Source organism: Candidatus Enterococcus murrayae, from assembly GCF_017315985.1.
Lineage (GTDB): Bacteria > Bacillota > Bacilli > Lactobacillales > Enterococcaceae > Enterococcus_A > Enterococcus_A murrayae.
Genome location: NZ_JAFLVR010000010.1, coordinates 1 through 57,671 on the forward strand (window position 1 = coordinate 1; position 57,671 = coordinate 57,671).

Below are 57,671 nucleotides of genomic sequence, written 5' to 3' on the forward strand. Positions count from 1 at the left end.
TTCTCCTCGTAAAATATTATTTATCTGATGATTTTTCTCCAAAATATTTTTAGCTTGTAAAATTTATTGAATAACATTCCTTACGGACTTTGTTTCGTTATTGTGTGATTTCTCAGAGTACAATGGATGTATGGAAAGGATCCAACGGGAATTTGCTAAGTTCTCCTGTAGTTTTGTCTACCTAGTAAAGTCTGTTACCCGAACCTCTGTTATCACTACCAACTCATTAGCTGTTTCGATAATGGACTAGACTTTCAAATAGTAGTTGGAAGGCAGCTTCTAGCTTTGTTATCACCGTATTCTATTAGGCGAGGTTGTGGCTACACAGTGAGCTTCTGGGAAATCCCACAGTATCGAAGCATTTTCCAAAATTCAGATCGAAAGGAGGTCCTTATTCCATGAAATTATTTGTCGGTATTGACGTTAGCTCTGAAAAATTAGATGTTTGTTTCATGACTGACGACGATCAATTGCCAATCCTGTCTGAAATATCTGTCTCCAATGACATTAAAGGAGCCTCATTAACACGAGAAATGATTCTTGAATTCAACGAGAATTATCTCTTTGATCAAATTGTGATTGGCATGGAGTCAACCTCCATGTACAGCTTCCATCCTTCCATGTTTTTTCATGAAGATGAAGAGCTAAAAAAGCTCAATGCACTTGTGACGATTGAAAATCCTTTTCGGATTAAACAATTCAGTCGCATGTTTGACGAAGACAAAACAGATCGTAATGACGCGCTAAGAATTGCTGACTTTCTACGCATTCAACGCTTTACCACGTCTCCTATCAAGGAAGAAAAATACATGGCATTACAGCGTCTGACTCGAACTCGTTATCAACTAATTAAGCAACTAACGCGTACAAAGCAACACTTCCTTGAAAATCTAACGTACAAATGCAACACACTTGCACGGGAAATGAAGAACGAATCGACTAACCTTTTTAGCGCTACTGTGATTTCTCTCATGACAGAGGATTTCACGCTAGATGAACTGGCTGTGCTTCCTTTGGAAGCCTTCAGTGACTTAATTCAAGAAAAAGGTCGCGGCCGCTTTAAACACCCGGAAAAAATTGCAAAAGCAATTCAACGAGCTATCCGATCAAGCTATCGTTTAGGTGCTGTAGCCCAAGAATCGATTGATATTGTTCTCGGCGTTCTTGTCTGTGAAATGCGTATCCTTGAAAAGAACATCAAAGAGTTGGATAAAGCCATCGAACAATTAGTTGTCGTCATTCCAGAATATCAATGCTTAACCAGTATTCCAGGCATTGGTAAAGTTTACGCTGCTGGTTTGATTGCTGAAATCGGTCAAATCGAAAGATTTGAAGATCAAACCAAATTAGCGAAGTACGCTGGATTAAGTTGGAAAGTGAAGCAATCTGGAAATTATCAATCGCAAAATACACCTCTGACAAAGCAAGGAAATCGATATTTTAGGTATTACTTAGTTGAAGCTGCCAACTCAGTAAAAAACCATCTTCCCGAATATAAAGCTTTTTATCAAAGTAAATATAAAGAGGTTCCCAAGCATCAACACAAACGAGCACTCGTCTTAACCGCAAGAAAATTTACGCGTCTGGTGGATACGCTACTACGTAATCACCAACTCTACACGCCACCGAGGAGCGTGATAGATAAATAACAAATTGTTATTGACGCAAATCCTTGAAACGACCCGAAAAAAATTAGATTTTGGTCGGGTTTAGTTCAGTGCGCTTCAACATAGGTTACTCAATAAAATAATTCTCAATTTTCATCTTGACTTATTACCATTAGACTTTGAGTGAATTTTCTTTCATTCTTAGTTCTAGTTCATGGATCGAGGTTTCTTCTCTTTAGTCGAGTAAAGAACCTCCAGCATTTCATCAATAAATTGATTACTAATAAATCATAGTCAATACCCCTTCCGTTAATTATACATGTATAAATTTTCTATACATGTATAATATAGCGGTTTCATGAATATGTCAACATAAAAAAAGACAATCCTTTTCAGATTGTCTTTGATCGCTATTTTGTTCCATTGATTTCAATGTGGCTTTTATCAATTGGCAAGTAATGTTTATTGTGGAGAGATGGGTAATCATCCCCTAGATAAATTTCCTCTTGTATCAAGTAAAACTGATCTTTTTCGGATATCTTATACCTGACAGCAGAAATATTTCCGACTTCAGAGTATTGAACCTGCAGCTTTGTATGCTTCGCCTCTTGGTAAATTTTTGTCTCTAGAAAAGATTTGAACGATTCAATATCCTTCAAATCAATCTCCTTTTCTGTTAACACTTCAACAGGCATCGTAGAAAAGGTAAACGCAACAGGCTGCCCCTTCGACTTATACCAACGGTCAATAAAGACAACAACAGCAACTTTTCTTTGTAATATTTCATTCGTGTATTCTGTGGAGGGCTCGATATGAAAATCAATCTCAACTTCATCTACTTCTATGTCTAAGCAAGCAGGAATTGGATTAGTGATTGTTTCTAACCCTGTTGCCCATTTAGAGGAGTTGCTGATGACGAAATTCCCTTTTCCTTTTTGAATTTTAAGTACACCGTCATCTTGTAAAAACTGCAGCGCCTGTCTAAGGGTCATACGAGATACCCCCATCTGCTTCGCCAGATCATTTTCAGGGGGCAGCTGGGAATTAACTGGATAAGTGCCATCTTTGATTAATTCATACAGCTTTTCATACACTTTAACGTAGCGCAGCTTTCGCTTGCGATCGATCTCTAACCGTTCATTATTATACATGTCTAATCCCTTCTGACTTATTCATAGGTGTCATACATTGATTCGAGTATTCACTATATGCAACTACGAATTATTCTTTCTATTTTACTGTCACTAATCATTATATCTTATACAGAAAAGGGAAAAAAGGCTTCTATCAACTTCTTTTAGACAAGTCCCTTTGAACGGCTGTATTCAAAAAGCTCGCTTTTTAATAAATTACGTCTGATCTGGGCTGATTATCTTCGTAATCTCACCAATTTTTTCATTATATGCGTCAGAAATAATAATTACATTTTCAGTACTAAAAGCCTTAACTGCAGCCACTTTATCATATTTCGAGCTGTCACACAGTAAGTATGCTTTCTTTGCATTGTTCAGTATTTCTTGCTTTTTATTTGCCTCTACTAAATTTGGGGTGCTGACGCCCTTCTCTGCGTCGATACCATTAGCTCCCAAAAATGCTTTCTGAAAATTGAAAGTTTGAATATTAGAATCAGTCAATGGGCCATTCAGTGAAGAAATTACCGGATTGTATCTTCCTCCTAAGAGAACAATCTCTGCTTGAGTCTCTTGTTGAATACTGAAAACACTTGTATTTGTAGTTATGATGGTAATCTTTCGGTTAATAATCTTATTTAGTAAAGCAGTACATGTCGAACCGGAATCTAAATAAATGACGTCTCCTTCATGAATCAGTTCAGCAGCTAAGGCGGCGATTTTTTCCTTTTCCTTCGAATGTAAGGAAGATTTTGTTGCGATAGACATTTCAGATGTTATCGAACAGATTTTGAATGCACCGCCAGATAACATCTCTATTCTTCCTGCTTTTTCTAGCTCTTTCAAATCTCTTCTCAATGTCGACATAGACACTTCAGGTAAGATACTATGTAATTTTTCAATTTTAATTACTTCTTCTGAATTCAGTGCTTCTAATATTTTCTCTTGTCTTTCATAAGGTATCATGAAGAACCTCCATAACTTGTGAATATCCAATTTATTCACTTTTTTTCAAATTATATCATACTGTTTCTGCTTTTATCATTCTTCTTTTTTGTTCCTTAAAAAATACCTCCTATACAGTTGTCTATTTACTCTACCAACAATGAGAAGCTCCTAAACTGTCCTAAAAGCATGAAAAAAGATGCAAAACGAATTTGCACCTTCTTTCCCAGCCTTATAAGTTTTCTAATTGACTAATTTGGTCAACTCTCTTTTTATGTCGTCCACCTTCAAACTCAGCTTCAAGCCATTCTTGAGTAATCATTTTGGCCAGCTCTGGTCCAACTACCCGTGAACCGAAGGCTAAAATATTGGTATTATTATGCTCTTTCGAAAGCTTTGCGCTATAGGGATCACTACAAACCACGGCTCGTATTCCTTTTACTTTGTTTGCGGCGATAGAAATTCCGACACCAGTGCCGCAAATTAGTATTCCTAAATCGCAATTTTTAGACACTACAGCTTCAGCAACGGCTTGCGCATAATCAGGATAATTCACACGCGAATTACTTTTCGTCCCAAAATCTTGTACTGAATGGCCAAGAGCTTCTAAAAATTCTACGATACTCGGTTTTAATTCTATTCCTACGTGATCACACCCAATTGCTAATTTCATTTATACTCCATCTCCCAGTTTATACTTGGATACAAGTGCTTCATAGGATTCCTCTTTCCCAAACAGAGCGGATGTTCCTACAACAAATCCATCTACTCCAATTTCCCCCAATTCTCGTATCTTTTTCGCTGAAATTGCTCCATCAACCATCAATTGATAATGATGATTACTCTTCAGAGAAGCCAGTCGTTTGATTTTACTTTCAACATGATTCAAATACAATTGACCTGAAAAACCAGGATTAACCGTCATAACCATAATATAATCAATCATTGGCAATAACTCTTCAATTACACTTATGCTTGTTCCGGGATTGATGGCAATGCCAACTCTCTTCTGCTTCTTTTTGATTTTATCAATTGTCCGTGTCGGGTGTTGATCAGCTTCTGGATGGAAATAAATGATATCAATCCCCATATCGGAAAACTTCTCCACATATTCTCCAGGATTATCAATCATTAGATGAATATCTACTAATTTGTTTGTTAGCTTACGTATTATTTCTACGTCCTGCAGACCCATTCCAAAATTTGGAACAAAGCTTCCATCCATAATATCAAGATGAAAAATATCTATCCCAGCCTTATCCAAGGTTTCAACCTCGGCTTCTAAATTTGAAAAATCTGCACACATCATAGAAGGACATATTAGTTTATTACTCAAAGGAATCACTCCCAATCATTAATTACTATTTAACAACACCGATTGTTTGACCTCTATTCGCCTGACCTTCTTCAAGCTCTAAGTTATTTTTACCTAAATTTGTAAAGACAACTATGACGTCCGTATCTTTGCCTTCATTTTCCAAAAAATCAAAATCGACTTCTGCTAATAAAGTATCAAAAGCAACCTTTTCTCCTACCTCGACCTTAATCGTAAATCCCGAACCATTTAATTCTACGGTATCGATTCCAATATGAACTAAAACTTCCAAGCCATTCTTCGATCTCAAGGAAATCGCATACTTTGTAGGAAAAATCGCTATCACGGTTCCTTCAACAGGCGCAGTAATAAAACCTTCGTCTGGTTCTACTGCAAAGCCGTCCCCTAAAGCTTTTGTAGAAAACATTTCATCATTAACTTCATCTATTGATTTAACGAGGCCTTTTGCAGGAGAATAAACTAAACATCCTTTTTTAAATAAATTCATCTTATTCCCAGCTTTCTACACTAATTTTTCGTCCTTGTTGGTAAAAATGAAAGCTAACACTGCAGAAACAATTAGCGAAATTAGTAAACCAATCATCGCTTGAATAAAGTTCGACGAATTCTTTTCAACAAAGGCCGGAAAAGTAGTTACACTCCCAAAAACAAAAGCATTTGTCACAACCTTCATTAAACCTAGATAGGCTCCACCAACTGCCCCGCCAATAATTTGTGCTAAGAAAAGCTTCTTATTCTTAACAAGCAAACCAAACAAAGTCGCCTCGATGATTGCTGACAATGCGATCGTGACCAATCCAGTCAAGGCAAAACCACGTAATTTCTTGTCTCTTGCTTTGAAATAAACACCGATTGTTGTCCCAATTACTGCAAAGTTACAGGCAAAGGTAAACGGAACAATGTAGTCAAAACCATACGTAGAGATATTATTGATCATAATTGGATTGACTGCCCAATGGATCCCTAAGCTCACAAGCACACTCCAACCACCACCGATAAGAATACCTGTTAAAATACTGCTGCGCTCAATCAGCCAGTTAACAACATTCGCAACGGCTTCACCGCTATAAACTCCGATTGGCCCAATCACAATGACAGTTAATGGAATCATAATCGCCAATGACACTAGTGGAATAATAACTAATTTCAAAGTTTCTGGAACCCTTGCATCTAAAAATTTATAAAGGTATGAAAATGCCCAAATTGAAAGAATGATTGGAACAACCGTCGAATTATAATTCATCAAAACAACTGGAATTCCAAGAAAATCAGTTGTCGCACCATTCCCAGCATTTCCCATAAGTCCAATAAAGTCTGGGTTAATCAGTGCTGCCCCAATCAATGCAGAGATATATGGGCTTGCACCAAAACGTCGTGCAGAAGTAAACGCTAACAAGACTGGCAAGAAATAAAACACACTCATAGATGAAACATAAAGAATTGAATAGGTACCGCTTCCTTCGCTGATCAAACCAAGCTGTACACATAAAATTAATAGACCGCGTAATATCCCAGAGCCAGCCAAAGCTGGTAAAATCGGTGCAAATATTGCTGAAACGGCTGAAAAAATATTACTAATGATATTTCCAGAAGAAACTTCTTCGCCTCCAACCTTTTCAGCATTTCCTTCACCCTTAACTAATGGTTCAAACTCATCATAAAGTTTCCCGACTTCTGTACCAATCAAAAGCTGATATTGTCCTGCTTTGTTGATGACGTTGATCACGCCGTCGATATTCTCGACAGCCTGATCATCAGCTTTTGAAGTGTCTTTCAAGGTTAAGCGTAAACGAGTCGCGCAGTGAGTCATGTTTCGAACATTTTCAGATCCGCCAATATTTTCTAAGATACTTTTCGCCATTACTTTGTAGTCCATTTTATCCACTTCCTTTTTATAGTCTTATTTACTTGTTGCTGACCAAAAATCAATCATCAATTGATTTGCTTCAATTGCGTCATTTTTATCAATAATTGTTTGAATATGATCGAGGCCTACCGTATCGATTATTTCAACCAACAGCTTGATCATTTTCATGTTTTGCTCACACTCTTTTGAAGCATGTTCAATAATTGGGAACGTATCGAAATAGATAACTCCATCATAATTATTTTTTTTCATATAATATAAGAACTCTAACGTTTTGATTGGCGTTGCCGAGCCGATCATCAGTCCATCATCGTTTAGGCCATAACCATCATTAAGATGGACGCCATAAAGCTTTCCTTGGTTTCCAAAAATATCTGCAGCAAAAGCCGGATTTTCATGCTTCATCAACATATGACAATAATCTAGCGTTACACCGACATTCTTACGATTAATTTCATTTAGAAGCATCCCAGCTACACCCATACTGTCAATAAAGGCATAGGCTCGTGGTTGAAATGGTTTGTATTCGATGCTGATCTGTAAATCTGGTGCATAATCCGCGATTTCAATAAATGCGTCTCTAATTTGATTCCAAACCTTCTGATAATTGATTTGAAAGCTATAATCGAAACCATCAAAGCCCAACCAAATCGTCACTACGTTACCGCCTGCATCTCGACAATAATCCGCCGCCGCCTTACATAATCTCAGTGCGCTTTCAGCGATGCTAGAATCAGCATTTCCTAACTCACCATTGATAAATTCATTTCTGAATCGTAATGCTACACCATTTAATTTCAAGTTGTTTTTGGCAAGCTGTTCTTTCATGTGGAATGCATTGATTCCTTCTACATGTTCTGGATAATTCAAATCGACATAGCCTAATCCTAATTTATTAAATACTTCAAATACAGTATTCAAATCATTGTCATACGTGGATAAGAACGAATTGATTCGTGTAGCCAATTTCATAATGATCCTCCTCGTTTGTTTTGTACAACCAAAGAATACCACGAATTAAAATCATTTACAATCACAATTTTTCATTTTATTTCAAATTATTCCATGTTTTTCCATAATTGAGATTTACTAAACACTCTATAGTCTTATGAAAATATATTCAGTGAACAAAAAGAGCATGATCAACGATGTCAGCCTCACATCTGTTAATCATGCTTCAAAAAAACGATTATAAATGTATTATCAATCAAAGTATCTCCATTTATTTGGAATGCACCCTGTTGTTAATAAAATTGATTCCCAGTATTCTCCTTAAAATAATTTTTCAAATCATATGGTGAATACAGCCCTTGATCTGTTACAACAGCGCCAATCAATTCTGGCGGTGTTACATCGAATGATGGGTAAATGGCATTTACTCCCTGTAATGTATGCTTGATGCCATTTAGCTCCATTACCTGCTCGGGATTACGCATCTCGATTTTGATATCTGCGCGGTCTTTTTTGTCAGCATCTGGAATCCCTGTCACAAAATAGGGCACTCCGAAATGGTTTGCCAGCAAAGCCATTTGATAGGTTCCGACTTTATTGGCGATATGCCCATCTAAAGCAATGCTGTCGGCTGCTGAAGTGAACAAGTCAATGGTCTGAGAACTAAGCAGATAAGCGATCATATTATCCGAGACGACTGTCGTCTCAAATCCCATTTCTGCGTAGCAGCTTGCGGTCAAGCGAGCTCCCTGCAGGTATGGACGCGTTTCAGCGCAGAAAAAGCGCAGCTGCTTTTGTTGTTCGATCGCTTCTCTCAGCAGCATACCAATAATCGTTTCGCCGAAGCATTGCGTTAGGACAGCACCATTTTCGGGAAGTTTAGCGATCAAATACTTCGCCACCTTGTTCATCGTGTAGTATCGACGATTTAGTGAATCGATTGTATTTTTTTTGATCGCCTCGGTTGGGTCCTCCTCTTTTTTTAGAGCAGCCTTGGCGACCTGAACACATTTTTCAGTGATCAGCCGCATACGATTCGCTGTCGTTGGTCGTGCAGTTGAAATGACTTCACTTGCCTGCTCCAAATAAGTAAGCTGTTCGGCAGCTGACAAGGTCCTACTTTGATAACTAGCAAGCGCCATCCCCATTCCAGCGGCGGTATAAGGTCCGGCACTCTGAGTCACCATATCTGTAATCGCTTGTGCTACTTCCTGATAGGTTTCACATTCTACAAAACGTGTTTCTCTAGGGTAGATTCGTCTATCCAAAATCCGGACTTTTCCCTGTTCATACCACGCGACATTTTCGTATTTTAAAAGTGTGGGCATTGTATAGTCTTGACGTTCCATTTATATTCCACCCTTACATTTATTAAACGCATCGATTAATCCTTGCCCAGTAGTAATCGTGCGTCGGTCTTTGATCAGCTGAATACCGCAGTTAATCAACAATCGTTCTGCCTCAATTTTTCTTTCTGGGGAGATCATCGACAGCTCTTTGACCTTTGAATCCCCTACTACCCGCCGAATGATTTCAGTTCCTGCATAACCCAAAGAATCCGCCATCACTTCTGAAATATATTGTTTCTTAAACGCGTCATTCTGATAAAGCTTGGATTGGACCAGCTCATCGTAGACACGTCCAAATTTTTCCTGAACCTTGTCAAAGATTTCTTTGATGCTGGATAGTAACCATTCATCAAAAGACGCCTCCGCAGTATTTCTTGTTAAATCTAAGACAAGCGGGAAATACATGTGTGCCAATACATTCCCGATGTCATACCCCATCGGACCATAGAACGCAAACTCAGGATCGATGATCTTTGTGCCTGATTGGTTAATGAAAATAGAGCCGGTATGCAGATCGCCGTGGATCAATGCCTGCGCGTTGTTCATGTAACTGTTGCGCAGCCATGCGACTTCCGTCTGCAATGCTTGATCGCTATATAAATGTTCTTCTACAAATTCTTCATTGCCTGGCGTGATGATGTTTTGCTTTTTATAATCATCAAAAGGCTCCGTCAAAACTAAATTCTCACTAATGTCGCACATATCGATATTGGTGAAGGAGTCGACTCTTCTTTTTTTCGTTCCGCTATCCAAGACCAAATCAGTAGTAGGAATCAATACTTTCGCTAGAAAATCAGAGATTTCTTCACTAAAGCTGGGGAATATTTTTTGATCGATCAGCTCGTAACGCATGTTTTTGTACTCAGAGATGTTTTCCATCGTCACTGCTGCCATCGTTTCATTGTAATCAAACACTTCTGGTATATATTCAGGCGCCAGCTCATGTTGGATTCTTAATATTTCTGCCTCAATCCGATTTCTAGACAGATCCAGCAAGCGGCCGGAGGAGCGTAAATATTTATCCGCTTGTTTCACTACAACGGATTTTTTTGTTACTGTATCTGTTACCAGATGGACATAATTAATATTTCCATCACCGATTTCTGATACCGCCAAGTTGTCCGCATGTTCAAACAGCTCTAAATGATTGACGATGTACTCCTTGATATCGTCCTCCTTCATCAAAAAATGCTCTTTAAAAGATCGTTTACTATTCATCATTTTCTATCCCTCGATCACTTTTTTATCGTGCCAATTCCAAGATTTTGACAATATCTGAACTATTCAGAGGTTTTAGATGCCCCACCGTTTGAGCATCGTTTTTCGTTGCTCGATCAGCCATCGCTTTAAAATGTGTGTCGTCAATCCCCGCTTCCGTCAAGTTGGTTTTCATTCCCAATTCAACAAAGAAATCCTTGGTCTTTTCAATCGCTCGATCAATAATCTCCTGATCAGAATAAATGACAGAATCAATACCAAAAACACGGATTCCATATTTAACAAATGGTTCTGGGTAGAAACTGCTCACATATTTCATCCAAGCTAGAGTAACGATGACCATCCCCTCGCCATGAACGATTCCGTATTGTCCACTTAATTCATGCTCAATTCGATGAGAGCCCCAGTCAGGTTCTCGGCCCAATTCCAAGCTGTTGTTGTGAGCAATAATGGCGGTCAAGGACATTTCTGCGCGTAAGTCATAATTTTCTAAATCGTTGATCAGTTTCACGCCATTTACTATAGTAGACTTCATCGCACCTTCTAGTAAAAAGTCTGTCACATCGGTATGCGGGACGTTGCTAAAATACCTTTCAAGCAAATGGGATAGGATGTCCGCAGTGCCCACTCCTGTATAGTATTTGGGCAGCTTTAACGTAAATTCAGGGTTGACGATTGAGAATTTTGGAATAATTATTTCACTTTCAACACCCAATTTGTATTCATCATTAGAAACGATCGTTGCTGGAGACATTTCTGAGCCAGAGGAGGCCACAGTAGAAATAGCTCCAATCGGCAAGGCTTCCGTCACTTCTTTTTTGCCGATAAAGAAGTCCCATGCATCTCCATCATACAAGCTTCCTAAAGCAGTCGCTTTAGCGGTATCAATCACACTGCCTCCGCCAACAGCTAAGATAAAGTCGATGTCGTGTTCCTTTACAAATCTGCTTAATTCATTGATCAGCGACAGTGCTGGATTTGGCACGACATTGCCGTTTTCAAAATACTGGATCTCATATTTTTCCAGTTCTCGATGGAGCGTCTCTGCAATTCCGAGCGTTTCATAATACTCTCCGCTGAACAAAATTAGAACCTTTTTTGTGCAACTCCACTTGTTAATCATTTCTCCAACATGCTGTTCTTCGTTTTTCCCAAAATAGATGTTTGCTGGATTGTAGTAATTGAAATTTAACATGATACTCCTCCTTACAAATGAGTAAAATCAAGACCGATGAGTCTACATCCACTTATCGGCCTTGTCGTTCATTTTCTTAAACCTAATGTTTTAGACTTCTTGCTCTACTTGCCCATAGGTTCCAAATTTCTCAACAACTACCTCCATTTGTTCTTCATTTAACAGAACGGGCTTTCCGATTGATTCTGCCCGAATTTTCAATTTTGCTAAGAATTCGATGTCCTTGGCAACAGAAAAGGCCTCTGCACAATTCGAACCAATCGCAAGCACACCATGATTCCCTAACAAGATACCGTTGTTATTGCCCATTACTCGGTAAGCTTCATCCGCCAACTCCTGAGTTCCAAATGTTTTATAGTCACAACAGCGAACCTTGTCGCCTACAGAGCCGATAATATAGTGTAACGGCTCAATTTCTTGTAACAAGCAGGAAATTGCCGTAGCATAATCTGAATGAGTATGAACCACTGAATTCACATAATCGGTTTTTTGATAGAAAATACAGTGCATATGATACTCACTTGAAGGTTTGCGTGTGCCTTCTAGCACGTTGCCAGCTAAATCTAAAACGACAATATCTTCTGGTTGTGTTTCATTATAAGGAATACCGCTTGGACTGATCAGCATCACATTGTCCTCTCGAATAAAAATCGAGATATTCCCACCAGTTCCCGTCGTTAACTTTTCCGTAATCAATTTTTTCCCAAATTCTACGATCTGTTGTCTTTCCGCCATATACTTCATGTTTAAAATGCTCCAATCTCTTTTTTACTATTAATTTGTTCTCTGTACATTAACCATCGCTCCAGCTTTTCTCGCAAATACTCATTGTTACTATTGGGTTCGTATTCATGCAGGATCGCCCGCTCCTTCATGGATGAATCCGCTGAAAAACAAACCCGCGCCGCACCAATAATGGAGGCTTCATCGTAATTTTCCTTTAAGAGCAGCTTCTTTTCGGTTAAATCTGCAATCATTTGACACAACGTCTCCATGCGCAGCCCGCCGCCTGCACCAACAATGAAAGCTGCTGTAGTCTGACTTAATACCTCGTTCTGACGAATTTTAAAAGCAATCGAAAACGCGATATCCGCAACTATGGCATGAATAAAATCCTCATAAACAATCTCCTGACTAAATGGCACATCCATCAAAAATCCGCCACTGGAAAAAGCCACATTTTTATAAGGAGATTGGGTGGTGAAGCTGGCCAAGCATTTCAAATGATGATAATTTTTTTCAATGTACTGATTGATCTTCTGATACGAGGTGTCCTTCACCAGACTGTCCATGATCTGCTGGAGATTCAAGCCTGTTACACCAGGATTTGTCTCAATCTGATAGCCCTCACCAGCCAAATTGCAGCTGCACCAAAAATTAAATTCTTTGTTTTTCTCAAAATCAGGGATTTGCGCTTGATATTTCACTACAGGTGATGAGGTCCCCGAGATCAACCCGATCTCATCTTCGGCTAGATCAATACCTTGAGCGGCTAATTGTGTATCTGCTCCGCCAACGACATATACGCATTCTTGACCCAAATCGAATTGATCTTTGATTTTTTCTGCTATTTTATGTCTTGCTCCTGTTTTGGTTACCGGCGGCAGTACAGACAGCTCGATCCCAAAAGCATCACACAGCTTCTGATCCCATTTCTTCGTATAGATATTGAATAATTGAGTCTCACTGGCCTGAGAGTACTCCATTTCAATCTGCTCTGTAAAAAGATAGCCGATCCAGTCACTTATGCTGATTACATAGTCGATCGATTGGAACAGCTCTGCTCGTTTTTGCTTCAATCCATAAAGCTTCATCGCGCCAAAATCTTCTGTTAATGGCCGTCCAGTATATTTTTCGATATATTCGCGCTCTGGAATGTCCTTCAGCCAATCTTTTCCCCGATTGTCGATATTGGGCAGGCCATAATAATCCTGCCCTTTTCCATCGATCAACACGAAGGACTCCCTTGCTGCGGAGGAGCTTACATACTTTATCGACACTCCTTTTAATTCATTCAGTACCTCGTGAATCAGCTGAAAAATCGTCTGCTTCAACTCTTCGGGTAAAAAATATTTGGCATCCTTATAGCGATTATCCAAATGATAGTTATTTTTTACTCCCTTGATAGTTACCAGCGTTCCTTCACTTGTGATGACTGCTACTCGAGTACTTCCAGTTCCTATATCAATAATTAACGCTGCTTCCTGGCTCATAGTCGATCACCTGCTACCGCTGCTTGCTCATTCAAATAATCTATAATTCTTTGTGTAATGATCTCTGAATGATGATCGACCACTTGGTGTGAAGCCCCATAAATATGCGGCGTTAGTAAAATATTCGGAATATCAGCCACTTTGCTATCAGATTCCAATGGCGGCTCCGAATCAAGTACATCCAAGATTGCCCCTCGAATAGTTCCTGAGGCGACTAAATCATAAAGTGCCTCATTGTCGACTACCGCGCTTCTGGAAGAATTAATAAGGAGACTATCCTTTTTAATGAGACTGAGCAGCTCTCGATCAATCATCATTTTAGTGGTATCAGTGACCGGCAGATGGATACTGATGTAATCAGACGTCGAAAATAGTTCCTCTAAACCAACCTTCTTATACTCTGATGAGTCTGTTACAAAAGGATCATAAAACGAGATTTCTACATTAAACCCTTGAAGCAGCTTCGCGATGTTTCTAGCCACCGCTCCGAAGCCTACAAAGCCAATCTTTGACTTGTAAATCTCATTCCCCATCCATAAATGATAAGGAGTCGTCCCGGGCTTCCACTGCTTTTCTTTCGTCCAATTGACTGAATCAACCAGATTTCTCTCATAGGCGATCAAGGTACTGACCCACATTTCAGCAACCGCATTAGCATTTCGAGCAGGGGTACACAACACTGGAATCTTGTATTTCTCACAAACCTTCACATCAATATTTTCTGGCGATGCTCGACAGTCCCCAATAAATTTCAAAGCGGAGTATCCCTTTAAAACGGTTTCATTAATCACATCTAGCTCTGTGATTAAGGCATCCGGTCTTTCTGCTAAAAGACAAGCGATCATCTCTTTTTCATAGAACCGTTCTCCGGTATCTGTCCAAGGCATATAAACGACTTCTGTAAATAACGAGTGCAATCTCTCTAAACTTTCATCATTCATCGGTGCTCGTACTAGTAATTTCTTCATCTCGCATCTCCTAATAACCGTTTTTCTGCAGCTAGTTGATCGTATCCACTTCTTTTGTTTCCTCTAGTTGAATATCCGAAGCCTCTGCTTCTTCTGTTCTAACATCCCGTTCATCCTTGATAGTCGGAATTTGCAAAAGAATGGAGACACAGCCGGCAGCGATCATCAGCATGGAATACCAGTTATACGGCATAATACTTACTGGTGATACGCCTGCTAATCCGCCAACAACCAAAAGCTGTCCTGCATATGGAAGCAAGCCATTAAACGCCGATGAAAAAAGATCCAAAATACTCGCTGTCCGAGAGCGGGAAATATTGAAGCGATCAGCGATTCCTCTAGCCAACGGGCCAGCCGCAATAATCGAAATCGTATTATTGGTTGTCGCAATGTCAATCAAGCTTACAAGTGCCGCGATTGAAAATTCTGCACCTCGTTTTGTTTTCACACCTTTTGTCAAGTTGTATAACAGCCAGTCGATTCCTCCAAGATACTTCATCACAGCAACCAATCCACCCACCAAAATAGCGATAACTGCCATGTCCTGCATTCCCATCATGCCTTCATGGATCGTCTTCATGAATCCTGTCAAACCAAAATCTCCATGAAGTAAACCGATTACCAAGCCGGACATTACTCCTAAAGTCATTACGTTAATAACATTGATCCCCACCAATGACAATACGATTACGAGTAGATAAGGTAAGATATTTACTAAATTATAGCTATAAGTTCCTCCTGTAATAGCGCTAGTGTCGATCGGCTGCAGCGCAAGAATAATAACATTTACAAGAACCGCTGGAAGTACGATTAAAATATTGGCTTTGAATTTTGATTTCATCGTCACTTCTTGAGTTCTGGTCGCCGCAATCGTTGTATCCGAAATAAATGAAAGATTATCCCCAAACATCGCCCCGCCAACAACAATCCCACATAAAAGAGCCACATTAGATCCAGTCTTCTCAGCAATATCAATGGCGATTGGGGCCAGTGCCGCAACAGTTCCCATTGAAGTACCCATCGCAAAGCTTAATAAACAAGCAATTAGAAAAATTCCCGGTAGAATCATATTGGAAGGTAAAATACTCAGACCAAGATTTGAAACCGAATCGACCGCATGCATCGCATTGGCAACACCATAGAACGCCCCAGCTAACATGAAGATGATTACCATTAGAATCAATGTGTGATCCCCAGCACCCTTGCAGAAAATCGTTACTTTTTCATCAAAGCTTTTCTTATCATCCTTTTTGTTCATCATTAAAGCGACTGCACATGCGATGGAAATTCCGATCATCAGCGGCATGTTCTCGAAGCTTCCTGTGGATAGCCCAGTAAACATATAGAGTACTAAAAAAATAACCAGAGGCAGCATTCCTTTAAAGTTTCCTTTTTCCATTAAAATTCTCCTTTTTTTGGTTTGTTTTTGGGTAAGCGCTTTCCTTGAACTCAATATACAAAGTTTTCCAAAGTAAGTCAATCTTTTTTTCGATATTTCCAAAATAAAGCCAAATTACCCAAAATAATCAAAAAGAATACAAATATTATAATATTGATTTTCAATTCTAGGATTGCTATCATAAAGTAGAAGTCTAGCGAAGTGAGGTACATAAAAAAATGCTGAAGTTTGAACGTTTGAGAATTATTGAGAACTTGTTGAATGAAAATGGAAGTGTTTCCACCTCGGAATTAAGCAAAATGTTTGATGTGACGGAGGAAACTGTACGCAATGATTTAGTAGAGCTGCAAAATGCCAATAAAATCAAGAGAGTTCGCGGAGGGGCTTTTCTGATCGAACCGGTGGATAATGAGGTCCCGATCACTATCCGTACAGAGATGCTTCAGGATGAAAAAAACAGAATTGCCCAAATTGCTTTAGAATACATTCATCCCGGTGACACAATTGCGATCGACTCCTCAACAACAGCTATCAGCTTGGCAAAACTAATCAAGGAAGCCCAGCTATCTGTGACAGTGATTACCAACTCGATTATTAACGGATCGATCCTAATGGATTCAAAGAATGTTAATCTGATTATTCTTGGAGGCACCCTTCGAGGAAAATCCAACTCATTGGTAGGCAACATTACCAATGAATCAATCGGAAAGTATGTTATCAACAAAGCCTTTGTCAGCTGCTCCGGCCTATCGATGCCCGCTGGCCCATCAGATACCAATGAACAAGAAGCCAAAATCAGAGAAAGTATTTTTCTCTCCTCCGAAAAAAACTTCTTGTTAGCGGATAACACTAAGTTCGATTTCCGAACCGTTTACTTGATATCTGATTTTGAATCTATTGACTGCATCATTACAAATCAAAACGTTTCAAAGGAATGGTCAAATTTTCTGGCCGAGAAAAAGATTGAGTTACGTTATTAGACCAATACAAACAAGCTCCTAGCAATCAGTCAATCTGATCGCTAGGAGCTTGTTTTGGTGTCTAGGTTTTGTGGTTATTTCCTATATGATTTCAATCGTAATAATTAATCGTTCAGTAGTTCTCGGCCAGTTTTTTCATCTGTAATTAGAATATTGATCAAACGGCCGGCAAGAGCGGATCTGATGCCGCTGATTTTTTCTTTGCCGCCAGAAACACCTATCCTACGAGGAATTTCTTTCAATTTATTTAAATCAAATGCAACAACTCGATCGTTCCAATCGCATTTCGCCAAATTCCCATGATGATCGATAAAATTGTAGCAAATATCTCCAGCAATTTTATCCTGCGAGTATTCTGAACCGACCTTTACTTGGTCAGATAAGTAGGCGCTGGTCAATGTAGAATAGATCGGTGTCCCGCCTATTCCTACTAATGCTATATCTGCAGCTTCTGCTTCATCGAATACGTTTTTGATAAATGATTGTCTGATCAAAATTTCTTTTGCTTCCTTATCATCCAGTGTTATCGGAGCATGTAATTCAACCGATCGCCCCCCGGACTGTGAAGCAAACAGCTCACAAACTCTGTTAGACTGAATGGTGATGTGCTCCATTCCCATGCCTCCGACCAATGGGACAAACTTAACATTTGGCAATTGATGCTGTTTAGAAAAATTTATCGCCGCTTCATGAACCGTCGTACCAGCGGAAACCCCAACAATATGATCAGACTTTACAATTCTTGAAAGATATTTAGCCGCAGCAATTCCTAATATTTTTACTTGTAGTCCCCGATCAGTGGATTCCACACAGACAACTTCCTCTAATCGGTATTTCTTTTTCAGCTGTTCCTCTACTCCTCTATAAGGTCTAGCGGAGTCATCATTGATAGTAAATTCGATAATTCCATCTTTTCTGGCCTTTGCTAAAAATTTAGAGACTAAAGACCGGCTAAAATTCATCTTTTGAGCAATTTCTTCCTGGGTATTTCCTTGTTCATAATACAGGGAAGCGATCTCGACCAGTACTCTTTTATCATCAGATAATCCCATTTTTCCCCTCCTAATTAATGAGTAACTTTGATGGACATGCTATTAGAAAAAAAGAACGATTGGATTGTTTATCCATCAATCATCGAATAATCGTTTATTCGTTTTTATTCTTTCTCTCTAACAAATATTCTGCAAGTACATCCGTTAAGGTGAGGCAGTTTATTATGCTGGATTCAATAGCGGTGAACAATACATCCTTCTTTTCATCTTCGTAACAAATAGCGCATACCTTATCAATTTTGCGAATATCGTGTAAGTTTATTCCAATCACATTTTCATTAATTCGACAATCGACCTCATTGCCATTATCATCAAAGAAACGAGAATTAACATCTCCAACGACATGAACTTTTGCTAATTCACTGATGTCCTTTTGATCAATATACCCAATTTCAGCCATCGTATTGCTTTTGGAAAAAGGGGATGCTATACCTACTAAAGCAAAATCTACTTTCTTGCCGTCCTCCAGTACATCCTTTACCGTTACATTCTCAACCAGGTTCTTTTTAATATCCCGGCTATCCACTAAGGCAGGAACATACAAATATTTACACTTTGCCCGCATTTTTCGAGATAAATCGTGGGCAATTTGATTCGAGTGAACCTCTACTCGATCTGAACCCATGCCTCCAATAAGAGGGATGACTGTTGATTCCGGTTGATTCACGTATGGATATTCATCAACCAATCTTCGCAGGATTCTTCCCCAAGAGACACCAATTTTACTCGCTTTAGCAATATCCTTTTTGAAGGAGGATATTGCCGTTTGAATAATCAACTTCTCAATTTCTTGTTTCTCCAGATAACTAGTGTCTAGTACTGCCACTCGTTTGAGTCCAAAGACCTTTTGCAATTTTAATTCTAATTGCACGGAGTAGGCGCTTGAGCTGTTGATATTGATGTCCACAATCCCTTTGCTTCGAGCATCAACTAAGTATTTTGATACTAATTGCCTAGAAATCCCCAACTGTTTGGCAATATCCGATTGCTTCATATCCTCTTTGTAATACATTGTTGCTACTCTAACTAAATCACGATCGTCTTGAATATCCATTATTGACCTCCTAAGCAAAAAAACTCCCTAAATGAAAGGGAGTTTTTTCGCTAAATAAATTCTATTTCATCCCCAACTTCAAAAGCTGGAAATTCTCCCGGACTTACAATGATTGCCCCAGGCAAGATTTCTCCTATCTCATTACGGAAGTAGATAGAAATGTGACCCAACTCATCAAAGTTTGAGTTCGCCTGAGAACCAACTTCTTCTATATTATACACTTTATTTCCCATTTTTAGCTTGCCGCCTACCGAAATTGAGTTATTCGGTTGTTCTTGTACCTCGTGGATAACTGAAATGTCTCTTAATTCTGGTGTTGCTTGTGGGCCAAATAAAATGACCAAACGTTCCTCTTCAAAAGCTGGCACCATACTGCCGATTTCTACTATTTTCGTTTTTACCATCTGTTCTTCTCCTTGTATTTAACTTTTTAGTACATACCGAAACTTGCAAAATAGGCAAGAATTACTGCGGTAAATCCAGTAAGCACTCGACTATACAGAATTGCCGGCACTCCGACCTGAACAGTCTCTGGTTTCGCTTCCCCAAGAGAAAGTCCCACTGGAATAAAGTCACAACCAACATGTGCATTAATAGCAAAAAGAGCTGGCAACGCGTATTGGACAGGGATAGAACCATTTGCAATTTGAGTACCAATCAATACACCGATTACTTGAGAGATAACCGCACCCGGTCCCAAGATTGGAGATAAAATTGGAATACTGCAGATCAATGATAGCACAATCATCCCTGGAAGCGAACCCGCTAACGGTGATAAAACCTTAGCAATCAGATCCCCTATTCCTGTATAGTTGATAATCCCGATCATCATACTGATAAATGCCATAAAAGGGATAATATTTTTCAACAGCATATCCACAGCATCACGGCCTGATTGGTAGAATACACCCATTACGCCACCAATCCCTCGAGAAAACTTAACTAGGAAACTATCTTTCTTCGCATTTTCTTGCGCGTGAGCTTCTTTTGCTTTCGCATACTTCTCTTCAAACTTTTCCTCAGGTTCCTCAACAGCTGCCGCCTCTGGCTCAGTTGCTTGTACAACATTGGTATTGTCAGCAAGCTTCACATTAGCTGGTTTTACTCCTGAAACAAAAATGTCTTCTGTGATATGTTTTGCCAATGGTCCCGATGGTGATGAAGGCAAGATATCCACTGTTGGAATCCGCTTCATTGGATAAACCCCAATTCGAGCCGTACCGCCGCAATCAATGACAGCACAAATCATCTCATCTTCAGGAACCTGATTCTTGAAGCCATCCCAAGCCTCTGCTCCAGTTAAATCTGCTATTTGTTGTGCAACAGGATGGATCCCTCCGCCCGTTACAGATACTACTTTATTCCGTTTTTCAGTAGGAACTAGCGTCAATCCTACTCCCCAACCGCCAGTTCCAGGCTCTACAAAAACTGATTTATACATTTATTTGCCTCCTATGTTTTAAAATTATCATTCGGTTTCTGTTTATGCTTTCGCATTCTTAGATTCCTTAGCAATCAAGAATTTTGTCAATTTTTCTGTTACGATTCCCCGCATCAAAATCACCACGACACCAACTAGGAAGTAACGAACGGCCAAGCTTGATTGACTATATCCTGCTTTCATCACACCATTTGCGATCCCTAGATAAACAAAGAGCTCTCCAGCATTCGCATAAGGGAATAGTCCCGTTACAGGATGTAAGAAGGACACTACTGAATCATAAAAGGCCGGCTTCTCTTCTTCTTTAACAAATTTTCCAAAAGTATAAGCCATAGGATTTGTAAGCATCATAACGGACAATATCGGCATAACGGAATAACGTAAAATCATATATTTCGAACAATAGCGGATAGCTTTATCGACACGTTCTTCTCCGATAAATGCAATAACTGAATACGTAAAGGTCAATAGAACAATCAGCAGTGGAACAATTCCTGTCATAAAACTTGTAAACTGTTCGCCACCTGCTTCAAACAATCCAATGAAATTTTTACCAAACCACTCGATATACTTCATATTATTAACTCCTCCTAGAGATCAGTAATCGCTTCCATTTTCCTTAAATAGACCTTGTCTAAAACACTTTCTATCTGATTGGAGCGATTCTGATTTGTTTTTCTTTGATGAATCTCTGTCAATGTTAGACCGTGATAACGTTCTTCTTTTTTAAAACGAGCAAATATTGTAAGACCCCTGCATGCATAGCAGCTGATTATTTTCCCATCTTCATCCACCACGACGGCTACAATCGCCTTAAACAAAGAACCCTTTGATACATCGGTATATAGCTCATAAGTTGAACAATGATCAAAGTCATCAGTCATTTTCCGAATAAATTTCTGGTAATATTTTACTTGCATAATACTCGCTAAGCTTTGAGTCACCATCAAGAAGCAAAGAGCGATCAGCAGAATCTGCATACAGTATCCTCTTTTCTATATAAGTTGCAGATAGAGTGTTGGCTCTATCTGCGACCATTTTTCTTCTTTCGTTTTAAGCAAATGTTTCATCTTGCAGCTTGCGTAATTTGTAAACAGTGGTTGATTCGTCTAGCTCAACATCATCCATCGTCAAGAAGGCGCCATCCTTGATGTCCTTCTTAGCAACTGCTCCCGCGATTAAGCCAATTGGAATATTGGCATTTTTCTTCATGTCTTCATGTGTTTCTAGTACACCGCGTACACAGAACCCACCGATTCCATCAATTTTTTCGCCTGCTTTGATATCTTTCTTAGCAACACATACCGTTTCTGAAACTGGCGCTCCCATTGGAACAATAGCTGTATCCTGTTCTAAAACAGCACGAGCAATCGTGATTGGTGTTTCTAATGAGCACAAATGGAATGGGCGATACAAGATATGGTGATCGCGATCACCCTTCTTCATCAAGTAGTTCATTTCATGCGCAACACCTTCATTTTGTCCTTTAACGATACAGAAGATTCCTGGTGCAATACCGTCAACGTATTCAACGACACCAAACTTGCTTAATACGCCGCCGTTTTCTTTTAGATCCAAGTTTTTAACAGTACCGTCTAAATCTGCTGAAATACCATGCATTCCGACTACATCTGGAACAAATCCCATAGCATTAGATAATAAGTTCATTTCTCCCATAGTCTTCGTACCATCCTGGAATGAAGCGAGGATTTTTGGACTCATCACTTGTGCTTTCGCTTTTTCAGCAGCAGTATCTGGATTAGCGTGAACCATTAACTTATTATTCTTTCCTTTACCAGCAACTAGCACTTCCATCCCCATGCTTTTAGCAAATTCATACATTTGCATCGTTGCTGCAGGCTCGTCACCGTCTGAACCTGTGTAAATTAAGTCGGTTGCATCATACATTTTTTTCATTAGTGGGCCAATGGTGATGTCAATTTCAACATTTAGTAAAACTAAGTGCTTTTTAGCCATCAGTGATTCTAATGAAATCTGCGCTCCAGCTTCTGGAACACCTGTCGCATCAACAATAATTTCGACCTTGTCAGAATGAATGATGTCTTTAAAGTTTTGACTGATTAGAATATCAACCTTTGTGTCTGCGCTTGCATTGTACGCATCCGCCGCACGATTCGCCGCATCTAAATTGATGTCGCTGATTCCTGCTACGATCATTCCCGGAATTGTTGAAATTTGAGAGATCATTCCGAATCCCATTTGCCCTGCACCAATAACTCCAACTTTAATCGGAGCACCATTTTTTTCTCTCTCTAACAGCTTGCCATATAACGTCATTTTGAACCCTCCATCATTTATTGTCATATGCCAATAGCGTTGGCATATGTTGAACAATTCCCAGTATAGCACCTAAAAAGTGTTTGTCAACGCTTACTTGCAACTTTTTTTCACTTCACTGGAATATGTTACGCGATTAGAACATATGTTACGATCCGTATAATTTGATTATCAAAAAATATAAAATAACATTTGGTAACTTTTTTACCAAATGTTCCAAAATGCTAGCCTCATTTTTTTATAACTTATGAAATTCTGCTTCAAACAAAAAAAGACTACGGAAAAGTCCGTAGCCGTTGCTTACACATTAAAAAATATTTGGGCCAAGCTATCACCTGATAAAGTCCAGCACATTTTTGTAATCATTCATTGCATTCAGCATTTCTGCTCGTTTCTCGGTAGTTGTTCTGTAGCCATTGATCTCCCCAAAACCATCCATGCCGATTAACAAGGTATTCAAAACCAGATTACTAGAAATATTTTGCTTCGTACCGTAAATAATTGCTATGTCAGGATACTCCGACTTGAATTTTTTTAGGAACGTATTCTGCTTAGCAGTCAACTGAGTATCTGACAGCAGCTCAGCAGTATCTTCGCCAAACTTCCATTTGATGATATCTAAATAGTTCAATACATTTTCAGGGATTTCAAATGGCTTTGCGGTCCTCACTAAAACAGAGTAATCTAGCTCCTTGACGATCTCTAAAATATTTTTAATATTAAAAATACTTTCTAAATCATCAAAGATAATAATCTCCGCACCTTCTGCCTTCAATCGTTCCAAATTATCAGGCTTCGCGTTTTCAAAATCGATTGCTAGTTTCACTCGATTTACTGCTTTTTTTACTTTTGATACATCCTCACTGGATACTGTAAATATAGCGTCCATCCCTAATTGAGAAACCTTTTTATCCACCAGCACAGCATTCTTGACCGCTTCTTCATCTTTCCAAAGCACTTGAGAATTCACACAATAAAATGGTACTTGAATTTTCCTTTTCTTCATCCATCCATCTTCCTTTCTTTTTCAACACAACCGTGAAAAAAATCACAAACATTCCGAAAAAAAATCCTTCCTCGGTGAATCATTTGGTCCATACTATAAATCTAGTTCCGTATTATTCCATAAAAATTAAGCGAAGTCAACTATTTTGTGATTTGTTGAACAATTTATTTTTCCATATTTTCTATTGATCTATTTTCTAAAAGTTATTTTTTAGAAGCTATCCACTGTCTAAAATAATTTCTTTATGCAACCATCCCCTTTTAATTCAACAGATAATGCATTCTATTGAGAATATATTTTATCGTTTCGGATTTTTCGTTGTTTTCTATTCTGGCTATGCCTAAACTTATTTAATAATCCTGATGTTTTTTCTAAAATATAGTTTACAATTTCACAATAAAAGAGTATATTGTGACTATAAAAGTAAATTATACTTTTAAACCGTTTTTATTGATGATTTCTCCGGCGCTTTTTGATTTAGAAACTTACGAAGAGGTGAACGTTTTGGAACAAACACTGGTAATAATTAAACCGGATGGAGTAAAGAGAAAACTCATAGGACGAATTATCCAACGATTTGAAGAGCGGGATTTAACAATAAAGAAAATGGATCAAAGAATCCTAGATAACTCCTTAGTTAAGGAGCACTACGACCATTTAAAGAATGAACCATTTTTTAATGACATCCTCTCATATATGACTTCCGGTCCAGTAATCGTCATTGTATTGGAACAAGAAAATGTCATTCAGATAGTAAGAAGAATGATTGGGACAACCAATGCGCTAGAAGCTTCACCCGGTACTATTCGAGGCGATTTTGCAATAAATACTAGTGAAAATATCGTTCATGCCTCTGATTCCGCAGAATCTGCAGCGATAGAGATTAAGCGATTTTTTCCTAAATAATCCATGCCTTGGGCTAAATCAATCAGGTCGTATCTGATAGTACTTGTTTAAATCGTTCTCACTTTTTTAAAGATTCAACTATTATTTTTACTATCAATTATTACTCGTCTGCTTTTTAGCAGGCGTTTTTTTTATTTATAAATACCTATTTCTCAGGCTTTCAACATCTTTTTCAAGAAAGATCAAATCAAAATAATTTGTCAAGCTGCTATTACTGTTTTCAGGGTGTATTTACGGAGGTTTTTCGAGCTTCAAAAAATGGAAACCCCATAGAATCAACGTTTCTAGAAACAAAATACACGGAACCCTCCGAAATTGATCCCATTTTAACTATTTTGTGTCATCGGGATTTTTTCAGTTTGGTGTATGCTTGCCTCACCGATCGGAATCAAAAATTCAAAGGAACATGGAGGAAAAAATTATGAACGAACAAGCTTTTACTCATCAACAGTTATTCAGCTTAAAAAAATCTACACTGGAAAAACGGATCGTCTCGTATTACAGAATCTCTGGAGACTCCGATGCTACCGTGCAATACCTGGTCGCTCTAAAAGTTCGAAAAAATCTAGGAGATAGTGAGTTTCACTTGGTCTTAAAGGATTTGGTGCACCATCTATTCACCCAACGCAAGGTCACAAAAATCATGAAGAAATATTTCTTTCACTTTAAGGAGTACTTCGTATCTAAACAATGGAAATACTTAACGATTCGAGTTTTCCCTGTCCGACAATACGCCGAAAAAGCGATCCACGAAGTCCGCAGCCGCTTTTCTAGTATCCATTTATTTAACAACGAAATACAGGCCGAGTGATCGTAAAGAAAAACTAAAAAGAAAGGATGAAAAACATGAAGACTATCAAAATAAAAAAACTTGTATCCACCTTTAAAAACAGTGTCGGCGAAAAACATAATCTGACGATCAAAAGCCCGACTGTTGATAAAACGCCCGAAGAAGTTCATGAAGCCTTGGAATTACTGACCACCTTAGATATTTTTGAAGAAGAAAACGGGATAAAAACCTTTGCGGAAGTCGTCACTGCTAAATACGTCGAAACAGTAAAATACATTCAATTCAATCCAGAAGCTCCAGTTGAATCCGAGCCTTTGCCAGAAAAACCAGTTGAAAGGCCTGTGCCCAGCTCCATCAAACCAATCAACTATGAAAAATATATTGACTTAGTCTGCCCGCAGGCTTTGGGCGAGAGACCCGATAGCGCCCTGAATACCTTACCGATTCATCGAACTGACAACATAGGCCGATCACTGCCTTCAAAAGACAGCGAAAATCCTAAATCGAGTATTTCAGAACCGTCCCTTCTATCGAATGAAGAGTCCACAATAACCACTCCGAAAAATAAAAAAGTGAAACGGAAGAAAGGCCTTATTCAATGGATACTGCAAAAATATCGAGAAAAAACAGCTGAAACGTCTTCTTAAAGAGGACTTCAGCTGCTCGTTTTGAATACTTTTAATCGCACACTCACTCTATCATTCGTGCTTCCTATTGATGATGTTGCGTTTGAATATACTCTCGCATCAATATGGGGAACGAAGCTAGATTATTGGTCAGCTGATACTGGCTTTACAGAGCCGTCCCATTTTTCCAATATCCAATTTTGTACATCTTCATTGTGCAAAACCTTTATCAATTTTTTTATTCGCGGATCATCTTTATCTTCTTTTCGAACGGCAATGATATTTCCATATGGGGAATTGTCTTCTTCCAACAAGATGGCATCTTTCACCGGGTTTAATTTGGCTTGATAGGCAAAATTTGCGTTGATCGCAACTAGCTCGCCTTCTTCATTATTATAAGCACTCGTTAGCAGCGATGGATCGATCGAATGTTCGAACTTAAGGTTTTTCGGATTGTCTTCGATGTCTTCAAAGCTGGCGGTTTCGATAGCAACGCCTTCTTTGACCTTAACTAAATCCGCATTTTGAAGAATCGTAATAATTCTTCCCCAATCTGACACCGAATTTGAGGTGATGATCGTTGCCCCGTCTTTTAATTCATCAAGTGATTTGATTTTTTTGGAGTACAGTCCCATTGGTTCGACATGGACAGCCCCGGCATCCGCAAATTTGTAGCCATTCTCTTTTATCGCTTGTTCAAAGAACGGGACATGTTGGAAATAATTTGCGTCGATATCCTTATCAGCTAAGGCTTTGTTTGGCAGAATATAATCGTCGAAGTTTTTGATTTCTAATTTGACCCCTTCTTTTTCCAATAACGGCTTCACATGCTCTAAAATTTCTCCATGTGGAGTGGTCAATGTGCCGATCACCAAAGTGTCTTCTTTCTTTTCATTCGTTGAGGGCTTGGTACAGCCCACTAATATTAGAGCCAGTGTAAATAAAATCGAAAAAAAGATCGTTTTTCTCTTCATATGTTTTCCCCTTTTTATCATTACTATTAAAAATGACCGTAGTATCTATTTTGAACGACCGAAGAATGAACCCATCGGATCAGAGTGATAAAGTCAAAAACCGGTAGACCCGCTGCCTGTTGGATCGCATAGGAATATGGCGGCAGATCGCTGCATTCAAGTAATATCGCGCCAATCTCAGGTGCTTTCTCCAGCTCTTTTTTTACCGTCGCCACTAGATCGGCTTCTAACGTTGGATTGTCTAACGTCGTTTTTCCCCAGCGAATGGGGGCGAAGCTTTCCAAAGAACCGATCTCACAAATAATACAATCGGATAAATCTGCTCCAGAAGAACGGAAAAAGTCGGCATTTATGTCTTTTCCGCTTGCTACCAGCGTTAAGATTTTCTGTTCTTTCTTAAGTCCGATGTTTATGATCGGTACTTGAACGATGCTGGATAAAAACACAGGAATATCTACCGCTTCTGCGACGGCTTCTTGAAAATGACCAAAGTAGCCGCAAGCGCCGACGATCGCTCGGACTCCTTGCTTTTCAAGTTTTTTGGCCGCTTGAACGATCTGTTCTTTGATTTGCTCGCTTCCTTCAAATAGCTGCTCGATTTCAAAATCCACCACTTCGTAAAGCACTGGAAAGTCAAAGGTCGTTGCATTTGCGACATTGCCGGGCACCTTTGGATAGATGAGATTGACCGCGATGATCCCCACCCCGCAGCCCGAAAATGGTGTCGCGGATACTTGAAGGGTTGAGGCTAAATCTGCTTCGGTTTGAAGATTGCTTCCTTTTCTCACGAAATCACTCCTTGTTTTAAGTAATCCAGCAAGGCTTCTTGATCTAAATGACCAATCCCTAAATCATCTAAGGTCAGTCCTTCTTTTAAGAAGTCGCGGCCAGTCATAACGGAAGCCAATGTGATCATACTGTCGATTACCTTCGTTTCAACGCCATATTTCTTACCCAATTCATGATAAATGTGGCAGCCCACGGGAATATCCTCCGTGATATAACGGTCATGAATACTGAAAGGGCCTGTACCGATCGCCATCTCAAACTGCTCATCGAAAGGCACAATGCACTCATCCCCCATGTATTCTGGTCCTAAAATACTGGTTCTCGATAAGAAATTCTTTTTAGGGAAACGCTGAAGATCCACCCCAATCGCCTCAGCCAAAGCCACTTCTTCCAGATAAAAGGCATATTGAACCTCAGAAATTGATTCGCAGTATGCATGAGAATAAATGGAGTACGTACTCTTATCATTTCCACCAAAGACTCTGCCCCAGTTCTCCATTACACCAACGCCTAAGATCGTTCCCGGACAATGCAAAACAGGATTCACATTACTGAAGCCAATATCCAAGACGGTATTTCCACCTGTTGGTCCATCGCCAGTCGTGATGGTATCGAAACAGCCGATCTCTTGTGTGCTTTGCAAGAATATCTCCTGATCTGTCGACGGCAGCGAAGCCCCTCTTAAAGTAATCGCCCGGTACATCAAGCTGACTTCCGGTGTCAATACGCCACCTTCCTTCACCACTCTGGCGCCATAGGGTGCGCTGGACCAGCCGCCAATGACCACGGATTTATCACAATTGCTTTCACGCATTTTTTTCCGTAATTTTAATGACCCAAAATTGTCTGGAATAATATGAATGATCATTCCATCCTCCAGCACAGGCACCAACTCTTCAAAAAAGGCGTCATGGGCAATTGACGGAACCGCGACGATGACCAGCTTGCAGCCAGCGACACATTCTTTGACATCCGTAGTGACTTTATTCAACACAGCTCGACCTGAACGCTTGAAGCCATACTTGTTGTTTTGGTTTCCTGTTAGGAGGATACCTGTACGTTCGACATTTTCCAGCGTCGTTTTTGCAAAATCCGGCAGATCACAAATATTGACTTGATTTCCACTCAAAGCGCAATCCGCTGCGATCGCTTTCGCTGCCGCTCCTCCTCCTAAAATAGCAATTGAAGCCCCATTCGTTCTTTTTTCATTACTCAATACTTTTTCCTCCTTTATTTAAAAACAAAAAAAATCGTCCCTGATCTGTATTTAAAATACAAATCAAGGACGATGAGAATACACTAATCGCGGTACCACCTTAATTACTTGTTGCTAAACAAGTCGCTTTATCAGTTACGGAAAAATTTTCGATAACCTATCACTATAACGGGTGAACCCGTAGTATCTAAAGACTACTCCCTCGATAACTAACGCTCAAAGACCATTTTCATCATGTTCGACTATCTCTTTTCACCAAACAGAGACTCTCTGAAAATCTACCATCACTACTCTTCTTTTCATAGCTTAATTATATTCTAATTTAAATGCAATACTACGCGAATTGTTTTTGAATGTCAATACTAAGTTTTCTATTCTTTTAGAAGTTTCTTTCAGCAAGCAGCTTGTGGACTATTTACTCTGAACATACTCATAAACATCAATAATTTCCTTCGCCAGATCACAAAAGGCGATTGATGTCATTAAATGATCCTGACTGTGGACCGTCAGCAAATTCATTTCAGTTGCCTCGCCTTGCGCCTCTTTTGTTAACATTTCTGTTTGGGCGTGATGGGCCTTGACTAATGCGTCTCCGGCAATCTCGATCTTACTCATAGCACCTTTGATATCCCCGCTTTTAGCAATTTCGATAGCCTCCACTGCTTCACTTTTTGCATTACCGCTGTGAATGATGAGCCCCATAACAGCCTCTAACTGCGCCTGATTATTCATTTCAATTTTCTCCCTTCTCTAAATCTGATCATACGGCATATTCTTTCAGCGTACTGACTATTTGATACGCTGCGCCGTACATACCTGCTTCATTGCCTAAAATCGCTTTTCTTAGCCGAAAACTTCCGGAAATTTGTGGAAAAGCATAGCTGTCTATAGCCGCTCTTAACGGAGCCAAAAATAATGGTCCGGCTTCAGATACGCCGCCTCCGATCACTATCTCCTCGGGGTCTAAGGTATTCATTACTCCTGCGATTGCCCGGCCGAGATAATCGACGGTCATTTTCAATGTTTCTTTGGCCTGCGGATCATCGGCTTCGATCAAATCAAAAATTTCCTTTGTATTTGAAACAGCGGAGCGATCTGCTAGACGATTCATCGTTTTGACCATCCCATTGGCTGAGCCATAGCATTCTAAACAGTTTATATTGCCGCAGCCGCAGATTCGTTCCTCAGTGGAGTGAACTGGAATATGACCAATTTCTCCTCCCGAAGCATGCTGGCCATTTAAAATTTTGCCGTCAACGATGATCCCACCACCGACACCTGTTCCAATCGTCACAAAAACAAGATTCCGAACGTGCTCTGTAGATCCCTTCCACATTTCACCTAGAGCCGCGGCATTCGCATCATTCAGCAAAGCCACGGGAATATTTAAGCTCTTTTCGATCATTTGCTTTAAAGGAAAGTTTGTCCAGCCTAAATTGACGGCCCTTTTTACGACTTTCTCATTTACTGGGCCAGGCACCCCAATACCGATTCCTAAAATCTCTTCTAAGCATTGAGTGCCTCGACTCATTCGTTCCCGAATACTTTGAATAATATCCGCAGGAATCTCACTACCTTCATTCGCTGTATTTGTCGGAATGCTCCATTGATCTAGCATCAAGCCGGTCATATCAAAAAGAGCCAGCTTGATGGAGGTACCGCCAATGTCGATCCCAATTACTTTATTCATCATTGTTTCTTCCTCTCCATGCAAAATTACTCTAAACTATCTTGAACTACGACCTCTGACCTTGCTTCTCTGCTGAAGAATAACCGCACTAATAAGAACAGCTCGATCACAAACAAAATGATTAAGAACAAGAAGCCCATTCGTGAGCCATTAATCGTAGATTCCGCAATGCTCAGCGATTGATCCGACTGGCTTTGCGAAATGATGCTTGCAATGATCGAAGTCCCTGAAGCGCCGGCGAACTGCTGGAAAGTCATAATGATCGCATTGCCATTTGCCTGTTGTGTTTCATCCAGCTGTCTTAATCCGCTGGTCATCAGATTCCCAAAAGAAAAGCCAACGCCTAAAGTAAACATAAAATATAAGCCGCCGATCAGAAGATTACTCAATGTCCCGCTAAAAATAGTAAACAGCAGCAATGAAAAAGCAATCACCAAACTGCCGGTCATAATCGGTTTCTTTGCGCCGAAACGATCCAAAATCCGACCGCCTAAGGGTGTGAACAATGCCCCGAGCGTGGCTCCAGGCAATACGACAAAGCCCGATATCTGAGGTGTAGCGCCATTTACTAATTGAATGTAGTTCGGCAAAATAAACACCAAGCCCATTAAAACCAGCTGCAGAATAAAGAAACAAACTACGTGCAGACGATAGGCTCTATTTTTAAGCAGCTCCAACTGCAAAATAGGCTCTTCTAAACCCTTTGAACGCTGAATCAGGCTGATCAAACCAACGATTCCGAAGAAAAAGGCACCGCCTACTTGAAAAGAAAAGAGACTTTTACTTCCCATATTGCTAAAGCCGATGATCGTTCCAGTAAACATGACCATAATGGACAGCAAACTGAGAACATCAAAATGCGCTTTATGAACCGGACTTTTTTGCTCGATCGTCATCAACCCTACCACCATCGCAGCCAACATGATCGGAATCAATAAGATGAAAATAAAGCGCCAGCCTAAGCTGGTAATCACCAAGCCGCCGAATGTCGGACCAATCGCAGGTGCTATCGCCGGTATCATGGTACCAACGCCCATCATCATCCCAATCTTATCGGAAGGAACCTGCTCCAAAATAATGTTGAACATCAACGGTAAGCCAATCCCTGTTCCGATCCCTTGAATGATTCTGCCTAATAATAGAATGGAAAATGATGGCGCAAAGGCGTCAATCACTATTCCCAGAGTAAAAAAGCCGATCCCGATCAAAAACAACGGCTTATTCTTAAAGGATCGTTTGAAAAAGCCTGATAACGGAACGATAATTGCTAATACCAATAAATAAATGGTGACGAGCCATTGAACCGTTGCCGTATTTACATTGAATTCTTTACTTAATGTAGGAAAAGTCACAGTCATTGCAGTCTCAGCGAGCACGCCACAAAAGGATAAAAGTCCCGTTGAAATGATTGCTCCAATTACTTTAAGTGTTAACTTTTCTTGTTTCATTTATTCTCTCCGTTTCTAATTGATACCGGTCTATTTGTAAAAAAATCGTTTAGAAAGACGGCGGCTAACAATTAGCCGCCGCCTGATTTAATCCTTTACCAATGAAAGAGCTTGCTGTAAGACCTTCTCGCCATCCATCGTGCCATATGCGGCCATATCAATGATAGCTACTGGAAGCTGATCTTTCACTAAAGCTTTGATTTGCTTTTCTTTAAATCTCACTTGAGGTCCTAACAGGATCACATCTTTTTCCTTAAGATGATTTTTTACATCATCTACCGGTCGTGCATCAACAGTTGTCTCAATTTCTTTTTCTGTGCCGGCTTTTTCAATTTTTTCAATCAGTAAACTCGTACTCATCCCAGCATTGCACACTAACAAAATATTGATTTTTTTCATCGCTTTGTTCACCCTATCCTTTCTTATTCCACTACCGTTGCCTGCGCTTCTACTTCAACATCCTCAGCTTCTTCTTCTTTTTCCTTAAGCGCCTGCTGTTCGCGCTTACATTCTAAGTTATCGGCCATCTTGAAGAATGGAAAATATATTCCGACAGATACAGCTACACAAAGAGCCTGAGCTAAAAGCATTCGCCAACCGCCTGCGATAAGTGCATTAAGAAAAGTCGGTGTTCCCGTAGGCAGCTGTGCGCCGATCATACGTGGAACCATCCCAGTCGTGATCGCTAAATAGCCAATCAGACCAGTGACTAATGGTGTGACCACAGTAGGAATCAAGAAATTCGGGTTCAAACAAATTGGCGTCCCAAAAGTAATCGGCTCATTGATCCCAAAGAAAGTCGGGATACTTGTGATTCTGCCGATGTTTTTATACTGGTCGCTTTTAGCGAAAAAGATGAAACAAATCGCTAAACCAAGCACACATCCGCCACCGCCAATTTCTAAGAAAACAGACGTGAAGCCAAAATCAATTAAATTCGGCGGAGTAGTTCCTGCCGCTGCGGCATTCATATTTTCAATCGTCATTGTTTGAATGATCGGTGCGTATACACCAAAGATGATTGCTTTCCCGTGAATACCAAACCACCAGAAAAGACCAATTAAGGCATAGGCCACCATCACACCACCAACTGAACCGCCGATTTGTTGAATCGGAACTTGCAACACACTATAAACCAAATTATGGATACTGCCGAAGCTAGTAAAGCTAAAGCCCCAAGAAACAAGTGCCATTAAAAACGTAATGGCGAAAAATGGAATAATCGAGCTAAACGACTTCTCAACGAAGCTTGGAACACTTTCCGGCATGTGAATTGTAATATTATTTTTAACAAACCAGTAATAGAGCCTTGCGACGACTAGTCCGACAATAATACCGACAAACATTCCCTTCGAACCAATATAGTCAAAGCTGATGAAATCAACGGGCCGCACAGTATCATGAACCTGCTGCTCGATCGTTGCTAGAGGAGTCAGGATCAAGAAAGAAACAATGGCTAGAAATCCTGGAAACATGCCTTCGATATCGAAGGACTTCGCCAAATTATAGGCGATAAAATAAACAACAATCAGCCCCATAATGTTGCTGGTGAAAATACCTGGTAATAATAGTAAAGACTTTAACCCATTCCCTTGAATGAAGTTTTGATAGCCATCAAATGGTAGATTCGCGACTAATGTACACATTGCACCCGTAATACTAGCCGGGATCGTCATAACCATCCCTTTGCTGACTGCCTTCAAATAGCGATTATCTGAAATTGTTTCTGCGGCAAGCTGGATCTTTTCGAGATTATCAACAAAACTCATAATGAAATTCTCCTTTTTTAGTTTTTTATCTAGAGAAATTGTTCAATTGCCTTCCCAACACCATCTGCATCATTTGTATCTGTAATATATTTTGCTTGTTTTTTTACTTCATCAATTGCATTGCCCATCGCGATCGTAAAACCGAATGAATCGTTCAGCATGCCCAAATCATTATAGCTGTCGCCAATCGTCATGATCTCGTTCAGATATATTCCTCGGCTATTCGCATAATGCTTGATGGCTTCCCCTTTATCAGCTAATGGATTCGTAATTTCCAAATTGATTGAGAAAGAGCCTGTTGCATTGACCGGATATTTTTTTGGTAAATGCGTTCGCAGCTCTGCGATTTTTTCGGTATTATTTGAAAAGCTGATGATTTTCCCAACCTCGTAATCGTTTTCAAAAATCTGATGGACCGAGTTGATGGGATTGATCGCTTGGTAAAGGAAATGATTCTCCGCCTCTTGATAAGCGGCTTCTAATGATATTTCAGGGTGAAAATTATTGATTTTCGTTGCCACTGCCCATTTGCAGGTCTCTTTATCACTTGGGGAAAAGGTCCCGCCAGTTGTATAAACTTCTACATACATATCCAACTGCTGCAGCTCTGCGACAACTTGTTCTACTAACACTTGCTCAAGATAAAGACTTTGTATAATCTCTCCTTGAGCATTGCGTAGTTCACTGCCGTTCATCACCAAATAATTGCATTCAATCCCTGCGGAGACTACTTGGGGATAGGCATCATCATAACTTCTTCCCGTCGTGATGATGAACTCCACCCCTTTGTCCTGGGCTTTCTTGATGGCGTTTACATTATTTCGTGAGATATCGTGGTTATTACTAACTAACGTACCGTCCATGTCAGATGCGATCAGCTTTATCATCTCATCACCTGCTAACCGATTACGTTCTCTAATAGCGCTTGATGGCGGCGGACTTGTTCAATACTATCCACTTCCATGTAATCCTGAATATGACGATTTCCTTCATATTCGCTACAGATATAGCCCTCGTAGCCGGCGTCCTTCAACGTTGTGATCACATCATGATAAGGAATACTGGTTTCCTGCAGCTCATTTGTGATATCGTAAAATTTCCCGTGAATATGAGCGATATAAGGCATATTTTCCACTAAGATTTTAGGATCCGTATAAACAAAGTGACGGCAAAACTCTGCAAAAGCTTTATCTGCTTCAGTCGCATCCGCCATTTTCGCGACCTTTTCGAAGGTCTCATCGCGATTTAGGCCATTTTCATAATTATCGCTAACTAACTTGATAATTTCTGGCGTCCCGCCTTTTCGAATGTAACTATCTTGAAAAATCGACCCGATTCGTTTTGTGAAGATTCCGAAATCCGGCATAATGGCAAACCATTTCGTACCGCTTTCCTTAATGAAATCAAGCCGCTCTTCAAACCAAGGTGTACCAAAAGTAAATGGTGCGTGGACCTCCAAGGCAATCTTGACATTCATCTCCTCCGCATAAGGCAAGCTTTGCTTAACCACTTCAAGCGGTGTGGAAACCAAGGTTCTCAAAATTTTGCAGCCTAAGCGATTCGCGATTTTTAAGTCTCTCTTCATCATGTCAACATTTTCTGAAGTAGTCAACATACGGTTAGCAAATAACTTGTTGTCTAAAAAAGCATCGTAGGCAACTGGTTCAACTTGGTATTTCTCCATCCATTCATGCCATTGCTTCACAAAATCATCCGAGATATTCGGGAAGGTCGGAAGCATTTGTTCTGGTAAAAATTCGATTCCCTTAGCACCCGATTTGGCCGCTTCACGAATACAATCCTCTAACGTCATTTTTCCTGTATAAAACTCATCTTGGTAACTGTAAAGCGAGACACCGCGTTTAATCTTACTCATTACTTCATCTCCTCATTCATACTGTGGTATTGATTTTTTATGCCTCTAGCACTAATACTTTTTCATCATCGCCGACATTGTTAAACGGCAGATACGATATTCGCAAGCTGACAAAAGCGCGCACTTTGTGTTCTCCTTCGGCTAAGCCGCCTGGTTTTTTCACAAATACCGTGATCGTTTCGACCATTTCCCAACGATGATTGATCACTGTCGGCAGCTCCGCAAAAGTAAAGGTTTCTCCTTTTACCGTGATCAGCATTTCTTCATTGTCGACCTTTTCACCGTCCACAGTCAGATCAATGACCTCCACACAGCTCATAGGTAAACCGCGATAATAGGGAATTCGTAATTGAACCTCATAACCGATTACCTGATTGTTCTCTCTCACATTGTGAAACCCTTCTGGATTCACTAAGTATTTCTCAAACATTAGAAAGCCTCCTTATTCGTGTTTTAATGTACTAATTTTTCCTTGGAAAAATTAAGGGGATTCGAATGCCGTATATCATTCAACTAAAGCGTTTGAGCTAAGGTTTAGACAAACTCACTAGCTGCTTTTCTGGCCTAGCAGCCTGCGAAAAGTTGAACTGACATCCTTATTCCCTCCTTCACCCTGTTGATGAAGGAGGGGGGTAATTTTTAAAGTTTTACTTCATTGCCTGTTTCGGCTGCTTTATAGATTGCATCCAATACTTGTGTTACTTTAAATGCTTGTTCTGGTTTTACTAATGGTTCTGTATCATTGATCACAGCTTCCAACCATTGTTTTGCTTCAAGCTTTTCAGGATCAGAGTCGCCGCCTTCAAAGAACGCGATGTTGCCTGATGCGCTTAGGTTCTCTTCTGTTAAGAGTCCATTTTTAGAACGGTTGTATGTCAACTGATTCACTGGATAGCTCATGCCAGCGTCAATCTGTGCTCCGGCTTTTGTTCCGCATAAAGTAGTAGCCGCTTCTTTTGATTCCAACACATTTAGTGCCCATGAAGCTTCCAAGAAAATCGTTGATCCATCCTTCATTTTGATAAAACCAAAAGCGGAATCTTCGACTTCATAGCTATCTGTATCCCACGGTCCAAATAGATTTCCTTCTTCTGCCCCAGGAAGATTTCCTAATTTATTGAAGACTGATCCGGTTACAGATTCGACTTCATAGTTATCCATCATCCATAAAGTAATATCTAATGCGTGCGTTCCGATATCGATCAATGGGCCGCCGCCTTGTTGGGATTTATCAGGGAAAACACCCCAAGTTGGTACCGCTTTCCGGCGAATGGCATGAGCTTTAGCAAAATAAATTTCACCCAGATCGCCATTTTCACAAGATTGATGTAAAGCAGTGACTTCTTTTCTAAACCGGTTTTGATAGCCGATCGTAAATTTCTTACCCGATTTTTTCCAGGCATCCATCATCAATTTGGCTGCTTCTGGTGTATGAGCCATCGGTTTTTCACATAGGACATGCTTGCCTGCTTCAAATGCCGCCACAGTGATTGGGCTATGACTCACATTTGGCGTACAGACATGGACAACATCGATGGTTTTATCCTTTAATAGTTCATGATAATCTTCATAATATTTCGCATCTTCCGTACCGAATTTTTCTGCCGCTTCTTTCGCACGCTCAACCTGATTGTCGCAAAATGCTACCATTTCACATTTATCCGCTTGGCTGGTTAATGCTGGAAAATGTTTATTATTTGCGATCCCTCCGCAGCCGATAATTCCGATTCTTACTTTTTTCATGTTGTTCTTCCTTCCTCTTCTATCCATAATTTTTCTATTCAAAATGAATGCTCTGATGATATTTCGCAGAGATTCGAATCGCTTCTACTACCTGCATTAAGCGTAAAATTTGGTCCGACTGGATCGTCAGCTCTTCAGTGCCTTGAGTATGGGCATAGTAATTATCGAAGAACATCCGATGTGAGACTTCTACTTTTGGCAGCTCTTCCGTCAGGATTCTTCCCTCTGGTGCTGGTCCGAAGCTTCTGGTTGGCCCGGCATGGGTCATGGTGATTTTTCCGGGAACATTGCCTAATAATTCTGAAGTGCGAGTGATTTCACCTTTAGGATTGAAGCCGTCGATCTTGGCACTGCCTTTGTCACCGCCAACAAACCAATGGCGCTCGAACCAATTTTCAGAGCTGTTCAGGAAATAGGTTCCTAGCTCGATTTGCGCATTCACTCCGTTGTCAAAATAGAGCTGAATATTGAAATAATCATCGACATTTTCATTGATGACATTGCGAACATCTGCATAGACTGTTTGCAGTTTCGCTGGAATCATCCATAATATCTGGTCGATCAGATGAACCCCCCAGTCATACAGCATCCCGCCGCCTAATTCAGGATAAATGTGCCAATCATGCATATTGCCGTTGAAGCCATAAAGAGAACTTTTGACTGTATACACATTTCCTAATAATTTCTGATCATAGACCTCTTTAGCTACACGATAGTCATGATCCCAGCGGCGTTGATGATGAACGGTAAAACGAACCTTCTCCTCTTTCGTCACTGCCATCATTTCTTTTACTTCTTCCGAGTTCATCGCCAACGGTTTTTCGCAAATAATATCCTTCTTAGCTTTGGCTGCTTTGACCACCATTTCTAAATGCAGTAAATTCGGTACCGCGATGATTACGGTGTCAACTGTCTCATCGGCCAATAGATCATTCGCAGATACGTAGGTTTTTACGCCTGTTGGCGCATATTCAAACTGCGACTCATTTGTGTCACAGACTGCTTTTAAATGGGCATAATCTAAGCCTTTGATTGTTTCAGCATGGGTCTGTCCCATAAAGCCGAAACCGATAATGCCAAAATTCAACTGTTTCGCCATCTTCATTTTCTCCTCTTCTTATCAAAATAATCCCAATGCTCAACGAATTGATTGTCGGAAATTCGGTACAAATCAACTACATGGGCTTTAGTATTTTGCTGCTCATCAACACTTCTAAGGAATACTGCCGCGAAATCCTGATCCAGCACGATGCGATCTACCTCCAAATGAAAGTACTCCTCCGAATCAAACTTGGCTTGAAAAGCTGCGACTAGTCCTGCTCTGCCTTGTCCTACACCCGGGTTGTGCTGCTGATAATCTTCTGCGATTAAATCCTCTGCCGCAGAAAGCTGCTGCTGGTTGAAAAATGCTTCATAAAATGCGGCGATTGCTTGTTTTGTGATCATCCTGTCACTTCCAGCAAGCCTTTTGCCATTGAAAGCTGGCGCTTCGTAAATTCCGTTCCGCCACAGTAAAGCTCGTCTTCATACTCACAAATCAAGTAGCCGTCAAAAGCAGAAGCCTTTACGACCTCGAGAATTTCAGGATAAGGGATACTCGGTTCGACTAAATCCTCACCTAAATAATGGAATTTTCCGTGCAGCTCAAAGCTGTATGGCAGTATTTCCTTTAATTCCTCCAGCATTCTTGGCAGCTCATCCTTGGGTTTGAATTGGACGAAACCGTACATTCCTTGCAGGGCAGCATTGATGGCTGGGTGTGCGCCGCTTCCCATCAGCTTTTCTCTGGCTTCTTCTAAAGGAATTCCTTGATAACGCATATCCGCGGCCATTTGCAGATGCTCCTCCGCTACTCCCGCTTCCAAAGCCTTGAGCCAGTGGGCTTTATTCGGTGCGATTGCGAAACAACCAAAATCGGGTACAAAGCCTAAATGCTTTGAGTTGGTTCGTTTAATTACTTCTAAATAGCGCCGCATTAATGGAGAAAGCGGTGATTCTGGATTATGGATCTCGATTCCCACTCGAATGTCATAAAGCTCCGCATACGGTGCTAACCGTTCAAAAGCTTCTGGCGATAGCATGTATTGCGAACGCATCACCTTACAGCCAAGCTTATGAGCCGCCTTCAAATCAATGATCGTATCCGCCAGCATCTCATCGTCAGTCAAATTCCGATCATGCAGCATGCCCTTATCGTTGTTGGCACCATAGCCGACTGGACCGATTCCATATTTGGCCTTCAGCTTTTGAACCAAGCCTAAAAACTCATCACTAACATTTGGATAACTCGGCAGCATTTGTGTACCGACAATCTCATAGCCGGCAGCTCCAGCTAAAGCCGCCTGTTTGACACACTCTTCAAAATCGTAGGCATATCTAGCATATTCCGTTCCATAACAAAATAATGTCGCCCCTAATTTAATCGTACTCATCTCATTCTCCCTCTAGCAAAACGCTGACTTTCTCGCCTGAATCAAGCGGCATGAAATGATGCTCAGGACCAATTTGCATGTAAGGAATCCGCAGCATCAATTTCAACTCGATCTCATGCTCGCCAGTTAGTCCCCCAGCCTTCAACACACGGATCTTCGCTAAATCAACCTGACTCCAAAATTCAGTCACGGCGTATTTTAATTTATAAAGCGGCAATTCTTTTCCTCTTAGCTCAAAGGTCACTGCCTCATCCGGCATTTTCTCCCCATCAACATAAACCTCGATCAAATCAATATCAGACAAATAATGTCCCCGATAGTAGGCCAATTGGACATCAAACGAAAATCCGTTACGACTTCCATTAATATAGAGGCCTTTGAAGAAATCCTTCTTGATGATCTGCTCATTTAGCTTCATTCTCATAGCAAACATGTTTTGTCCTCCATTTTCCTAAATCACAAAATTCCGTAAATACTTGGTACTCAATGTCACAGACTTTTTAACATCGTCATAATTTTTCTCAAATGCCTTATCCTCTACTTCGATACAGCTGAAGCCGTCAAATCCGATGTCTGTCAGTGCCGAAACATATTTGCCCCAATCGACATCACCTAAGCCGGGAAGCTTGGGGCTCATGTATGCCAAAGGTGCCGCCATAACGCCAACATCTTTTAGTTTTTCAGGATAAAGCTTGATGTCCTTATAATGAACATGGAAAATCTTGTCCTTAAATTCATACAAAGGCGCAAGATAATCGATCTGTTGCCAAACAAAATGCGAAGGATCGTAATTCAAGCCAAGTGCGTCACTGTCTAGACGTGAAAAGATTTCCCGCCAAAGCGCTGGTGTCGTCATCAGGTTTTGACCTCCCGGCCATTCATCCTCAGTAAAGAGCATTGGACAGTTTTCTATTCCGATCCTTACACCCGCAGCTTCGGCATGATTTAGGATCGGCTTCCATACCTTTTCCATCTCAGCCAGATTCTCCGATACAGACTTCGTTTGCATCCGACCGATAAAAGTTGTGACTAAGTTGACCTTCAATAGCTTAGCCGCATCAATTAGATGATACAGATGATCGATCGCCGCCTGCCTTTTTTGCAGATCCTCATCCAGCGGATTAGGATAATAAGCCAGCGCCGAAATTTCTACATTTTTCTTCGCAGCATAGGATAAAATTTCTTCCGCCTTTTCTTCCGTAAGATGGGCAACATCAATATGGGACACACCCGCATATCTTCTAGTTGCTTTCTCATTGGGCCAACAAGCAACTTCTACACAATCCAAACCATTGCTTGCTACAATGTCGATCATCTCTTGATAATTGCTTTGATCAAAAATGGCACTTACAATTCCTAATTTCATGATTTTCCTCCTATACTCAACACAGCTATCATTTCGAGAAAAGCGGAACTGACAACTGTTTCTTTTCTATACCCGAAGTATAAAACGCTTTCTTAAATTAAAAATTCATATTATTGTTTTTTGTGTTAGCTATTTTTTGCCTTTCTCATTCGCCAAATAAAAAAAGACAAAAATGATCTGCTCATTTTTGTCTTTCGCTATTTAAGAGAACCTATTGTCTCCTTTTTATATTGATGGAATAGAATTCATTTGCCATCAGCCGTTTTTTTACGACCAAGCGGTTTTGAAGCACCTCGACCTCTTCTAAGGTTTGCAGATGTGTATTCTTCTCGTCTAAGTAAATAAGATCCGAGGAACGAAGATGTTCATTAAAATTAAATCCCTCCCACAATCCAAACAAATCGCCATGATTTTTTAAACAAGAAAAGATTCTTAATTCATAATTGCCATTTGGAATAGTTGAAAAGACAATTTCTTCTTCAACTGCCTCAGCCTCAAAGAAATTTTCCAGCTCCGTCTTTTTGAGATGCGCTTCGTCCTTCAGGAAATAGAGACTATTCGGATGAACATAGTGATGGCCTAAAACAAAAAACTCCTCTCCATCAAGCGTACAAACCAGCCGCGCCTCATCCTTATAAAGAAATTTCAAGCCCTTTAGCTGGTCAAACAGCTTCATAGCATGCATCGCGGGTTTAAAGAGACCTCTTCGATTGATCAGGCCGTTTCCGCCACTTAATAGGGAAGACGGTTTAGCCGTCTTCTGAGCGAGATCCGTTCCTAACCAATAGCCCAATCCCTCAACCTGATCAAAAATATCAATGATACTTTTGCTGATGAATGCGCCCTTATACAGACTATCATTCAATAGATTGCTTCTTGAAACTGTATTGCTCCATTCAGTAATATACACAGGCTTCATTAGTTGCGCCTGTTTTATTATTTGCATTTGATTCAATAAAAAATCCGGATCAGTGATTCGCTGATAATTTCTCTTTTCTCTGATCAAGCGATTAGAATAGGGAAACAAAACAAATGAATAAAAATCAAACGCACACTCCGACAGCTCTTCTTGTAAAAAGCGGTTTATATCCAGTTTGCTTGATAAAATGAAGTTCCCGCCGCCAATTGTGATCGTTGGAATCAACGATCTGCAAAGCTCTGAGGTCGTTCGGTAAAACTCACTGTACCGCGCAACTAGTTCCTTATCCTCTGGATCACTGGCGACGATCTCAATCACCCATTGCCCCACTTCTTTTCGTCCATAACGATTCAGTACATGGCGACAAAAGCTGGCCAACGCTTCACGCCAGCTCTCGATTGGGTAGGCACTCTCTTTAAATGAATGAATCAATTTATTGATACTTATCCAAGGAGTCAGCCCTAGCGCTATTAATGAATCCAAAATCTCATCAAGTCTCTCATATTCCTGCAGCGACTCTCCCAAAAGCTCTGTTGTGAATACACCCCAGATTCTCCCATACTCAAAGCTAAGATTCTGCTTTAAAATCGATAAATGCTGTCGCAGATTGCTGCTTAGAACAATTTCAGCCTCACCAATATTCAATAGCTTGCTCCAGGTCTCCTTAATCGGTTCTGCCGTTAAGCTGGCAACATCCAAATGCAGAGAACTCCTTTTAGAGACATCCTCAACCATTTGATCCTCTTTATACCTGCTATAAGAATCCTTTACTTTATCGTCGGCTCGAAGCACAGTCGTCTGCTTTTGACGCCCATTTTGCTTCCGATATTCTGAAGGAGTGACGTGATACTCCTCCTTAAATTTCTTATTGAACCCGTTAACGCTAAAAAAGCCATTATCTATTGCTATTCGTGTAATCGACTTGTCCGATTCCAGCAAATCTCTTATCGCGTATTGCATGCGGATTTGGCTCAAATAGTCCTTGAAATTCAAGCCCAGATTTTTCTTGAAAAATTTAGAAAAATAAGCGGTATCCATATGAACAATATCCGCTAATTCTGCCAAGGTGAGATTGTCATAATACCTTTCTTTGATTATTCGTGTGATTTGCTGAATGCGTTTATCCTGATCCATCCCGCTCGCACTGTATTCGATAAAGAGACTGCTGAGCTCGTTTAGCAAACGATATACCTTGCTTATTTGCAAAAAATTCGTCTTATCATTCTCAAATAAAAATAAATCGATGATCTCAATGATCAGTTTGCGGATCGATTGATAATTCTTACCTGGGTCCTTAACAGAATTACAATCAAAACTACTCCTTCCTGTTTCCAGTGCCTGTGATAATAAAAAATCAGAAATGGAAAAATGAAACAGCAAACTTTCTTTCCCATTCGCAGTTATCTGATACCTCTCCTGCTTGTTCACCACAACGATATCATCCGCTTTCATTTCATAGCAGTGCTCATCAATTTGCAGCTCCGCTTTTCCCTTCAATAAAAACAGCAAATCAGTCGTTCGCGTTTCACTTGGTAAAAGGGCAACATCTGTCATCAGCCGAATATCGCTTTGGGTATCTAAATAGCTTATGATCTCACTCATCCATTGTCTCCTTTCTTCCATTTACCCACATTGATAACTGGGGCTTCTTTGCCTTTGATACTACCATAAGGCTCAAAAGTTTGATATCCCTTTCAGATCTCTGAAGCAGATTAAAAAAATCAGATGACTCTACGCTCCATCTTAAAAGGTTCAAAAAAATACCTTATCTAATCTGCGATTTTTTATTGACGGATGAGGTGTTTAATGAAAGAATATGATGGATTAGTTGCGATTTCTGATAGGATATCTAGCTTTAGCATTCTATCAAAAACAGCTTAGAGGAACCCCCTAGCGTCAGGACTAGAAACAGGTAAATCTCAAATGGTATGGAGGAGTTTTAGTGAGAGAAATAGGATTTGATTCAAAGAAGTATTTAGTCGAGCAATCTCGCTATATTTTAGAACGGGTAAATCAATACGATAAGCTCTATCTAGAATTTGGCGGAAAATTAGTTGATGATAAGCATGCGAAACGAGTGTTACCTGGATTTCAGGAAGATATCAAGGTGAAGCTGCTGCAAAAACTTAAGGATCAGGCGGAGATCCTAATTTGTTTATATGCAGGAGATATCGAACGCAATAAGATTCGCGGTGATTACGGGATCACCTATGATATGGACGTTTTACGCTTGATCGATGAGCTTCGGGGGTATGATTTGTCGGTGAACAGCGTAGTCATCACTCGCTATAACAATCAACCAGCGACCAATGCTTTTATCAACAAACTGGAACGTCGAAATATCAAAGTGTACAAACACGAAGCAATCGAAAATTATCCCTTGAACGTTGAGAAAATTGTTTCTAATGAAGGCTTTGGCAAAAATGAGTACGTTAAAACAGAGAAGCCAATCGTTATCGTGACCGCTCCAGGAGCAGGCAGCGGTAAACTAGCCACCTGTTTGAACCAGCTTTATCATGAAAGCAAGCTAGGGAAAAACGCCGGATACTCGAAATTCGAAACCTTCCCCGTCTGGAATGTTCCATTAAAGCACCCCTTGAACATCGCTTATGAAGCAGCGACAGTCGATCTTGGGGACGTTAATATGATCGATTCCTTCTATTTAGATCATTATGGAGAGATGGCGGTCAACTACAATCGAGATGTCCAAACATTTCCCGTAATCAAACGAATTATTGAAAAGATCACCGATCAGGAATCTGTCTACAAATCACCGACAGATATGGGGGTGAATCAGGTCAAAGCGGGCATTGTGAATGATGAGATTGTTCAAGAAGCTTCTCGCCAGGAAATTATTCGGCGGTATTTTCAGACAGAGTGTGATTTTAAAAAGGGGCTCGTTGACGAGGAAGCAGTCAATAGAATCAATTTAATTATGGAAGAGATCGATTTGAAGCCAGAGGATCGCACTGTAGTTACTCCAGCACATGCATATGCAGAAAAATTTGAGACCTCCGCAAAAGGTCCTGCCGCAGTAATCGCGTTGGAACTGCCTACTAAAAAGATCGTTACCGGCCGCACAACCTCATTGATGGAGGCTTCAGCTTCTGTCATATTAAATGCAATAAAATCGTTAGCCAAAATCGATGATGACATTCATTTACTATCGCCGATTATTTTAGAAACCATCCAAAATTTGAAAAAGAACGAAATGCATATGAAAGACTACTCTCTAGATATTCGTGAAGTATTGCTTGCACTAGCAATTAGTGCCGTCACAAATCCAACGGCCCAATGCGCTTATGAGAAGCTGGTAGAGCTTGAAGGAACGCAGGCTCACTCTACAGTTATGCTGAGCAAAAACAATGAACAGTCCTTTAGAAATCTAGGGATCGATATTACTTCAGCTGCAGTGTATCCATCAGAACAGCTGTATCATCAATAAAATACGCTTAATTTAGCTGGAAATAGCTCATAAAAAAAGATGACCTCTTCTTGAAAAAAGGTCATCTTTTTTGCGCTATTCTGTTGCAATAATCGCTGACTCTTCCAGATTCCCGCAACAAATACTCCTGCTGCGAAGAAGTTTATATCTATAAGCGATATCGGTTTAAACCATCATAACCCTTCTCAGTCTCTCACATTTTGTGCTTTAAATCTTTGAATCGATCCAATCTGTAATATAATCCAAAACCAACTGGATATTTCCAACCTGGCAATGATGTGACGCATTTTCTTCCTTAGTGAAGACCCGGCTAGTTACCGATTTTGCATTTGACAGAGCATTGATCTGTTTATCCAAATATACAGTATAAATATCTTCTGCTCCTGCAAGAATCAGAACGTCTTGTTGAATCAAAGGTGAGATGTCCACAGTGTTATATTTTTTTATCGCTTTGTAATAATCGTAAAGCGTGTCGATATCACCAAAGACTTCTCTTCCTTGTTGAAACAGCCAGAGCGAAAACTTGTTTTCTCTCATCAGGCCATCGATCATTTGCCATTTAGGACTACTTGGCGTCTCCATCAATTGATTAATCAGATTTTGCAGCTGCTCTGGCGCCCTATACAAAATCGCCCCATAAAAATCGTAAATCAAATCATACAGCACAACTCTTTTGATGCGCTCCTCATAGGCCGCAGCCCGTGCTGCCAAATAGCCGCCTAAAGAAACGCCTAATAAGGTGACATCTTCCAAGTTAAAATAATCTAAAATTACTTTCGTGCAGAGCTCCCATTCAGGCTTCATTTTCATTTCGCATCGATTTAATACTTCCCCTTGACCGAAGCCTTCAAACATATATACATTGTAGCCCTTGGAATATACATATTGCATAAGAGGTATAAATTCCTGAATGAAGGAGTCATAGCCGCCGTGCACAACAATATCGCCTTTACTTTCCGCCGGATGACATTTATAAAGGACAGGAAAATAGTCCTTTTTAAAAGGCACACGCACATAGGTCATATCGACATCTCGGTAAGCCGCTTGATATTCATTCATACACCGCTCATATAGCTCTGTTTTATACAGCTGTCCTTGAGCGTCATTCTCATCATCAAGCATGAAAAACAAAGCCGCCCGAAAGCATGTCGCTGAAGCAATATATTTTCCTTCATTGTGAAAAACCTCAGCTTTATCAAGAAATAATTGCGACCAGCTATCAAAATCTGTCAGCTCTGCTCCTATTTCAGCAACAGTGTTATAGTCTAAGGAACCAAACGAATAAAATCTATTTAATTGAAAATTGAATGCTGTGTCCTCGTGAAAATCATAAAATCCTACTGGAAAATTCATAGTCTTTCCTCCTATCTCTTTGCCCTACTTTGAAACATTATAACTATCTTCGCTTGACTCTTATTCGTATTGTTTACCTAAATTCATTCATCTATCGGACTGTCTAATAGTTTTGAAAGAAGAATTTTAATATTAAGCACTTTTTCTTCCATGGATTGCACCTCATTATCATGAATGATCGCGCTTATGCCAAAAAGAATAAATTGACTTAGCAGGTGAGTATTCGGTACAGAAACGCGGATATCGCCATTTGCGATTCCTTCAAGAATAATTTGCTCAAATATTGGTTCTATCTTTAATAATGTTCTTGAAAGCAAGATGGTCATGATCTCAGGATTCACCTTTTTGGTATACATCGAGCGATATTCAGATATGGAGCTTGGTAAAAGAATAAATACTTGGTTTAGCTTCTCCTTAAAATCCCATTTGGGAGTATCGGCAACTTCAGTGAGCTTAACCAAATATTTCTCATTATATGTCTCTAAAGCTGCTTCATATATCTCTTTTTTAGACTCGAAATAGTGATAGAACATCCCAATTTCCCCATCCGCTTCCTTTAAAATGGACCGAATAGATGTCTTCTCGTAGCCATTTTCTAAAAACTGTTTCAGTGCGATCTCTATAAGCTCCTGGCGTCGCACATCTGGATCTTTTACAACTCGTGACATCGTAATCCTCTCCTTTAACTGACAAAACATCGTTCTGTAGATATTGTAACTACCGAACATTGTTTTGTCAATAGAATAAAAAAAGAAGACATCCTGTTAAAATGTCCTCTTATGTTTTCGATATTCAGTTATAATAGTTTTGATTTTAAGCGATAACTACTATTTCTTCTTCATTTTCAGTCAACGCACTTGCCCTGGTAGGCATTAATTTGATTCAACAAATCGTTAGATAGTTTATATTTTCTTGATAATACTATTGATCAGAAGAAAGTATATAGTTCTTTTCTTTTTTTTAGACTGGGGGTTAAGAGGTAGCTTTCCTGTGTACCGTTTCATCAAAATTCCTGCAAACAATGCAGTGATCAGTTCTGTGATCGGCATAACAAACCAAAGCATGTCAGCTCCCAATGTAAGAGGAAGCAGAAAAATCAAGAGACCGCTGATTACCAGTCCACGAGCAACGGAAATCAGAAAAGCTGCTTTAGGCTTCATCAATGCCTGAAAGTAATAGGTAGAAAAGATATTGAAGGGCAGAAAAATAAAGGACAGACCATAGCTCCCAATAATCGCTGGCGCTGCTTCAACAATTTCCTGATTCGGTGTCATAAAAATGTTGACCAGAAGCAGCGGAACGCTCAAGCTTAGCACGGTCCAAAACAAACTAAAAAATCCTGCTGTTCCTAACGCATATTTCAAGGTTTCTTTGATTCTATTTCCTTGTTTTGCACCGAAATTTACTGATAGAATCGGCTGCGCTGCCTGTCCGACACTATAGGCGCAGCATTGAACAAAAGTACTGATATTCACAATAACACCATAAACTGACAACGCATTGGTCCCTAGATACTTCATGATTTGTCGGTTGAACATGATCGTCACGATCCCCATTGCAACATCGACAAAAAATGTTGAGAAACCAATAACAGTGATTTCTTTTAGCTTTCTCAAGACCTTCGTAGGAGTGACCAAAAACAACGTGTTATGTTTGCTTTGAAAATGCGTCAACATCAATAAAAATGAAATCGCTGAACCGATAGCCGTAGCCAATCCAGCACCGAAAATCCCTAAATCAAATGTAAAAACAAATAAATAATCACCGAATACATTGAATAACCCACCGGCAAGAATCGCTTTGGTGGCTAGACCAGGACTATTGTCATTTCGTAAAAAAGCCGCCAGCATTTGATTGAATAGAAACAACGGTAAGACTACTTTGACTGGCAGTAAATATTGCTGAGCAAGCGGTAAAAGCGCCTCTCCAGCTCCAAACAGCTGTAGCAGCGGCTGTTCAAATAGAATCAAGCTGATCCATGTCATGATGGCTAAAATCACCGAGCCAATGACCGAAACTGTAAAATAATCGTCATCAGTCTCTGCTGAATCCTCTTTCTTTCCTTTCATCGTACTGAAGATAACAGAACCGCCAATCCCCATAAGCAAACCCAAACTGTAAATAATGTTCCAGACCGGAGCGACAATAGCTAATGTTGCCGTTCCATCAGGTCCTTGATACTGCCCCACCATCGCCATATCCACCACCGAGTAGATCGATGTGATCAAGGCGCTTCCAAAGGCTGCAGAAAGATACCGAAAATAGATTGTTTTCACTTTTCCCTTTAAAAATTCATTCATGTTTACCCTCCTTAACAAAAAAAGCTGGATAAAACAACAGATTTTTCATCCGTTGCCTTATCCAGCGTATCATCCTAGTAAATGATCTGCCCTCCGAGCAAGTAATATTTATTTTAGAGGGGGTTTAGTTGAATGTCAAGAGGCATTTTGACATTTGCAAGCAAGCATTCTTAATCTGAAATGAGCAAACTCTTAACTCTGCTAATATCAGCTATTGACTCTACCATACACAAAAGTAAGATCCAAAATTTTTGTTCTTGATGTGCCTTCTTAGCTATCCTTGCACTCAATTTTAAAAGGGGAAACTGGATAGCCAACTTCGTTAAACAACGCTGGAATGGGTGCATTGCTCCAGGCATATTCAACAGTAGTCAATTCCTGATTATTTTCAACTGAAATCTCGATCATATTCTTTTTGATGGAGACGGTAAAATTATCCGCATTTGTATGGATGCACTCCTCACAGGTTACTTTTAAGCTTTCAGCATTTTTTATTTCGATAACTATTTTGTCTTTTTCCTTAGCAATAACGTTTGCTGTAGGTGAACTAGAGTAGTATCGTTGCTGGATGATCTCTCCGATACGTTCTCCCAGAACATTCTTTTCCGGCGGATGAATGTTGTCAGGTAGACCACAGTCCAAACTAGTGACAAGAAAGGTTGCTTTCATATTTTCAGCTATTTTAGCCTGTGCCTGCCGAACTGCTGGCCAATCATGGTTCGGCTTATCTACACACAAAGGTAATTGAACGATATAAAATGGAACCTCCGCTTGAAGATCTGCTCGCCACTGTTTCATCAGCATCGATAAAAGTTCCTCATATAAGTAGCCATGCTGTGTGTCTTCTTCTCCTTGATACCAGATAACACCTAAAAAAGTATACGGGACTATTTTTTTAAACATCGTGTAATACAACCCGGCTGGACGCAAAAATGAGTACGGGGTGATTGGCGGCGGCCATGGCGAATGCCCAATTTTCTTCTTGATATCAATTAGACTGAGATTTGGGTGCCCTTCTACCCATTGATTTCTTAATGAATAATAGCTCTCAGCGATGGCTTGATAAGTATTCCACTTCACATCAAATTCTTCTCGCGTTTTACCAGTGATGGCTTGCTGGTAAGGTACTAAAATATTCTGATTTAAACTTTTACTCTTCTTTAAAAAATCCAGACTCATCCATGAACTTGCACTTGTACCACCTTTACTGCAATTTACGATACCGACAATTCTATTCGGATACTTCTTTTTGTAACGCCGCATCGAATAATAGGCTATCGCAGAGACTTCTGCTAATGTTTCAGAATTTATTGGCTTCCATTCCTCCCAAGAAACAGTTGAAGGAATAGTTTCTATATTATCTTCATACTCAACCTGTGGAACATTGATAAAGAAAAGATCAATAGACGTTTGTGCTACTCTTTCTTTTTCAGCCTGAAAATGCGCTTCATCTGCCATCTTAAACTCGATATTGGATTGGCCACCAAAAAGAAAGACATCCCCAAACTGAACATGTACCTTTTTTTCTGCCAGCTCTGTTTTAACTGTGATATCGCCAATAGTACCATATTTCTGAGGAGGCAGAATCAACGAAAAATAGCCTGATTCATCAGAGGTTGTTTTAACATCAAGTTCTCCAAAACGGACTTGCACTTCTTCCTTATTAGATACCTGCCCCGTAAGAAAAAAGTCTTTTTCGGCCTGAACAACGGCATTATCAGTAAATAGAGGATTCAATTTTATCATTGTCATTTTTTTCATTCCAGTTCATTTTTTTGTTTATTCATCCGATTCGCCGTATAGATGAACGGTAGATATAACGCTGTTGCAACGAGCAAATTGATTGCTTGAACGATCGCTCCGTTCACTGATCCAGTAAACAACAATCCTGATATGATCGGCGGAACTGTCCAAGGTACTTGATTCGTAATGACATCAATAAATCCGATCTTCGTAAAGAATACACCAATATAAAAGCATAGCGGCTGTACAATAACAAAGGGAATAAAGTAGATAGGATTCATTACTATGGGCAAGCCAAAAGTGATCGGTTCACTAATGTTAAAGATCGCCGGCATAAGACCGACCTTGGTTACTTGCCGAGCCCCTTGATCTCGACTGGCAATTAAGGTTGCTAATACCGGTGCTAGAGCAAAGGTTCCTGCAGAAATTGTTGAAAAGTTCATGAACATCGTCGAATACAAGTGGTGTGCTTCACCTGCGATATTTTGCACATCATTTACATTCCAAGTTACTCCAAAAATAGCTCCCCAAATACTGGATGGATGAATCCCAAACCATTGAAATAGCGACCATGTGAATTGCGAGATGAAAGCAAAGGCTGCCGTTCCCGAAACGAATTCTGCTGGCCGTTGCAGCAAATCAAGCAAAAGCTCTGGTAAAGTCATACTAAATAAAACGGTGATTCCCCCTGTTATTATAGCAAATGCTGCCATCGTTATAGTTCCGGGAATTAAACTTTCAAAGCTTCTCGCAACCATCGGAGGAACAGAATCTGGAAAACGAAGCTTGATATTTGACTGCAGCAATTTGTTGTACAGCCAAACTGCCACACCGCTAATTACTAGTGCAGAAAAGACACCCTGCGTCCCAAAAAAACTAGAATTAACGATATTTTCAAGAGAAACCGTTTCATTTCCATTTGTATATTCCCAATTCCAAGGCAGACAAATGAAAAATGCCCCTAATGCGTACAAAACACTGGTCAAATGCTCTGAATTCTTCGGGAAATAGTTTCTCGAAAATATAAACGAAAAGACTACCACGAGAATCAAAGAGAAGACACTCAAAGACCCCTGTGAAATTAAATTAATAATTCCTTGAACGTTGGTTAATACTGCAGCCACATCACTGTTCAACCAAACTTTAGTACTTCCGTAAAACAGTTTCCCTAAATTCAACCCGGAATCAGAAAATAGCAACCCCCCCGCCGGATCTAGAAAAACTGAATTAACCATTATTGCAAAGCCCGCTATCATAGTCGTAACAGAAACTAACACGAATGAATCTCTTAATGTTAATAAAAACTTATTCCCAGCAACTTTGCCGACAATATCCGTGAAATACGTTGCAAAGCTCTTTTTTCCTCTAAACATTACAGAATCCTCCTACATCGAAATGAAATTAATTACAAATCACAAAATAATATGAAATATATTTCAAAAACGATGATACCGTTTTCTCCATTTTCTGTCAACAACAATTTTGAAATAAATTTCTTTCTCTATATTAATTTGTAATTTCAAAAAAACACTAGTATACTGGGAGAAAAGCGAGGAGATTTTTTGAAAAATATTGAAGAATCAATTACTATTCACTATACAAAAATGTCAAAAACCGACAAAGCAATCTTTGAGCAGATACTGGCTGCTCCCAAAAAATTTGTCGGTCTTTCTATTCATGATTTGTCAAAAGACCTTCAGGTTAGTTCGCCAACCCTTTTAAGAGCTGCTCGAAAGATCGGCTACAGCGGATATCCTGAGTTTAAGCTGGCTTTAGAAGAATACGTACGAGAAGAGAAAATAAGTCTAGCCTCTCCCTCAGAAACACTGCTTACTTCTATTATTAGCACCTATGAAAAATCCCTAGCTGGCCTTAAAGAAGGCGATCTAGAAAAGGATATTCTAGAAATAGTTGATTGGATGAACGAAGCAGCAGACATAAAGATTATCGGTATCGGTAATTCGGCCTTACCTGCACAACAGCTAGTCTATTCTCTATATTCACAAGGAAAATTTTATGAAGCAATCACCACAGAAACACAAATTTATTTTTTACAGCAGGCTCTTAACGAAAAGGCCGTTTACTTCATTTATTCTGTAAGCGCTCTTGACTATTACGAGAATTTTATCGAGTTAGCAAACAGCATTAATGCTAAAACCGTTTTGGTCACTATGAATAAGGACGCCAAGATCAATTCAAAGCCCACTAAAACCATCGTGTTGCCTGCTACATCTACTTTTTTGAGAAATGATGGTTCTCTTAGACAATTAGACATGCGTTTAGAGTTGTTTCTTTTTTCAGAAATCGTTTCTTACTACTACGACTGGATAACCGATAAGCAAAAGAAATCAGAAAAATGATGCTATATAGAAAATTAAAGAACTATGTTGCTTTCGAAACTCTAAACCTAATGATCAAAAAACTATCGATGATTCAAGCTCTATTAGAAGCTACTACTCAAATATTCGAGCAGATTCATCCCACTCAAGTAGTATTATCATCGACTATTAAAACGCCCAATCAGTCAAATGGAAATTATTGACGAACTATGAAGTAATCAAGAAGATTTGTGAATATTTTCAAAATAATCATATCTAAGAATGTCACCGAGAGTTGAACAATAAGCATGTTGTCGTTGGTTATCGTAATTTGTGTAACTTATCGAGCTCAGTTTTTCTTGCAATGAGGTTTGAACTTTGAAAACTAAAAAATATGCGGTGTACAGAATCGCACCGCATATTGACAAACCTCTATTCAGTTTTCTCTTCACCAAAATGATTTGACGGAAATCCCAAATTAAACTTTTCTGTCCTGTAGCTAGTTTTCCAGTTACAGGACATTACTCTAAATCTATCCGTATTTTTAAAATATCTAGGACAATGTATCACTTGAAATAAAATCAGTCACTTCCTTGATTTCTGGCATCGAGCAAAGCGCCCCTTTTTTTGTTGTAATCAGAGAAGCTGCACCATTTGCCATCGTCAGCATCTCTACTAGTTGCTCTCTCGTCAATGCGTCCAGCCCCAAATCAAGGATAGAATGAAGCACACAACCGCAAAAAGTATCTCCTGCACCGGTAGTTTCAATAGTATTTTCATTTTTAAAGCCAGCTACTTCAACCATCTCATCACCGTAGTAAGCTCTGCTACCTTCACTTCCCATCGAAACAAGAACTAATTTGATTTGATGATTCTCTCTGATCTTTTTCACCGCTTTAGAATAGTCTTCCTCACCGGTAAACCATTGAATTTCATTATCCGATATTTTGAGGATATCGCAATAACCAAGCCCCACTTCTACTTGCTTCCTAGCTTCTTCTAGATTTCCCCATAAAGGTTCACGGATATTAGGATCGAACGAGATCAAGCAATCATTCTTCTTCGCGAGTTCCAAAGCTTTCACTGTTGCTTTACGTACATTTTCATGAGTCATCGAAAGTGTGCCAAAGTGAAAGATTTTTGATTGTTTAATTGGTTCTTCCTTTACTTCAAATTCAGTCAATTGCATATCTGCCCCTGGATTGCGACAAAAAGTAAAATCTCTATCGCCATTTTCCCCTGTATGAACAAAAGCTAATGTCGTATGCACTTCTTCGTCAAAGAATAAGTTGCTCATACCAATCCCTAACTTTTCCGCCTTCTGTTTCAAAAAATGACCAAAATTATCATCGCCTACCTTTCCAATAAACGCGACTTTGCGATCAAACTTTCTTAACATCGCTAATACGTTGCAGGGCGCTCCGCCAGGATTCATTTCTAATAACGGATTTCCTTGTTCACTTACTCCATTTTGAGTAAAATCAATCAGGATTTCACCTAGAGCAGTTACATCTATTGTTTTCATTTTTGACCTCCATATTTCAAATACTCGAAGAAAGTAAATATCTTCGAGCATTTTGGCTACATTGTTTTGTCTAGTTCCCATGTTTCAAGTTCAAGAATTACAAGTTTTCCTTCAGAAACCGATACATAGTTTTTATTTTGATCTTCAGCAGCAAAAACATTTAGACTATGACTAGTTTTATAGTCATCTGTAAAAATTTCTATAGAGGATTGATCCACAAACAAATGGATGTTTAACATTGTTTTGTCTTTTAGTAATAAATTACTTTTTGTCTCTCCTTGACTCCAATCATCTGAGTTCTCTCGATTAACGAACATCATCTGTTTTTTTAGATCGAATGTCACATTAGTAGACAAGCGGTCATTACTTCTCAATTTAAGCTCAAAAGACCCAGCAGTACTGCTAGTAAGATCAATGGACATCTTAAGTTCAAAACAATTGCCATTCTCCGTTGGAATAAGCAGATCATCCTTTTCGACCAAAATCTTCTCACGGATGGTTTTAGGTGATTTTCGAATCGCAGCCAACTCTTCTATTGGTACAAATTTTACTGTGTTGTCTGAATCAAGGATTGCTTCACGTGGCAGATTGAACGAACCACACCAGCCTTCTTTAAAGGTGGGACCCCAGTCTTTCCACCAAGGCATCCATTCCCAACTATTGGCCCAAGCAACAAGTATGCGTCTACCTTTTTGATCGACAAAAGATTGAGGGGCGTAATAATCAAATCCCCAATCAATATTTCCCACGGTAGAATAATTAAACTTTCCTGTTTCATAATTCATATCCCCAACTAGATAAATGCTCGTTCTTTCTTTTACTCCCATTGGAGAAAAAGTTAAAACGTACTTTTCTCCATCTGCATTTTTCAATGGGAAAAAGTCGGGACATTCCCACATATAGCCAAGTTCTCCACGACTTTCTGCTAGGATATTAAAGAACGTCCAATCTTCTAAATTTTTCGAACGGTAGAGTAGCGCCTGACCAAGATCATTCTTTTTCCCAGCACACACCAAATAGAAATACTCTCCATGCTTCCAAACCTTTGGATCTCGAAATTCTCCCACCTCATAACCAATGGGTGGGGCGGCTATAACTGGATTCTTTTCACTTTTAATGAAATTGAACCCATCATCACTATAGGCCATGCATTGATTTTGTACTAATCCATCTCCGTAATTGGTTGATGCCGTATATAAAAGATAGAGCCGTCCCTCATGTTCGATTGCACTTCCAGAAAAACATCCGCCTTTTGGATGATTATCGTATGTTTCACTCGGTGCTAACGCGAGGGGCAAATATTCCCAATGCAGCATATCATCACTGATTGCGTGTCCCCAATGCATGGAGCCCCAAAAAGAATCATACGGGTTGTACTGATAAAAGAAATGATATTTTCCTTTAAAGAAAATCAGTCCATTAGGGTCATTTAACCACCCTGCTTCAGTCATAAAATGATACTTTTGACGCATTGCTCCTTGGCTTACTTCTTCTCTTTTCTTAGCTATTTCTGCTTGAGCACGCTTGATATTCTCTTTCATTAATTCATTGGACAAAAGAATCCTCCTCACTTAAAATTACTTTTCACTACGAAATTATTTCGTACAATTGATTCTTAATTCTGTATTTGGATCAAAAAAATGTCCCTTTGTGATTTCTAATGCCAATCGAACAGTTTCTCCAGGTCGATGAAAATCTCTAGCATTCACTTTCGATACAAATTCTGTTCCATCAATTTTGCTGTATAATAACGTTTCTGAACCTAACAGCTCTGATACAACGATCGTTGCATGTATAGTTGACTCAATAACTGAATCCAATACAATCTGTTCACTTCGAATGTCTTCTGGTCGAATACCGAAAATCAACTCTTTTCCTTCATAGCCCTTAGCTACTAACACTTTATTTTCACCTTCAGGCACTTTTACCTTGAAATTTTGTCCACTAGTGATGTAGCCATTTTTTAAAGTCACATTGAAGAAGTTCATTGCAGGTGAACCAATGAAACTTGCAACAAAAACATTTTCAGGCAAATCATATACTTCTTTAGGGCTGCCAATCTGCTGGATCAGCCCATCCTTCATAATGACGATACGATCTGCCATTGTCATGGCTTCTGTCTGATCATGAGTGACATAAATGGTTGTCGTTCCTAAGCGTTGATGCAACTTTGCGATTTCCGCACGCATCGATACACGTAATTTCGCATCCAAATTGGACAAGGGTTCATCCATCAAAAAAACCTGAGCATCGCGTACAATCGCACGACCTAAAGCGACACGTTGACGCTGTCCCCCAGATAAAGCAGCGGGTTTTCTCTTTAGATACTCAGTTAAGCCTAAAATTTCTGCCGCTTCTTCTACCTTCTTTTTAATCTCATCTGTCGGATATTTTCTAAGCTTTAACCCAAAGGCCATATTATCAAACACGGTCA

55 protein-coding genes and 1 other annotated feature (1 of these 56 running past the window's edge) are annotated in these 57,671 nt (G+C 39.8%); of the genes, 7 read left to right on the forward strand and 48 right to left on the reverse strand.

What is annotated here, in order from left to right; genetic code table 11:
- Window positions 1-398: 398 nt before the first annotated feature.
- Window positions 399-1,649, forward strand: coding sequence for an IS110 family RNA-guided transposase (locus JZO85_RS04530; RefSeq protein ID WP_207107338.1), 1,251 nt, complete (start codon window positions 399-401; stop codon window positions 1,647-1,649).
- A gap of 368 nt (window positions 1,650-2,017) precedes the next feature.
- On the opposite strand, the gene JZO85_RS04535 is transcribed toward JZO85_RS04530, so the two are convergent.
- The 14 genes from JZO85_RS04535 to JZO85_RS04600 form a co-directional block, all read right to left on the reverse strand.
- Window positions 2,018-2,758, reverse strand: coding sequence for a GntR family transcriptional regulator (locus tag JZO85_RS04535; RefSeq protein ID WP_207107339.1), 741 nt, complete (start codon window positions 2,756-2,758; stop codon window positions 2,018-2,020).
- Window positions 2,759-2,956: 198 nt separating this feature from the next.
- Entirely contained in the window at window positions 2,957-3,703 is a 747-nt protein-coding gene (locus tag JZO85_RS04540) for a DeoR/GlpR family DNA-binding transcription regulator (RefSeq protein ID WP_207107340.1), read from the reverse strand.
- A 211-nt stretch (window positions 3,704-3,914) separates the two neighbouring features.
- A complete protein-coding gene (gene rpiB, locus JZO85_RS04545) occupies window positions 3,915-4,355 on the reverse strand; it encodes a ribose 5-phosphate isomerase B (protein WP_207107341.1) in 441 nt (146 codons plus the stop codon).
- Window positions 4,356-5,018, reverse strand: a complete 663-nt coding sequence (rpe, locus tag JZO85_RS04550; protein WP_207107342.1) for a ribulose-phosphate 3-epimerase — start codon at window positions 5,016-5,018, stop codon at window positions 4,356-4,358. It abuts the gene before it with no gap.
- 25 nt (window positions 5,019-5,043) lie between these two features.
- Window positions 5,044-5,505, reverse strand: a complete 462-nt coding sequence (locus JZO85_RS04555; protein ID WP_207107343.1) for a PTS sugar transporter subunit IIA — start codon at window positions 5,503-5,505, stop codon at window positions 5,044-5,046.
- 15 nt (window positions 5,506-5,520) lie between these two features.
- The gene (locus JZO85_RS04560) at window positions 5,521-6,894 is read right to left on the reverse strand and encodes a PTS transporter subunit EIIC (protein WP_207107344.1); all 1,374 of its coding nucleotides are present in this window, start codon (window positions 6,892-6,894) and stop codon (window positions 5,521-5,523) included.
- A 24-nt stretch (window positions 6,895-6,918) separates the two neighbouring features.
- A complete protein-coding gene (locus JZO85_RS04565) occupies window positions 6,919-7,857 on the reverse strand; it encodes a sugar phosphate isomerase/epimerase family protein (RefSeq protein ID WP_207107345.1) in 939 nt (312 codons plus the stop codon).
- A gap of 272 nt (window positions 7,858-8,129) precedes the next feature.
- Window positions 8,130-9,185 (reverse strand): S-methyl-5-thioribose-1-phosphate isomerase, encoded by a 1,056-nt coding sequence (locus JZO85_RS04570; protein ID WP_207107346.1) that lies wholly within the window; start codon window positions 9,183-9,185, stop codon window positions 8,130-8,132.
- Window positions 9,186-10,367: an S-methyl-5-thioribose kinase gene (gene mtnK / locus JZO85_RS04575; RefSeq protein ID WP_242550214.1), complete on the reverse strand. Its 1,182-nt coding sequence runs from the start codon at window positions 10,365-10,367 to the stop codon at window positions 9,186-9,188. It lies immediately after the preceding gene.
- 61 nt (window positions 10,368-10,428) lie between these two features.
- Window positions 10,429-11,598, reverse strand: coding sequence for an iron-containing alcohol dehydrogenase (locus JZO85_RS04580; protein WP_207107348.1), 1,170 nt, complete (start codon window positions 11,596-11,598; stop codon window positions 10,429-10,431).
- A 90-nt stretch (window positions 11,599-11,688) separates the two neighbouring features.
- Window positions 11,689-12,342 carry an L-fuculose-phosphate aldolase gene (locus tag JZO85_RS04585; protein WP_207107349.1) on the reverse strand — a complete coding sequence of 218 codons (654 nt, stop codon included), beginning with the start codon at window positions 12,340-12,342 and terminating at the stop codon, window positions 11,689-11,691.
- A gap of 2 nt (window positions 12,343-12,344) precedes the next feature.
- Entirely contained in the window at window positions 12,345-13,811 is a 1,467-nt protein-coding gene (locus tag JZO85_RS04590) for an FGGY-family carbohydrate kinase (protein ID WP_207107350.1), read from the reverse strand.
- Window positions 13,808-14,779, reverse strand: coding sequence for an NAD(P)-dependent oxidoreductase (locus JZO85_RS04595; RefSeq protein ID WP_207107351.1), 972 nt, complete (start codon window positions 14,777-14,779; stop codon window positions 13,808-13,810). The genes JZO85_RS04590 and JZO85_RS04595 overlap by 4 nt, the downstream gene beginning before the upstream one ends.
- A gap of 31 nt (window positions 14,780-14,810) precedes the next feature.
- Window positions 14,811-16,280 (reverse strand): Na+/H+ antiporter NhaC family protein, encoded by a 1,470-nt coding sequence (locus tag JZO85_RS04600; protein ID WP_347401779.1) that lies wholly within the window; start codon window positions 16,278-16,280, stop codon window positions 14,811-14,813.
- 116 nt (window positions 16,281-16,396) lie between these two features.
- Here JZO85_RS04600 and JZO85_RS04605 point away from each other — a divergent pair, with 116 nt between their 5' ends.
- Complete coding sequence (locus tag JZO85_RS04605) at window positions 16,397-17,158, forward strand: DeoR/GlpR family DNA-binding transcription regulator (protein WP_207107353.1); 762 nt, start codon at window positions 16,397-16,399, stop codon at window positions 17,156-17,158.
- A 104-nt stretch (window positions 17,159-17,262) separates the two neighbouring features.
- Here JZO85_RS04605 and JZO85_RS04610 read toward each other — a convergent pair whose 3' ends face one another.
- The 8 genes from JZO85_RS04610 to JZO85_RS04645 form a co-directional block, all read right to left on the reverse strand.
- Window positions 17,263-18,210, reverse strand: a complete 948-nt coding sequence (locus JZO85_RS04610) for a sugar-binding transcriptional regulator (RefSeq protein ID WP_207107354.1) — start codon at window positions 18,208-18,210, stop codon at window positions 17,263-17,265.
- A 94-nt stretch (window positions 18,211-18,304) separates the two neighbouring features.
- A complete protein-coding gene (locus JZO85_RS04615; RefSeq protein ID WP_207107355.1) occupies window positions 18,305-19,264 on the reverse strand; it encodes a sugar-binding transcriptional regulator in 960 nt (319 codons plus the stop codon).
- 50 nt (window positions 19,265-19,314) lie between these two features.
- Complete coding sequence (locus JZO85_RS04620) at window positions 19,315-19,668, reverse strand: PTS glucitol/sorbitol transporter subunit IIA (RefSeq protein ID WP_207107356.1); 354 nt, start codon at window positions 19,666-19,668, stop codon at window positions 19,315-19,317.
- Window positions 19,669-19,694: 26 nt separating this feature from the next.
- Entirely contained in the window at window positions 19,695-20,705 is a 1,011-nt protein-coding gene (srlE, locus tag JZO85_RS04625) for a PTS glucitol/sorbitol transporter subunit IIB (RefSeq protein ID WP_207107357.1), read from the reverse strand.
- Between the two features lie 42 nt (window positions 20,706-20,747).
- On the reverse strand, window positions 20,748-21,281 hold the full coding sequence (gene srlA, locus JZO85_RS04630) for a PTS glucitol/sorbitol transporter subunit IIC (RefSeq protein ID WP_207107358.1): 534 nt from the start codon (window positions 21,279-21,281) through the stop codon (window positions 20,748-20,750).
- 14 nt (window positions 21,282-21,295) lie between these two features.
- Window positions 21,296-21,685: a transcriptional regulator GutM gene (locus JZO85_RS04635; protein WP_207107359.1), complete on the reverse strand. Its 390-nt coding sequence runs from the start codon at window positions 21,683-21,685 to the stop codon at window positions 21,296-21,298.
- A gap of 73 nt (window positions 21,686-21,758) precedes the next feature.
- Window positions 21,759-23,003 carry an NAD(P)H-dependent oxidoreductase gene (locus JZO85_RS04640; RefSeq protein ID WP_207107360.1) on the reverse strand — a complete coding sequence of 415 codons (1,245 nt, stop codon included), beginning with the start codon at window positions 23,001-23,003 and terminating at the stop codon, window positions 21,759-21,761.
- Window positions 23,004-23,334: 331 nt separating this feature from the next.
- The gene (locus JZO85_RS04645) at window positions 23,335-24,009 is read right to left on the reverse strand and encodes a hypothetical protein (protein ID WP_207107361.1); all 675 of its coding nucleotides are present in this window, start codon (window positions 24,007-24,009) and stop codon (window positions 23,335-23,337) included.
- A gap of 504 nt (window positions 24,010-24,513) precedes the next feature.
- Between JZO85_RS04645 and ndk the strand changes: the two genes are divergently transcribed.
- From ndk to JZO85_RS04660, 3 genes are all read left to right on the forward strand, one after another.
- Complete coding sequence (gene ndk / locus JZO85_RS04650) at window positions 24,514-24,915, forward strand: nucleoside-diphosphate kinase (protein ID WP_207107398.1); 402 nt, start codon at window positions 24,514-24,516, stop codon at window positions 24,913-24,915.
- A 421-nt stretch (window positions 24,916-25,336) separates the two neighbouring features.
- The gene (locus tag JZO85_RS04655; protein WP_207107362.1) at window positions 25,337-25,726 is read left to right on the forward strand and encodes a hypothetical protein; all 390 of its coding nucleotides are present in this window, start codon (window positions 25,337-25,339) and stop codon (window positions 25,724-25,726) included.
- A gap of 35 nt (window positions 25,727-25,761) precedes the next feature.
- The gene (locus JZO85_RS04660; RefSeq protein WP_207107363.1) at window positions 25,762-26,352 is read left to right on the forward strand and encodes a DUF2922 domain-containing protein; all 591 of its coding nucleotides are present in this window, start codon (window positions 25,762-25,764) and stop codon (window positions 26,350-26,352) included.
- A 122-nt stretch (window positions 26,353-26,474) separates the two neighbouring features.
- Here JZO85_RS04660 and JZO85_RS04665 read toward each other — a convergent pair whose 3' ends face one another.
- The 18 genes from JZO85_RS04665 to JZO85_RS04750 all read right to left on the reverse strand — a co-directional run bounded on the left by JZO85_RS04665 (window position 26,475) and on the right by JZO85_RS04750 (window position 44,155).
- Complete coding sequence (locus JZO85_RS04665) at window positions 26,475-27,305, reverse strand: MetQ/NlpA family ABC transporter substrate-binding protein (protein ID WP_207107364.1); 831 nt, start codon at window positions 27,303-27,305, stop codon at window positions 26,475-26,477.
- Window positions 27,306-27,331: 26 nt separating this feature from the next.
- Window positions 27,332-28,093 (reverse strand): aspartate/glutamate racemase family protein, encoded by a 762-nt coding sequence (locus JZO85_RS04670; RefSeq protein WP_207107365.1) that lies wholly within the window; start codon window positions 28,091-28,093, stop codon window positions 27,332-27,334.
- On the reverse strand, window positions 28,090-29,310 hold the full coding sequence (locus tag JZO85_RS04675) for an NAD/NADP octopine/nopaline dehydrogenase family protein (RefSeq protein ID WP_207107366.1): 1,221 nt from the start codon (window positions 29,308-29,310) through the stop codon (window positions 28,090-28,092). The genes JZO85_RS04670 and JZO85_RS04675 overlap by 4 nt, the downstream gene beginning before the upstream one ends.
- Window positions 29,311-29,372: 62 nt before the next feature.
- Window positions 29,373-29,622, reverse strand: a binding site (T-box leader).
- A gap of 99 nt (window positions 29,623-29,721) precedes the next feature.
- Window positions 29,722-30,042: a PTS sugar transporter subunit IIA gene (locus JZO85_RS04680; RefSeq protein WP_207107367.1), complete on the reverse strand. Its 321-nt coding sequence runs from the start codon at window positions 30,040-30,042 to the stop codon at window positions 29,722-29,724.
- A 28-nt stretch (window positions 30,043-30,070) separates the two neighbouring features.
- Window positions 30,071-31,003 (reverse strand): ROK family protein, encoded by a 933-nt coding sequence (locus tag JZO85_RS04685; protein WP_207107368.1) that lies wholly within the window; start codon window positions 31,001-31,003, stop codon window positions 30,071-30,073.
- A 23-nt stretch (window positions 31,004-31,026) separates the two neighbouring features.
- Window positions 31,027-32,448, reverse strand: a complete 1,422-nt coding sequence (locus JZO85_RS04690) for an MFS transporter (protein ID WP_207107369.1) — start codon at window positions 32,446-32,448, stop codon at window positions 31,027-31,029.
- Between the two features lie 87 nt (window positions 32,449-32,535).
- Window positions 32,536-32,847, reverse strand: a complete 312-nt coding sequence (locus tag JZO85_RS04695; RefSeq protein WP_207107370.1) for a PTS sugar transporter subunit IIB — start codon at window positions 32,845-32,847, stop codon at window positions 32,536-32,538.
- Between the two features lie 23 nt (window positions 32,848-32,870).
- A complete protein-coding gene (locus tag JZO85_RS04700; RefSeq protein WP_207107371.1) occupies window positions 32,871-34,217 on the reverse strand; it encodes a PTS sugar transporter subunit IIC in 1,347 nt (448 codons plus the stop codon).
- A 29-nt stretch (window positions 34,218-34,246) separates the two neighbouring features.
- The gene (locus tag JZO85_RS04705; protein WP_207107372.1) at window positions 34,247-35,104 is read right to left on the reverse strand and encodes a Cof-type HAD-IIB family hydrolase; all 858 of its coding nucleotides are present in this window, start codon (window positions 35,102-35,104) and stop codon (window positions 34,247-34,249) included.
- Window positions 35,105-35,115: 11 nt separating this feature from the next.
- A complete protein-coding gene (locus JZO85_RS04710) occupies window positions 35,116-36,093 on the reverse strand; it encodes a sugar phosphate isomerase/epimerase family protein (RefSeq protein ID WP_207107373.1) in 978 nt (325 codons plus the stop codon).
- Window positions 36,094-36,130: 37 nt separating this feature from the next.
- On the reverse strand, window positions 36,131-36,523 hold the full coding sequence (locus JZO85_RS04715; RefSeq protein ID WP_207107374.1) for a C-glycoside deglycosidase beta subunit domain-containing protein: 393 nt from the start codon (window positions 36,521-36,523) through the stop codon (window positions 36,131-36,133).
- A 209-nt stretch (window positions 36,524-36,732) separates the two neighbouring features.
- Window positions 36,733-37,836, reverse strand: a complete 1,104-nt coding sequence (locus JZO85_RS04720) for a Gfo/Idh/MocA family protein (RefSeq protein ID WP_207107375.1) — start codon at window positions 37,834-37,836, stop codon at window positions 36,733-36,735.
- 34 nt (window positions 37,837-37,870) lie between these two features.
- A complete protein-coding gene (locus JZO85_RS04725; protein WP_207107376.1) occupies window positions 37,871-38,935 on the reverse strand; it encodes a Gfo/Idh/MocA family protein in 1,065 nt (354 codons plus the stop codon).
- Between the two features lie 2 nt (window positions 38,936-38,937).
- Window positions 38,938-39,282 (reverse strand): nuclear transport factor 2 family protein, encoded by a 345-nt coding sequence (locus JZO85_RS04730; RefSeq protein WP_207107377.1) that lies wholly within the window; start codon window positions 39,280-39,282, stop codon window positions 38,938-38,940.
- Complete coding sequence (locus tag JZO85_RS04735) at window positions 39,279-40,268, reverse strand: sugar phosphate isomerase/epimerase family protein (protein WP_207107378.1); 990 nt, start codon at window positions 40,266-40,268, stop codon at window positions 39,279-39,281. Before JZO85_RS04735 ends, JZO85_RS04730 begins: the two co-directional genes overlap by 4 nt.
- 1 nt (window position 40,269) lies before the next feature.
- Window positions 40,270-40,701: a C-glycoside deglycosidase beta subunit domain-containing protein gene (locus tag JZO85_RS04740; protein ID WP_207107379.1), complete on the reverse strand. Its 432-nt coding sequence runs from the start codon at window positions 40,699-40,701 to the stop codon at window positions 40,270-40,272.
- 18 nt (window positions 40,702-40,719) lie between these two features.
- Window positions 40,720-41,634: a sugar phosphate isomerase/epimerase family protein gene (locus JZO85_RS04745; protein WP_207107380.1), complete on the reverse strand. Its 915-nt coding sequence runs from the start codon at window positions 41,632-41,634 to the stop codon at window positions 40,720-40,722.
- A gap of 211 nt (window positions 41,635-41,845) precedes the next feature.
- Window positions 41,846-44,155 carry a GH39 family glycosyl hydrolase gene (locus tag JZO85_RS04750; protein ID WP_207107381.1) on the reverse strand — a complete coding sequence of 770 codons (2,310 nt, stop codon included), beginning with the start codon at window positions 44,153-44,155 and terminating at the stop codon, window positions 41,846-41,848.
- A 340-nt stretch (window positions 44,156-44,495) separates the two neighbouring features.
- Between JZO85_RS04750 and JZO85_RS04755 the strand changes: the two genes are divergently transcribed.
- Window positions 44,496-45,998, forward strand: coding sequence for a DUF1846 domain-containing protein (locus tag JZO85_RS04755; protein WP_207107382.1), 1,503 nt, complete (start codon window positions 44,496-44,498; stop codon window positions 45,996-45,998).
- Between the two features lie 207 nt (window positions 45,999-46,205).
- On the opposite strand, the gene JZO85_RS04760 is transcribed toward JZO85_RS04755, so the two are convergent.
- The 5 genes from JZO85_RS04760 to JZO85_RS04780 form a co-directional block, all read right to left on the reverse strand.
- The gene (locus tag JZO85_RS04760; protein ID WP_207107383.1) at window positions 46,206-47,351 is read right to left on the reverse strand and encodes an alpha/beta fold hydrolase; all 1,146 of its coding nucleotides are present in this window, start codon (window positions 47,349-47,351) and stop codon (window positions 46,206-46,208) included.
- An 83-nt stretch (window positions 47,352-47,434) separates the two neighbouring features.
- The gene (locus JZO85_RS04765; RefSeq protein WP_207107384.1) at window positions 47,435-48,019 is read right to left on the reverse strand and encodes a TetR/AcrR family transcriptional regulator; all 585 of its coding nucleotides are present in this window, start codon (window positions 48,017-48,019) and stop codon (window positions 47,435-47,437) included.
- A 234-nt stretch (window positions 48,020-48,253) separates the two neighbouring features.
- Window positions 48,254-49,651, reverse strand: coding sequence for an MATE family efflux transporter (locus tag JZO85_RS04770; RefSeq protein WP_207107385.1), 1,398 nt, complete (start codon window positions 49,649-49,651; stop codon window positions 48,254-48,256).
- 270 nt (window positions 49,652-49,921) lie between these two features.
- Complete coding sequence (locus JZO85_RS04775; RefSeq protein WP_207107386.1) at window positions 49,922-51,403, reverse strand: sialate O-acetylesterase; 1,482 nt, start codon at window positions 51,401-51,403, stop codon at window positions 49,922-49,924.
- A gap of 5 nt (window positions 51,404-51,408) precedes the next feature.
- Window positions 51,409-52,767: a PTS sugar transporter subunit IIC gene (locus JZO85_RS04780; protein ID WP_207107387.1), complete on the reverse strand. Its 1,359-nt coding sequence runs from the start codon at window positions 52,765-52,767 to the stop codon at window positions 51,409-51,411.
- A 189-nt stretch (window positions 52,768-52,956) separates the two neighbouring features.
- Between JZO85_RS04780 and JZO85_RS04785 the strand changes: the two genes are divergently transcribed.
- Window positions 52,957-53,754 carry a MurR/RpiR family transcriptional regulator gene (locus tag JZO85_RS04785; protein WP_207107388.1) on the forward strand — a complete coding sequence of 266 codons (798 nt, stop codon included), beginning with the start codon at window positions 52,957-52,959 and terminating at the stop codon, window positions 53,752-53,754.
- 511 nt (window positions 53,755-54,265) lie between these two features.
- On the opposite strand, the gene JZO85_RS04790 is transcribed toward JZO85_RS04785, so the two are convergent.
- The 3 genes in view from JZO85_RS04790 to JZO85_RS04800 are tightly spaced (at most 56 nt apart) and all read right to left on the reverse strand, a layout consistent with a single transcriptional unit that may run on beyond the window.
- Entirely contained in the window at window positions 54,266-55,237 is a 972-nt protein-coding gene (locus tag JZO85_RS04790; RefSeq protein ID WP_207107389.1) for a carbohydrate kinase family protein, read from the reverse strand.
- A gap of 56 nt (window positions 55,238-55,293) precedes the next feature.
- Window positions 55,294-56,793, reverse strand: coding sequence for a glycoside hydrolase family 32 protein (locus JZO85_RS04795; RefSeq protein WP_207107390.1), 1,500 nt, complete (start codon window positions 56,791-56,793; stop codon window positions 55,294-55,296).
- 39 nt (window positions 56,794-56,832) lie between these two features.
- Window positions 56,833-57,671, reverse strand: the 3' portion of a protein-coding gene (locus tag JZO85_RS04800) for an ABC transporter ATP-binding protein (RefSeq protein WP_207107399.1). It continues 274 nt past the right edge of the window; only the last 839 of its 1,113 coding nucleotides appear in the window; its start codon lies beyond the right edge, outside the window — the gene reads right to left on this strand; its stop codon occupies window positions 56,833-56,835.

What these genes read in the sequence shown, in the direction of transcription:
- JZO85_RS04555 (WP_207107343.1), bottom strand. Translation starts at nt 5,505, where the DNA reads ATGAATTTATTTAAAAAAGGATGTTTAGTTTATTCTCCTGCAAAAGGC.
- JZO85_RS04580 (WP_207107348.1), bottom strand. Translation starts at nt 11,598, where the DNA reads ATGTTAAATTTCAATTACTACAATCCAGCAAACATCTATTTTGGGAAA.
- JZO85_RS04635 (WP_207107359.1), bottom strand. Translation starts at nt 21,685, where the DNA reads ATGCAGATTCTGCTGATCGCTCTTTGCTTCTTGATGGTGACTCAAAGC.
- JZO85_RS04680 (WP_207107367.1), bottom strand. Translation starts at nt 30,042, where the DNA reads ATGAATAATCAGGCGCAGTTAGAGGCTGTTATGGGGCTCATCATTCAC.
- JZO85_RS04715 (WP_207107374.1), bottom strand. Translation starts at nt 36,523, where the DNA reads ATGTTTGAGAAATACTTAGTGAATCCAGAAGGGTTTCACAATGTGAGA.
- JZO85_RS04750 (WP_207107381.1), bottom strand. Translation starts at nt 44,155, where the DNA reads ATGAGTGAGATCATAAGCTATTTAGATACCCAAAGCGATATTCGGCTG.
- JZO85_RS04790 (WP_207107389.1), bottom strand. Translation starts at nt 55,237, where the DNA reads ATGAAAACAATAGATGTAACTGCTCTAGGTGAAATCCTGATTGATTTT.
- JZO85_RS04560 (WP_207107344.1), bottom strand. Translation starts at nt 6,894, where the DNA reads ATGGACTACAAAGTAATGGCGAAAAGTATCTTAGAAAATATTGGCGGA.
- JZO85_RS04770 (WP_207107385.1), bottom strand. Translation starts at nt 49,651, where the DNA reads ATGAATGAATTTTTAAAGGGAAAAGTGAAAACAATCTATTTTCGGTAT.
- JZO85_RS04535 (WP_207107339.1), bottom strand. Translation starts at nt 2,758, where the DNA reads ATGTATAATAATGAACGGTTAGAGATCGATCGCAAGCGAAAGCTGCGC.
- JZO85_RS04530 (WP_207107338.1), top strand. Translation starts at nt 399, where the DNA reads ATGAAATTATTTGTCGGTATTGACGTTAGCTCTGAAAAATTAGATGTT.
- JZO85_RS04645 (WP_207107361.1), bottom strand. Translation starts at nt 24,009, where the DNA reads ATGAAGAAAAGGAAAATTCAAGTACCATTTTATTGTGTGAATTCTCAA.
- JZO85_RS04725 (WP_207107376.1), bottom strand. Translation starts at nt 38,935, where the DNA reads ATGGCGAAACAGTTGAATTTTGGCATTATCGGTTTCGGCTTTATGGGA.
- JZO85_RS04620 (WP_207107356.1), bottom strand. Translation starts at nt 19,668, where the DNA reads ATGGTAAAAACGAAAATAGTAGAAATCGGCAGTATGGTGCCAGCTTTT.
- rpiB (WP_207107341.1), bottom strand. Translation starts at nt 4,355, where the DNA reads ATGAAATTAGCAATTGGGTGTGATCACGTAGGAATAGAATTAAAACCG.
- JZO85_RS04730 (WP_207107377.1), bottom strand. Translation starts at nt 39,282, where the DNA reads ATGATCACAAAACAAGCAATCGCCGCATTTTATGAAGCATTTTTCAAC.
- JZO85_RS04570 (WP_207107346.1), bottom strand. Translation starts at nt 9,185, where the DNA reads ATGGAACGTCAAGACTATACAATGCCCACACTTTTAAAATACGAAAAT.
- JZO85_RS04695 (WP_207107370.1), bottom strand. Translation starts at nt 32,847, where the DNA reads ATGAAAAAAATCAATATTTTGTTAGTGTGCAATGCTGGGATGAGTACG.
- JZO85_RS04540 (WP_207107340.1), bottom strand. Translation starts at nt 3,703, where the DNA reads ATGATACCTTATGAAAGACAAGAGAAAATATTAGAAGCACTGAATTCA.
- JZO85_RS04685 (WP_207107368.1), bottom strand. Translation starts at nt 31,003, where the DNA reads ATGATGAATAAAGTAATTGGGATCGACATTGGCGGTACCTCCATCAAG.
- JZO85_RS04720 (WP_207107375.1), bottom strand. Translation starts at nt 37,836, where the DNA reads ATGAAAAAAGTAAGAATCGGAATTATCGGCTGCGGAGGGATCGCAAAT.
- JZO85_RS04655 (WP_207107362.1), top strand. Translation starts at nt 25,337, where the DNA reads ATGAACGAACAAGCTTTTACTCATCAACAGTTATTCAGCTTAAAAAAA.
- JZO85_RS04595 (WP_207107351.1), bottom strand. Translation starts at nt 14,779, where the DNA reads ATGAAGAAATTACTAGTACGAGCACCGATGAATGATGAAAGTTTAGAG.
- JZO85_RS04710 (WP_207107373.1), bottom strand. Translation starts at nt 36,093, where the DNA reads ATGAGTAAGATTAAACGCGGTGTCTCGCTTTACAGTTACCAAGATGAG.
- JZO85_RS04660 (WP_207107363.1), top strand. Translation starts at nt 25,762, where the DNA reads ATGAAGACTATCAAAATAAAAAAACTTGTATCCACCTTTAAAAACAGT.
- JZO85_RS04585 (WP_207107349.1), bottom strand. Translation starts at nt 12,342, where the DNA reads ATGAAGTATATGGCGGAAAGACAACAGATCGTAGAATTTGGGAAAAAA.
- JZO85_RS04735 (WP_207107378.1), bottom strand. Translation starts at nt 40,268, where the DNA reads ATGAGTACGATTAAATTAGGGGCGACATTATTTTGTTATGGAACGGAA.
- JZO85_RS04765 (WP_207107384.1), bottom strand. Translation starts at nt 48,019, where the DNA reads ATGTCACGAGTTGTAAAAGATCCAGATGTGCGACGCCAGGAGCTTATA.
- JZO85_RS04690 (WP_207107369.1), bottom strand. Translation starts at nt 32,448, where the DNA reads ATGAAACAAGAAAAGTTAACACTTAAAGTAATTGGAGCAATCATTTCA.
- JZO85_RS04565 (WP_207107345.1), bottom strand. Translation starts at nt 7,857, where the DNA reads ATGAAATTGGCTACACGAATCAATTCGTTCTTATCCACGTATGACAAT.
- JZO85_RS04665 (WP_207107364.1), bottom strand. Translation starts at nt 27,305, where the DNA reads ATGAAGAGAAAAACGATCTTTTTTTCGATTTTATTTACACTGGCTCTA.
- JZO85_RS04610 (WP_207107354.1), bottom strand. Translation starts at nt 18,210, where the DNA reads ATGGGATTATCTGATGATAAAAGAGTACTGGTCGAGATCGCTTCCCTG.
- srlE (WP_207107357.1), bottom strand. Translation starts at nt 20,705, where the DNA reads ATGTATAAATCAGTTTTTGTAGAGCCTGGAACTGGCGGTTGGGGAGTA.
- JZO85_RS04640 (WP_207107360.1), bottom strand. Translation starts at nt 23,003, where the DNA reads ATGACGTTATATGGCAAGCTGTTAGAGAGAGAAAAAAATGGTGCTCCG.
- mtnK (WP_242550214.1), bottom strand. Translation starts at nt 10,367, where the DNA reads ATGAAGGAGGACGATATCAAGGAGTACATCGTCAATCATTTAGAGCTG.
- JZO85_RS04590 (WP_207107350.1), bottom strand. Translation starts at nt 13,811, where the DNA reads ATGAGCCAGGAAGCAGCGTTAATTATTGATATAGGAACTGGAAGTACT.
- srlA (WP_207107358.1), bottom strand. Translation starts at nt 21,281, where the DNA reads ATGAAGTATATCGAGTGGTTTGGTAAAAATTTCATTGGATTGTTTGAA.
- JZO85_RS04615 (WP_207107355.1), bottom strand. Translation starts at nt 19,264, where the DNA reads ATGGATATTCAAGACGATCGTGATTTAGTTAGAGTAGCAACAATGTAT.
- JZO85_RS04775 (WP_207107386.1), bottom strand. Translation starts at nt 51,403, where the DNA reads ATGACAATGATAAAATTGAATCCTCTATTTACTGATAATGCCGTTGTT.
- JZO85_RS04700 (WP_207107371.1), bottom strand. Translation starts at nt 34,217, where the DNA reads ATGAGTTTTGTTGATAATCTCGAAAAGATCCAGCTTGCCGCAGAAACA.
- JZO85_RS04745 (WP_207107380.1), bottom strand. Translation starts at nt 41,634, where the DNA reads ATGAAATTAGGAATTGTAAGTGCCATTTTTGATCAAAGCAATTATCAA.
- JZO85_RS04760 (WP_207107383.1), bottom strand. Translation starts at nt 47,351, where the DNA reads ATGAATTTTCCAGTAGGATTTTATGATTTTCACGAGGACACAGCATTC.
- JZO85_RS04740 (WP_207107379.1), bottom strand. Translation starts at nt 40,701, where the DNA reads ATGTTTGCTATGAGAATGAAGCTAAATGAGCAGATCATCAAGAAGGAT.
- JZO85_RS04705 (WP_207107372.1), bottom strand. Translation starts at nt 35,104, where the DNA reads ATGATAAAGCTGATCGCATCTGACATGGACGGTACGTTAGTTAGTAAT.
- JZO85_RS04780 (WP_207107387.1), bottom strand. Translation starts at nt 52,767, where the DNA reads ATGTTTAGAGGAAAAAAGAGCTTTGCAACGTATTTCACGGATATTGTC.
- JZO85_RS04605 (WP_207107353.1), top strand. Translation starts at nt 16,397, where the DNA reads ATGCTGAAGTTTGAACGTTTGAGAATTATTGAGAACTTGTTGAATGAA.